Origin of the sequence: Streptomyces sp. G-G2 (genome assembly GCF_030063135.1) — a bacterium.
Classification (GTDB): Bacteria; Actinomycetota; Actinomycetes; order Streptomycetales; family Streptomycetaceae; genus Streptomyces.
The window spans coordinates 1-49968 of sequence record NZ_JASISO010000055.1 but is presented as its reverse complement, the minus strand read 5'-3'; the positions used below and the strand labels follow the sequence as shown (position 1 = coordinate 49968).

At 71.5% G+C, this 49968-nt stretch carries 43 protein-coding genes and 1 pseudogene; 11 read left to right on the top strand and 33 right to left on the bottom strand.

Annotated features, from left to right (window positions below; genetic code table 11):
* Nucleotides 1–504: 504 nt before the first annotated feature.
* Both QMF80_RS32415 and QMF80_RS32410 read right to left on the bottom strand, forming a co-directional pair.
* Entirely contained in the window at nucleotides 505–1083 is a 579-nt protein-coding gene (locus QMF80_RS32415; protein WP_283459836.1) for a DNA-3-methyladenine glycosylase I, read from the bottom strand.
* Between the two features lie 5 nt (nucleotides 1084–1088).
* Nucleotides 1089–1427 carry a DivIVA domain-containing protein gene (locus QMF80_RS32410; RefSeq protein WP_349372259.1) on the bottom strand — a complete coding sequence of 113 codons (339 nt, stop codon included), beginning with the start codon at nucleotides 1425–1427 and terminating at the stop codon, nucleotides 1089–1091.
* Between the two features lie 105 nt (nucleotides 1428–1532).
* On the opposite strand from QMF80_RS32410, the gene folP reads away from it, so the two are divergent.
* Nucleotides 1533–2393 (top strand): dihydropteroate synthase, encoded by an 861-nt coding sequence (folP, locus tag QMF80_RS32405; protein WP_283459824.1) that lies wholly within the window; start codon nucleotides 1533–1535, stop codon nucleotides 2391–2393.
* A gap of 218 nt (nucleotides 2394–2611) precedes the next feature.
* On the opposite strand, the gene QMF80_RS32400 is transcribed toward folP, so the two are convergent.
* Together QMF80_RS32400 and dapE are read right to left on the bottom strand one after the other, a co-directional pair.
* Nucleotides 2612–3370, bottom strand: coding sequence for an LOG family protein (locus tag QMF80_RS32400; RefSeq protein WP_283459822.1), 759 nt, complete (start codon nucleotides 3368–3370; stop codon nucleotides 2612–2614).
* A gap of 65 nt (nucleotides 3371–3435) precedes the next feature.
* On the bottom strand, nucleotides 3436–4515 hold the full coding sequence (gene dapE, locus QMF80_RS32395) for a succinyl-diaminopimelate desuccinylase (RefSeq protein ID WP_283459819.1): 1080 nt from the start codon (nucleotides 4513–4515) through the stop codon (nucleotides 3436–3438).
* 51 nt (nucleotides 4516–4566) lie between these two features.
* Here dapE and QMF80_RS32390 point away from each other — a divergent pair, with 51 nt between their 5' ends.
* The gene (locus QMF80_RS32390; RefSeq protein ID WP_502962967.1) at nucleotides 4567–5598 is read left to right on the top strand and encodes a hypothetical protein; all 1032 of its coding nucleotides are present in this window, start codon (nucleotides 4567–4569) and stop codon (nucleotides 5596–5598) included.
* A gap of 233 nt (nucleotides 5599–5831) precedes the next feature.
* Nucleotides 5832–6287 (top strand): annotated as a pseudogene (locus QMF80_RS32385) (ATP-binding protein); the annotation flags it as partial.
* Between the two features lie 263 nt (nucleotides 6288–6550).
* Here the strand turns inward: QMF80_RS32385 and dapC are convergent.
* Nucleotides 6551–7645 carry a succinyldiaminopimelate transaminase gene (gene dapC, locus QMF80_RS32380; RefSeq protein WP_283459815.1) on the bottom strand — a complete coding sequence of 365 codons (1095 nt, stop codon included), beginning with the start codon at nucleotides 7643–7645 and terminating at the stop codon, nucleotides 6551–6553.
* A gap of 143 nt (nucleotides 7646–7788) precedes the next feature.
* Nucleotides 7789–8115 carry a ferredoxin gene (gene fdxA / locus QMF80_RS32375; protein ID WP_283459813.1) on the bottom strand — a complete coding sequence of 109 codons (327 nt, stop codon included), beginning with the start codon at nucleotides 8113–8115 and terminating at the stop codon, nucleotides 7789–7791.
* A gap of 116 nt (nucleotides 8116–8231) precedes the next feature.
* Between fdxA and QMF80_RS32370 the strand changes: the two genes are divergently transcribed.
* The gene (locus QMF80_RS32370; RefSeq protein ID WP_283459811.1) at nucleotides 8232–9212 is read left to right on the top strand and encodes a GNAT family N-acetyltransferase; all 981 of its coding nucleotides are present in this window, start codon (nucleotides 8232–8234) and stop codon (nucleotides 9210–9212) included.
* Nucleotides 9212–9997, top strand: coding sequence for a transglutaminase-like domain-containing protein (locus QMF80_RS32365; RefSeq protein WP_283459809.1), 786 nt, complete (start codon nucleotides 9212–9214; stop codon nucleotides 9995–9997). The genes QMF80_RS32370 and QMF80_RS32365 overlap by 1 nt, the downstream gene beginning before the upstream one ends.
* Before the next feature lie 161 nt (nucleotides 9998–10158).
* Here the strand turns inward: QMF80_RS32365 and QMF80_RS32360 are convergent, their stop codons facing one another.
* From QMF80_RS32360 to QMF80_RS32260, 21 genes are all read right to left on the bottom strand, one after another.
* A complete protein-coding gene (locus QMF80_RS32360; RefSeq protein ID WP_283459807.1) occupies nucleotides 10159–10776 on the bottom strand; it encodes a response regulator transcription factor in 618 nt (205 codons plus the stop codon).
* A complete protein-coding gene (locus QMF80_RS32355) occupies nucleotides 10773–11879 on the bottom strand; it encodes a sensor histidine kinase (RefSeq protein ID WP_283459834.1) in 1107 nt (368 codons plus the stop codon). Before QMF80_RS32355 ends, QMF80_RS32360 begins: the two co-directional genes overlap by 4 nt.
* Before the next feature lie 89 nt (nucleotides 11880–11968).
* On the bottom strand, nucleotides 11969–12709 hold the full coding sequence (locus QMF80_RS32350; protein ID WP_283459806.1) for an ABC transporter permease: 741 nt from the start codon (nucleotides 12707–12709) through the stop codon (nucleotides 11969–11971).
* A complete protein-coding gene (locus tag QMF80_RS32345) occupies nucleotides 12706–13635 on the bottom strand; it encodes an ABC transporter ATP-binding protein (protein ID WP_283459804.1) in 930 nt (309 codons plus the stop codon). Before QMF80_RS32345 ends, QMF80_RS32350 begins: the two co-directional genes overlap by 4 nt.
* A gap of 173 nt (nucleotides 13636–13808) precedes the next feature.
* Complete coding sequence (locus QMF80_RS32340; protein WP_283459803.1) at nucleotides 13809–15974, bottom strand: hypothetical protein; 2166 nt, start codon at nucleotides 15972–15974, stop codon at nucleotides 13809–13811.
* 207 nt (nucleotides 15975–16181) lie between these two features.
* The gene (locus QMF80_RS32335; protein ID WP_283459801.1) at nucleotides 16182–16565 is read right to left on the bottom strand and encodes a DUF6113 family protein; all 384 of its coding nucleotides are present in this window, start codon (nucleotides 16563–16565) and stop codon (nucleotides 16182–16184) included.
* Nucleotides 16562–17509, bottom strand: a complete 948-nt coding sequence (gene mshB, locus QMF80_RS32330; protein ID WP_283459798.1) for an N-acetyl-1-D-myo-inositol-2-amino-2-deoxy-alpha-D-glucopyranoside deacetylase — start codon at nucleotides 17507–17509, stop codon at nucleotides 16562–16564. The genes QMF80_RS32335 and mshB overlap by 4 nt, the downstream gene beginning before the upstream one ends.
* A gap of 21 nt (nucleotides 17510–17530) precedes the next feature.
* Nucleotides 17531–17725 (bottom strand): hypothetical protein, encoded by a 195-nt coding sequence (locus QMF80_RS32325; protein WP_283459796.1) that lies wholly within the window; start codon nucleotides 17723–17725, stop codon nucleotides 17531–17533.
* 479 nt (nucleotides 17726–18204) lie between these two features.
* Nucleotides 18205–19248 (bottom strand): ABC transporter ATP-binding protein, encoded by a 1044-nt coding sequence (locus QMF80_RS32320; protein ID WP_283459794.1) that lies wholly within the window; start codon nucleotides 19246–19248, stop codon nucleotides 18205–18207.
* Nucleotides 19241–20215: an ABC transporter ATP-binding protein gene (locus tag QMF80_RS32315; protein WP_283459791.1), complete on the bottom strand. Its 975-nt coding sequence runs from the start codon at nucleotides 20213–20215 to the stop codon at nucleotides 19241–19243. The genes QMF80_RS32320 and QMF80_RS32315 overlap by 8 nt, the downstream gene beginning before the upstream one ends.
* A gap of 12 nt (nucleotides 20216–20227) precedes the next feature.
* The gene (locus tag QMF80_RS32310; protein ID WP_283459789.1) at nucleotides 20228–21229 is read right to left on the bottom strand and encodes an ABC transporter permease; all 1002 of its coding nucleotides are present in this window, start codon (nucleotides 21227–21229) and stop codon (nucleotides 20228–20230) included.
* Nucleotides 21222–22145, bottom strand: coding sequence for an ABC transporter permease (locus tag QMF80_RS32305; RefSeq protein WP_283459788.1), 924 nt, complete (start codon nucleotides 22143–22145; stop codon nucleotides 21222–21224). The genes QMF80_RS32310 and QMF80_RS32305 overlap by 8 nt, the downstream gene beginning before the upstream one ends.
* Nucleotides 22146–22233: 88 nt before the next feature.
* Nucleotides 22234–23862, bottom strand: coding sequence for a peptide ABC transporter substrate-binding protein (locus QMF80_RS32300; RefSeq protein ID WP_283459785.1), 1629 nt, complete (start codon nucleotides 23860–23862; stop codon nucleotides 22234–22236).
* A 182-nt stretch (nucleotides 23863–24044) separates the two neighbouring features.
* A complete protein-coding gene (locus tag QMF80_RS32295) occupies nucleotides 24045–24977 on the bottom strand; it encodes a GNAT family N-acetyltransferase (protein WP_283459783.1) in 933 nt (310 codons plus the stop codon).
* A gap of 137 nt (nucleotides 24978–25114) precedes the next feature.
* The gene (locus QMF80_RS32290) at nucleotides 25115–26260 is read right to left on the bottom strand and encodes an ABC transporter ATP-binding protein (protein WP_283459781.1); all 1146 of its coding nucleotides are present in this window, start codon (nucleotides 26258–26260) and stop codon (nucleotides 25115–25117) included.
* Nucleotides 26253–27308 carry an ABC transporter ATP-binding protein gene (locus QMF80_RS32285; RefSeq protein ID WP_283459779.1) on the bottom strand — a complete coding sequence of 352 codons (1056 nt, stop codon included), beginning with the start codon at nucleotides 27306–27308 and terminating at the stop codon, nucleotides 26253–26255. Before QMF80_RS32285 ends, QMF80_RS32290 begins: the two co-directional genes overlap by 8 nt.
* Before the next feature lie 15 nt (nucleotides 27309–27323).
* Entirely contained in the window at nucleotides 27324–28256 is a 933-nt protein-coding gene (locus tag QMF80_RS32280) for an ABC transporter permease (protein ID WP_283459777.1), read from the bottom strand.
* Nucleotides 28257–28287: 31 nt separating this feature from the next.
* Nucleotides 28288–29211 (bottom strand): ABC transporter permease, encoded by a 924-nt coding sequence (locus tag QMF80_RS32275; protein ID WP_283459775.1) that lies wholly within the window; start codon nucleotides 29209–29211, stop codon nucleotides 28288–28290.
* Between the two features lie 182 nt (nucleotides 29212–29393).
* Nucleotides 29394–31040 carry a peptide ABC transporter substrate-binding protein gene (locus QMF80_RS32270; protein ID WP_283459773.1) on the bottom strand — a complete coding sequence of 549 codons (1647 nt, stop codon included), beginning with the start codon at nucleotides 31038–31040 and terminating at the stop codon, nucleotides 29394–29396.
* 418 nt (nucleotides 31041–31458) lie between these two features.
* On the bottom strand, nucleotides 31459–33357 hold the full coding sequence (typA, locus tag QMF80_RS32265) for a translational GTPase TypA (protein ID WP_283459770.1): 1899 nt from the start codon (nucleotides 33355–33357) through the stop codon (nucleotides 31459–31461).
* 315 nt (nucleotides 33358–33672) lie between these two features.
* Nucleotides 33673–36189: an ABC transporter substrate-binding protein gene (locus QMF80_RS32260; protein WP_283459768.1), complete on the bottom strand. Its 2517-nt coding sequence runs from the start codon at nucleotides 36187–36189 to the stop codon at nucleotides 33673–33675.
* 363 nt (nucleotides 36190–36552) lie between these two features.
* Between QMF80_RS32260 and QMF80_RS32255 the strand changes: the two genes are divergently transcribed.
* The 6 genes from QMF80_RS32255 (at nucleotide 36553) to QMF80_RS32230 (ending at nucleotide 43372) form a co-directional block, all read left to right on the top strand.
* Nucleotides 36553–36774, top strand: coding sequence for an Rv0250c family protein (locus QMF80_RS32255; protein WP_283459766.1), 222 nt, complete (start codon nucleotides 36553–36555; stop codon nucleotides 36772–36774).
* Between the two features lie 95 nt (nucleotides 36775–36869).
* Complete coding sequence (sdhC, locus tag QMF80_RS32250; protein ID WP_283459763.1) at nucleotides 36870–37691, top strand: succinate dehydrogenase subunit SdhC; 822 nt, start codon at nucleotides 36870–36872, stop codon at nucleotides 37689–37691.
* A 1-nt stretch (nucleotide 37692) separates the two neighbouring features.
* Nucleotides 37693–39642 (top strand): fumarate reductase/succinate dehydrogenase flavoprotein subunit, encoded by a 1950-nt coding sequence (locus QMF80_RS32245; protein WP_283459761.1) that lies wholly within the window; start codon nucleotides 37693–37695, stop codon nucleotides 39640–39642.
* A complete protein-coding gene (locus QMF80_RS32240) occupies nucleotides 39639–40409 on the top strand; it encodes a succinate dehydrogenase/fumarate reductase iron-sulfur subunit (protein WP_283459759.1) in 771 nt (256 codons plus the stop codon). Before QMF80_RS32245 ends, QMF80_RS32240 begins: the two co-directional genes overlap by 4 nt.
* A gap of 117 nt (nucleotides 40410–40526) precedes the next feature.
* Entirely contained in the window at nucleotides 40527–42620 is a 2094-nt protein-coding gene (locus QMF80_RS32235) for a TPM domain-containing protein (RefSeq protein ID WP_502962966.1), read from the top strand.
* Between the two features lie 35 nt (nucleotides 42621–42655).
* On the top strand, nucleotides 42656–43372 hold the full coding sequence (locus tag QMF80_RS32230; protein ID WP_283459757.1) for a PspA/IM30 family protein: 717 nt from the start codon (nucleotides 42656–42658) through the stop codon (nucleotides 43370–43372).
* Between the two features lie 170 nt (nucleotides 43373–43542).
* On the opposite strand, the gene QMF80_RS32225 is transcribed toward QMF80_RS32230, so the two are convergent.
* The 6 genes from QMF80_RS32225 to QMF80_RS32200 all read right to left on the bottom strand — a co-directional run.
* The gene (locus tag QMF80_RS32225; RefSeq protein WP_502962968.1) at nucleotides 43543–46164 is read right to left on the bottom strand and encodes a SpoIIE family protein phosphatase; all 2622 of its coding nucleotides are present in this window, start codon (nucleotides 46162–46164) and stop codon (nucleotides 43543–43545) included.
* A 158-nt stretch (nucleotides 46165–46322) separates the two neighbouring features.
* Complete coding sequence (locus QMF80_RS32220; RefSeq protein WP_283459828.1) at nucleotides 46323–46751, bottom strand: ATP-binding protein; 429 nt, start codon at nucleotides 46749–46751, stop codon at nucleotides 46323–46325.
* A gap of 224 nt (nucleotides 46752–46975) precedes the next feature.
* Nucleotides 46976–47380 carry a (deoxy)nucleoside triphosphate pyrophosphohydrolase gene (locus tag QMF80_RS32215; protein ID WP_283459755.1) on the bottom strand — a complete coding sequence of 135 codons (405 nt, stop codon included), beginning with the start codon at nucleotides 47378–47380 and terminating at the stop codon, nucleotides 46976–46978.
* Nucleotides 47381–47406: 26 nt separating this feature from the next.
* Nucleotides 47407–47595: an SPOR domain-containing protein gene (locus tag QMF80_RS32210; RefSeq protein WP_283459753.1), complete on the bottom strand. Its 189-nt coding sequence runs from the start codon at nucleotides 47593–47595 to the stop codon at nucleotides 47407–47409.
* A 381-nt stretch (nucleotides 47596–47976) separates the two neighbouring features.
* A complete protein-coding gene (locus QMF80_RS32205; protein ID WP_283459751.1) occupies nucleotides 47977–48729 on the bottom strand; it encodes a GntR family transcriptional regulator in 753 nt (250 codons plus the stop codon).
* Nucleotides 48730–48885: 156 nt separating this feature from the next.
* The coding region (locus QMF80_RS32200; protein WP_283459749.1) for a DUF4190 domain-containing protein at nucleotides 48886–49968 on the bottom strand (1083 nt) is incomplete at its 5' end.

Below are 49968 nucleotides of genomic sequence, written 5' to 3'. Positions count from 1 at the left end.
GTGCCGGATCCTCGCACTCACGGCGGCGATCTGGCACAACGACAAGACTGGGCAGCCGGTCAAGCGGTCACTGATCGCCTACGACCACTGACCGCAACGACACCCCTTGGACTCATTCATCTAGGGCGTGTCGTAAGACGTCCCGCCCGGCAGGGCCCGCCCGGGCCACATCCAGCCCACGCGTCAGCGCCCGGGCGGGCAGATCCAGCCCGCCCGGCGATTGAGGGCCCGCCGGAGGCAAGCGATGCCCGGCAGCTGCCACTTGTGGGCCCTCCGGGGGCGCCTCAAACGCCGGCGAGGCTGGATTGTCCCGGGGCAGGGCCCGCCCGGGCCAAATCCAGCCCGCCCGGCGATTGAGGGCCCGCCGGAGGCACGCACCGCCCTGCAGGCGCGGCACGTCGGCCCCGCGGGGGGGTGTGCCGGGGCTGGGGTTGCCCCAGGCGGGGCTGGGCGGGCCCCGGTGGGGCCAGAGGGGCCGGGCGGGCCCCGGGGGGCCGGGTGGGGTCAGGGGTGGCGGGAGACGCAGGTCGACAGGTGGTCGTTCACCAGGCCGCACGCCTGCATCAGGGCGTACGCCGTCGTCGGGCCGACGAAACGGATGCCGGCCTTCTTCAGGGCCTTCGCCAACGCCACCGACTCCGCCGTCACCGCCGGCACCTGCGTCGTCGACACCGGCACCGGCACCGGCTCCTCCGGCGCGTGGGACCAGATCAGCTCGTCCAGCTCCCCCGCGCCCCACCCCGCCAGCACCTTCGCGTTGGCGAGCGTCGCCGTGATCTTGGCCCGGTTCCGGATGATCCCCGGATCGGCCATCAGCCGCTCCGCGTCCGCCTCGCCGTACGCCGCGACCTTGGCGATCTCGAAGCCCGAGAAGGCCGCCCGGAAGCCCTCCCGTCGCCGCAGGATCGTCAGCCAGGACAGCCCCGACTGGAAGGCCTCCAGGCAGAGCCGCTCGTACAGCGCATCGTCCCCGTGGACCGGACGGCCCCACTCCGTGTCGTGGTAGGTCACGTAGTCCTCGGTGGACAGCGCCCACGGGCACCGCAGGCCCCCGTCCGGGCCCGCGACGGCCGCGCCCGCCACAGGGGTCACCGGTCGTCCTTCGTGAGGTCGGGGCCCGCCGGGGCGCCCTGACGGACCCGCGCCGCCTCCAGCTCCGCGATCCGCGCGTCCCGCTCGGCCAGCTCCGCGCCGAGGCGCGTCAGTACGTCGTCCACCTCGGCCATCCGGTACCCCCGCGCGGCCACCGGCAGCCGCAGCGCCTCGATGTCCGCCCGCAGCACGGGCCGGGTCTCCGGCAGGCCGTCGGCCACGATCTCGGGGTCCACATCCGGCAGTACCGCCTCGGTACCGCCGCCGACCACCGCGAGGGTGACCCCGGCGACGACCACGACCAGCGCGATCAGCAAGAACCAGAACACGATCAACTCCCCTGAGAGACTGCGGCCACCACGAGGTCGATCGTGCCATGAGCCCACGACGGTTAAGGTCGCAGGCGGGGCGGCGAGGGCCGCCGGAGGAGGAAACACGGGATGCTGCGACTGGGCAAGCGCGAGTTCGACACCCACGAGCCGGTCATCATGGCGATCGTGAACCGGACCCCGGACTCGTTCTACGACCAGGGCGCCACCTTCCGCGACGAGCCCGCGCTGGAGCGCGTGGAGCGGGCGGTGGCCGAGGGCGCGGCGATCATCGACATCGGCGGGGTCAAAGCGGGCCCGGGCGAGCACGTGGACGCGGTCGAGGAGGCCCGTCGTACGGTCGGTTTCGTGGCCGAGGTGCGGCGGCGGCACCCAGACGTGGTGATCAGCGTGGACACCTGGCGGCACGAGGTCGGCGAGGCCGTGTGCGAGGCCGGGGCGGACGTGCTGAACGACGCGTGGGGCGGGGTCGACCCGAAGCTCGCCGAGGTCGCCGCGCGCCACGGAGCGGGGCTGGTGTGCACGCACGCCGGGGGCGTGGAGCCGCGTACCCGGCCGCACCGGATCGCGTACGACGACGTGATGGCGGACATCCTGCGGGTCACGGTGGGCCTCGCGGAGCGGGCCGTCGCGCTGGGCGTGCCGCGGGAGTCGGTGATGATCGACCCGGGCCACGACTTCGGCAAGAACACCCGGCACTCCCTGGAGGCCACGCGGCGGCTCGGGGAGATGACGGAGACCGGCTGGCCGGTGCTGGTGTCCCTGTCCAACAAGGACTTCGTGGGCGAGACCCTGGACAAGCCGGTCAAGGAACGGCTCCTGGGCACCCTCGCCACGACGGCGGTCTCGGCCTGGCTGGGCGCCCAGGTCTACCGCGTCCACGAGGTCGCGGAGACCAAGCAGATCCTGGACATGGTGGCGTCCATCCAGGGCCACCGCCCGCCCGCCGTCGCCCGCCGCGGCCTGGCCTGAGACGACGACCAAGGCCACCAGCCCGACGGCCGGAGGCCGACGCAGCCACTCGAAGCCGGAGAGGCGCCCCGCGCCGATCCACGCGAGAGCGGCGTCAAGAAGAGGCCAAGGTGGCGTCCGTCCAGGGCCACCGCCCGCCGTCGCCCGCCGCGGCCCGGCCCGACCTCGGAGGCGGAGCCCGGCGGGGGCCGCGCGGGGCGGGCCCCCGCCGGGGCGGGCTACTTGCCGACTTCCTTCGTCACCAGGGCGATCGCCTCCTGCACGTCGTCCGTGACGTGGAAGAGGTACAGGTCCTTCTCCGAGGCCTTGCCCTGCGCGATCACCGTGTTCTTCAGCCAGTCGACCAGACCGCTCCAGTACGCCGTGCCGAACAGCACGATCGGGAAGCGGGTGATCTTCTGCGTCTGCACCAGCGTCAGCGCCTCGAACAGCTCGTCCAGCGTGCCCAGGCCGCCCGGCAGGACCACGAAGCCCTGGCTGTACTTGACGAACATGGTCTTGCGGACGAAGAAGTAGCGGAAGTTGAGCCCGAGGTCGACGTGCTGGTTGAGCCCCTGTTCGAAGGGCAGCTCGATGCCGAGGCCGACCGAGAGCCCGTTGCCCTCGCGCGCACCCTTGTTGGCCGCTTCCATCGCGCCCGGGCCGCCGCCGGTGATGACCGCGAAGCCCGCGTCGACCAGGGCCCGGCCGATTTCCACGCCCGCCTCGTACTCCGGCGAGTCCACGGGCGTGCGCGCCGAGCCGAACACGCTGATCGCGGGCGGCAGCTCCGCGAGCGTGCCGAAGCCCTCGATGAACTCCGACTGGATGCGCAGGACCCGCCAGGGGTCCGTGTGCACCCACTCGGAGGGCCCGGCGGTGGTGTCCAGCAGCCGCTGGTCCGTCGTACTGCCGCCCTTGACCTGGTCGCGTCGTCGCAGTACGGGGCCCAGCTGCTGCTCCGCCGGCTTCCTCCGGCCGCCTTCAGGGTTGCCCATGATGTGCTCCCTCCTGCTGATCGTTCGGATCAGGGTAGGCGCACAAAGGTGACGAGAAGCGGAATTCAGGAGGTCAGCCAGGCGCGGAGTCGTTCCTCGCAGTGCAGGATCGCCTTCGTCTCGACCCGCTCGTCCACCTTGTGGGCCAGCAGGGCGTCTCCCGGGCCGTAGTTGACGGCCGGTACGCCCAGCGAGCTGAAGCGCGCGACGTCGGTCCAGCCGAACTTCGGCATGGCGCGGCCGCCGACCGCCTCCATGAAGGCCGCGGCGGCGGGGTGGCCGAGGCCCGGGAGGGCGCCGCCGGAGCTGTCGTCGACGATGAACTCGGCGATGTCGCAGTCCGCGAAGACCTCGCGGACGTGGGCGAGCGCGTCGGCCTCGCTACGGTCGGGGGCGTAGCGGAAGTTGACCGTCACCGTGCAGGCGTCGGGGATGACGTTGTTGGCGACGCCGCCCTCGATCCGGACGGCGTTGAGGCCCTCGTGGTACTCCAGGCCGTCGATGACGGGCCGGCGCGGCTCGTACGCCGCCAGCTTCGCGAGGACCGGTCCGACGCTGTGGATCGCGTTGGACCCCATCCAGCTGCGCGCGGAGTGGGCGCGTTCGCCGGAGGTGCGCAGCAGGACCCGCAGGGTGCCCTGGCAGCCGCCCTCGACCTCGGCGTTGGAGGGTTCGAGCAGGACCGCGAAGTCGCCGGTCAGCCAGTCGGGGTGGGCCTCGGCGACCTTGCCCAGGCCGTTGAGGTCGGAGGCCACCTCCTCCTGGTCGTAGAAGACGAAGGTGAGGTCCCGGTTCGGCTCGGGGACGGTGGCCGCGATCCGCAGTTGGACGGCGACTCCCGACTTCATGTCGGTGGTGCCGCAGCCCCAGAGGACCCCGCTGTCGTCCAGCCGCGAGGGGACGTTGTCGGCGATCGGCACGGTGTCGAGGTGTCCGGCGAGGACGACGCGCTCGGCGCGGCCGAGGCTCGTGCGGGCCACGACGTTGTTGCCGAAGCGGTCGACGGTGAGGTGCGGGAGACCGCGCAGGGCGTGTTCGACGAGGTCGGCCAGTACCTTCTCGTCGCCGCTCACGGAAGGGATGTCGACGAGCCGGGCGGTCAGCTCGGCAGCGTCCAGGGTGAGGTCCAGCTCGGATTCGGACATGCCTCTGACCCTAATGCCCCCTGCCCGCGGCTCGGCCGGACCGTCCGGCCGATGGACGGGTCGGACGGCTCAAGTACGGTGGGCCGCGTGTTCGAGACCGAGCAGAACCCTCACCGAGCGCGTCGTAGACGTCGCTCGTTCCGGCTGGCGGCGGCGCTGCTCGTGCTGCTCGGGCTCGCCGGCTACTACATCGTGCAGAACGAGTCGACGGGCGGTGACGGCGCCCCGCACTGCACCGTGACGGCGGCGGAGCGCGGCGGCGGGAGCACGGGCGGCTCGTATGCGATGAGCCTCGAACAGGCCCGGTACGCCTCGACGATCGCGGCGGTGGGCTCGGCCAGGAAGATGCCGGAGCGGGCGGTGACGATCGCGATGGCCACCGCCCTGCAGGAGTCGGCGCTGCGCAACCTCGACCACGGCGACCGGGATTCGCTGGGGCTCTTCCAGCAGCGGCCCTCCCAGGGCTGGGGCACTCCGGCGCAGATCATGGACCCGGTCTACTCGGCCGGGATCTTCTACGACCGCCTCCTCGACGAGGCGCCCGACTACGCGGACCTCCCGCTGACGGTGGCCGCGCAGAAGGTGCAGCGCAGTGGCTTCCCGGACGCGTACGCGAAGCACGAGCCGGACGCCGTCCTCCTCGCGGCGGCCTTCACGGGGCGCGCCCCGGGGACCCTGTCCTGCAGCGGTCCCCTCCCGCAGGCCACGGGGGACGCGGTGCGGGTCAAGGCGGAGCTGGTGAAGGTGTTCGGGACCGCGCTGGCGCCGAAGGCGGGGCCGCCCGCCTCCCCGGTCAGGACGGCGCCGGCGGCCGCCGACGACTCCGAGGTCACGATGGCGGTCTCGGGCAAGGACCACCGGGGTCCGGCCGATCAGCGCCGCGGCTGGGAGCTGGCCAACTGGGCGGTCGCGCACGCCTCCGACCTGGGGGTCCAGCGGGTCTCGTACGACAACAAGGCGTGGATCGCGGGCAAGAACAAGGGGCGGTGGATCGACAAGCCGCCGGGCGCGTCCGGTGACGGCGACGCGCGCAACGCGGGCGCGGACGACGTACGGATCTTCGTCGCCCCGCTGAACCGCTGAACCGGCCCGGTCACCAGTACGGGGTGTCACTCGCGCGGGGATCGCGCGATGCGGCGCACGCCGGTGCGCAGCGGGGGCGAACCCGCAGGTCACCACGCATCTGATGCGCTTGTCACCGAAGCCGATAAAACGACGCGTTGCCAAGCCTTTACCCACCTGCTCCGCAACTCGGGACGCCCCTACGGGCGTTGTGCACGGCGTACTCAGCCCGCACGACGACGCTTAGGAGCACCATGACCCTCCCCCTGACCCGCCGGATCGCCCGCGCCGCACTGCTGCTCGCAGCCGGAGCGGCGCCCGTGATCGGCGCGGCCGGCTCGGCGAGCGCCGTGGGCCCGGAGGCCGCCGCCCCCCAGTTGGGTTCGCTGACCGCCCTGGACAGCGCGAGCCTCGGTCACGCCGTGGACAACACCGCCCGGCAGGGCGCCGACATGGCCGGAGCCACCGGCGGCAAGGCCGTGGAGTCCGCCGTTCCGGCGGTCGGCGCGGTCGGCGGCAACGCGGCCGCCAAGGGCATCCCCACCGCCCACGAGAGCGCGACCGGCGTGGCCGGTGCCGCGGGCACCGTGGCCGGTGACACCGCGGGCGCGGCGGGCGCGGCGGGCAAGAGCGGCCTGCCGACGGACGGCCTCACCGGGAACCTGATGGGCGGCCTGCCGACCTCGGGCCTGCCGGGTGCCCCCGCGCCCGGCACCGCGCTCCCGGCCTCCACGCTCCCGGCGCCCGCCCTGCCCACCTCCGCGCTGCCCACCTCCGCGCTGCCCACCTCCGCGCTGCCGACCGACGGGGTCCCCGGGGCCGCGGCCCTCGCCCCCGTGCAGTCACTGCCGCTCGGCGCGCTGCCCCTGGGCGGCTGACGCCCGTACGCGGGGCGCACGGACGCCGAAGGGGCCGGGAGCACGAACTCCCGGCCCCTTCGGGCTCGCTCGGCGCGCGGGCGCGGGCCCCGGCCTCAGCCCAGGCGCTTGACCGCCGCGGCCACCCGCTCGTCCGTCGCCGTGAACGCGACCCGGATGAAGTTCGCGCCCGCCTCGCCGTAGAAGTCCCCGGGACAGACCAGGATGCCGAGCCGGGCGAGGTACTCGACCGTCTCCCAGCAGGGCTCGTCCCGGGTCACCCACAGGTACAGGCTGGCCTCGCTGTGCTCGATGCGGAAGCCGTGGCCCTCCAGGGCCGTGCGCAGCGCCTCGCGGCGGGCGGCGTACCGGCCGCGCTGCTCCCGCACGTGCGCGTCGTCGCCCAGCGCGGCCGCGCCCGCGGCCTGCACCGGCGAGGGGGTCATCATGCCGCCGTGCTTGCGGATCTCCAGCAGTTCGGCCAGCACCTCGGCGTCACCGGCGGCGAAGGCTGCCCGGTATCCGGCCAGGTTGGAGCGCTTGGAGAGGGAGTGGACGGCCACCAGGCCCTCGTAGGTGCCGCCGCACACGTCGTCGTGCAGCACGGAGACGGGCTCGGCCTCCCAGCCCAGCTCCAGGTAGCACTCGTCGCTGAAGATCAGGATCCCGTGCTCGCGCGCCCAGGCGACGATCCGGATCAGCTCTTCCTTCGGGATGACCTTCCCGGTCGGGTTGGACGGGGAGTTCAGCCAGAGCAGCTTCAGCCCGGCCGGGTCCAGCTCGGTCGGGTCGTCGTAGACCACCGGCTCGGCGCCGCAGAGCCGCGCGCCGACCTCGTACGTCGGGTACGCGAGCCGGGGGTAGGCGACCTTGTCGCCCGCGCCGAGGCCGAGCTGCGTCGGCAGCCAGGCCACCAGCTCCTTGGAGCCGACCACCGGCAGCACGTTGCGGTGCCCGGCGTTGCTCGCGCCGAGGCGGCCGCGCACCCACGCCGTGATCGCGTCGCGGTACGCGGCCGTCCCCCACACCGTCGGATAGCCCGGGGAGTCGGCGGCAGCCACCAGGGCGCGCTGGATCAGTTCCGGCACCGGGTCCACGGGGGTCCCGACGGAGAGGTCGACGATGCCGTCCGCGTGGGCGGAAGCGGTTGCCTTGTACGGCTCCAGCTTGTCCCAGGGGAAGGCGGGAAGACGAGCGGATACTGCGGCCACGGTGGTCTCTGCTCTCTCTCTGCGTGCTCGGCGTACCGGTCTGTGCACTGATGTCCGTACTGGTCTACCGGATTCGGAAAACACCTCGGTCCCGTGCGGCGCAATCGCCGTACGGGACCGAGGAACGCGCCCGCCTAAGACGGTCAGTGCTCGCCGTTCATGGGCGGCAGCGCGGCGATGAAGGAGTGGTCGCGCTCGATCAGGCCGAGCTTGGAGGCGCCACCGGGCGAACCGAGCTCGTCGAAGAACTCGACGTTCGCCTTGTAGTAGTCCTTCCACTCTTCCGGAGTGTCGTCCTCGTAGAAGATGGCCTCGACCGGGCAGACCGGCTCACAGGCGCCACAGTCGACGCACTCGTCCGGGTGGATGTACAAGGACCGCTGGCCCTCGTAGATGCAGTCGACGGGGCATTCTTCGATGCATGCCTTGTCCTTGACGTCGACACAAGGCTCCGCGATGACGTAGGTCACGCTCTCGTTCCTCCTCGGTAGGGCTTCCATATCGCGCGGGAGCGCGGCGTCGTCGATGCCCGCATCTAGTATCTCCGTTCCCGGGCACGATCCGAACAGGAGGGGCGGAGACAGCTGTGGAAATCACTGCCGGCGCACTGATGGAAATCCGTATCACCCACGCTGACGTGGGGAAACGGGTATCTGTACGACGGGTGGAGACTGCCTCGGGAGGGTCCGTCACCTACACCGACACGATCGGGGTGCTCACATCCTGGACCGACGGTGTGCTGCTGATCACACAAAAGAATGGCAAGAGCGTCCGCATCGCGGAATCCCTGCTGGTCGCGGGCAAGGTCGTGCCCCCCGCACCGGCCCGTCGGCGGGGTCCGGCGGCCACCTTCGAGGAGCTGACGCGGGCCGGTGCGCGGGCCTGGCAGCCGCTGGAGAGCGAGCCGCTCGGGGAGTGGACGCTGCGGGCGGCCGCCGGATTCACCCGGCGGGCCAACTCCGCGCTGCCGCTCGGCGAACCCGGCGTACCGGTGGAGGAAGCACTCGCGCGAGTGACGGCCTGGTACGCGGAGCGGGGGCTCCCGGCGTACGTGCAGGCCGCGACGGGCGCGCTGGGCACCCAGGAACCGCTCTGCGCGGAGCTGGAACGGCTCGGCTGGACCCGTGAGGTCTCGGCGGAGGTACGGATCGCCTCGCTGGCGCCGGTCGGCGACGTGGACGCGGACGTCCGGGGCGTCGAGCTGACCCGGGAGTGCGACGAGGAGTGGCTGGAGCGGTACGGGCGTACGGGAGCCCTCGCCCCGGTCGCCCGGCGGGTGCTGTCGGCGGGCCCGTCGGTGTGGTTCGCGAAGGTGGCGGGCCGGGCGATCGGGCGGTGCGGGGTGGACGGCCGGTGGGCCGGGTTCGCGGCGGTCGAGGTCGATCCGGCGCACCGGCGCGAGGGGCTGGCCACGGCCGTGATGGCGGCGCTGGCACGGCGGGCGCTGGAGGAGGGCGCGTCGGCGGCGTGGCTCCAGGTGGAGAGCGACAACGCGGGGGCGCGGGCGCTGTACGACCGGCTGGGCTTCGCGGCGCACCACGCCTACCACCACTTCCGGGCGGCCTGATGGGCTTCAGGGAGGAGTTCGCGGCGGAGGCCCGGGCGGAGCGGCCGGATCTGGCACTGCTGTGCCTGTACCTGGCGGCCGAGGCGGATCCGGCGCTGGACCAGCGGGCCGTGGACGAGGCACAGATCGAGCTGGACCGGCTGGCGGGGCTGCTGCCCTACGGGCTGCGGGGGGCGCGGGCCTGGGCGTCGGCGGTGACGGAGCTGCTGGGCGGGCGGATGGCGTTCCACGGGACCCCGGGCGATTACGAGCGGCTGCCGTCCTCCCTGCTGCACGAGGTGCTGCGGCGGCGGCGCGGGCTGCCGATCCTGCTGTCGGTGGTGTGGCTGGAGGTGGCGCGGCGGGCGGGGGCGCCGGTGTACGGGCTGGCGCTGCCGGGGCACTTCGTGGTCGGCTTCGGGGACCCCGAGGAGGGGGTCGTGGTGGACCCCTTCGCGAGCGGGGCCTCGCTGGGGGCGGGTCCGGCGGAGCTGGCGGAGGGGCCGCGGCTGGCCGCCAGGACCCTGGACATCGTCCTGCGGATCCTGAACAACATCCGGGCCTGGGCCTCGACCCGGCCGGAGCAGTCCGGGGTGGCGCTGTGGGCGCTGGACCTCGCGCTGCTCCTCCCCTCCCACCCGGCGGCGCTGCGGTACGAGCGGGCGCGGGTGCTGGTGGAGCGGGGCTCCTACACGGAGGGTGCGGTGGAGCTGGAGGGGTACGCGGTGGTCGTGGACGCGATAGACAAGGACGCGGCGGCCCGCATCCGAGCCGAAGCCCAAGCCGCTCGCGCCCGCCTGAACTAGTGCCGCGTCAGGCAATGTTTGCCCGTCGAGGAGCGGCGTCCGGCGCGTGCTCTCGGCGGCCCGGCCGGAAGCCCTTGTACTGGGCGTACGTGGGCTTTCGGCCGGTGCGGCGAGGGCGCGTGCCGGGCGCCGCGACCCGGTGCGCCTTACCGGTCACGGCCCTAGAGCCAGCCCTTTTCCCGGGCGACGCTCACGGCCTCCTGGCGGTTGCGGGCCGCCAGTTTCTGGATCGCCGTCGAGAGGTAGTTGCGGACGGTGCCCTGCGAGAGGTGCAGCCTGGCCGCCAGTTCCGCGTTCGTCGCGCCGTCCTCCGCCGCCCGCAGGACCTCCCGTTCGCGGTCCGTCAGCGGGTTCGCCCCCTCCGCCAGGGCCGCCGCCGCGAGCGTGGGGTCGATGACCCGCTCCCCCGCGAGCACCTTCCGTACCGCCTGCGCCAGCTGCGCGGCGGGCGCGTCCTTGACCAGGAAGGCCGAGGCCCCCGCCTCCATCGCACCGCGCAGGTACCCGGGACGGCCGAAGGTGGTCAGGATGACGATCTTCAGGCCCGGCACCCCGTCCCGCAGGAGCGCCGCCGCCTCGATCCCGGTCAGCCCCGGCATCTCGATGTCCAGCAGGGCCACGTTCACGTCGTGCGCCCGGGCCGCCGCCAACACCTCGTCGCCGCGGGCGACTTGCGCGATCACCTCGATGTCCGGCTCCAGGCCGAGCAGCGCCGCGAGGGCCTCCCGCACCATCGACTGGTCTTCGGCGAGCAGGATCCGGATCGGCGGTGAGGTCATGACGGCGATCCTATGGGGACCTGCGCGGTCAGCCGGAAACCCCTGTTGCCCGTCGAGGAGGCCGGACCCGCCGTCAGCGTCCCGCCGACCGCCACCAGTCGCTCCGTCAGGCCCGTCAGCCCGTTGCCGGGCTCTCCGGGGCTGCCCTGCCCGTCGTCGGTGACCTTCAGCTCCATCATCGGCCCGGCCAGGGTCTGGCGGACGGCCAGGGTGACGGTGCACCGCTTGGCCCCGCTGTGCCGGACCACGTTGGTGACCGCCTCGCGCAGCGAGTAGGCGAGCGCGGACTCGGTCTCCTCGGGCAGTTCCACGTCCGGCTCCGCGGACGGCAGGTCCGCGACGACGCCCGCCGCGGTCAGCGCGGTCCGGGCGCCCGCGAGTTCGCCGGGCAGGGTGGGCCGCCGGTAACCGCTGACCGCTTCCCGTACGTCGGTCAACGCCTGCCTGCTGACCTGCTCGATGTCGGTGATCTGCTGGGCCGCCCGGTCGGGATGGTCCGGCAGCATCCGCCCGGCCAGCTCGCTCTTCAAAGTGATCAGGGAGAGCGAGTGCCCGAGCAGGTCGTGCAGGTCGCGGGCCATCCGCAGGCGTTCCTCGTTGGCCGCGAGCTGCGCCACCGTGGCCCGCGCCTGGCGCAGCTCGACGGTGGTGGCGATCATCTGCCGGATGCCGACCATCGCGAAGCCGCCGAGGAACGCCGGGATCAGGAGGCCCGCCAGGAAGTCGCCCCCGCCCGGCACCACGGTCGCGGTGAGCGCGAGCAGCCCGGTCGCGGCGGGTACCGCCCAGCGCGAGAGCGGCCCGGGCAGCGCGGCCCCGGCCGACACCGACACGTACACGAACAGGACCAGCCACTCCCGGCCCAGGCACAGGCACAGGACCGCGGCCAGTACGGACATCGCGGCCAGCGAGAGCAGCACCCGCTGCCGGGCGAACTGGCGGACCGTGCGGAAGACCAGGGTCAGGTACCAGCCCACGAAGGTGACCAGGCCCAGGGAGCCGAGGATCACGGCGACGACGCCGTGGCCGCCGCTGATCAGGTCGGTCACCGGGGCGCTGAGGTAGAAGAGCCAGATGCCGACCCAGAGGGACTTCACGACCATCTGGCGACGGTTCTCGGGGGGCTGTCCGATGCGGTCGAGGCCGTCGCTCTCCAGAGCGGCGGTCCGGTCCGTCTTCGCGCGGGTCACGTTCACGCCTTCAGTGTGTCCTTGCGGTAGAGCCAGGCGGCGCCTCCCGCGAAGAGTACGAAGTACACGGCGAGGATGGCGACGTCCTTGGCGTGCGGTGCGCCGCCCAGTTCGATGGCCTGGCCGAGTCCGGCGTAGGCGTGGGTGGGCAGCCACTGGGTGATGTCCTGGAGCCACTGGGGGTAGACCGTCGTGGGCATCCACAGGCCGCCGAGGATCGACAGGGCGAAGTAGATGATCATCACGACGGGTCGGGCGGTGTCCCCGCTGACCAGGTAGCCGATGGCCACGCCGAGGGCGGCGAAGACCAGGCTGCCCGCCCAGATGGAGCCGGTGAGGGCGGCCCACTGCCAGGCGTCGAACCGTACGCCCTTGAGGATCGCGGCGACCAGGAAGACGACCACGATCGAGGGCAGCGAGAGGATCGCGGCGCTGGCGATCTTGCCGAGGACGTATCCGTGGCCCGGCAGGGCGGTCAGCCGGAGCTGGCGGACCCAGCCCTTCTCGCGCTCCTTGGCGATCTGCTCGCTCTGGCCCACGAGGACGGCGGTCAGCGCGCCGAAGGAGGCCATGGCGACCATGTAGAAGGCGGGCATCGTCAGGTCGGTGCCGAAGACCTTCGTGGTGCCGCTCTGTGTGCCGCCGATCATCAGGAAGAGCGCGGCCGGGTAGATGACGGTGAAGAACAGGTACTTCTTGTTGCGCAGGGCGCGGGTGATTTCGAGTTTGACGAGCGTGTTCATGATGCGGCGGCCTCCTCGGCCTCGGTGAGGGCGATGAATGCCTGCTCCAGGCCGAGCCCGGCGACTTCGAGGTTGCGCGGGTAGAGGCCCAGGCCGTAGACGGCGTGGACGGTGGCGTCGGCGTCGCGGGACTGGAGCTTGACGGTGGAGCCGTGGACGTCGAGCCGGGTCAGGAACGGCAACTCGTGCAGCCGTGCCTCGTCGAAGGGCTCGGTGAGGTCGAAGGACACCTTGCGGGCGCCGGCCTTGGCCTTGATCTCGGCGGCGGAGCCGTCGGCGAGGACCCGGCCCCGGTGGAGGACGATGACGCGGTCGGCGATCGCGTCGGCCTCCTCCAGGTAATGGGTGGCGAACAGGACCGTACGTCCCTGGTCGGCCTGTTCGCGCATGGTGGCCCAGAACGACTGGCGGGCGGTGACGTCCATGCCGGTGGTGGGCTCGTCGAGGACGATCAGGTCGTTGGCCCCGGCCGTGGCGAGGGCGAAGCGGACCCGCTGCTCCTGGCCGCCGGAGAGCTTGTTGACCTTGCGGTCGGCGATGGAGGCGACCCCGGCCCGGGTGAGCACCTCGTCCACCGGGTAGGCCCGGGGGTGCAGCGCGCAGCCGAGGGTGACCAGCTCGCGGACGGTGACCTCCTCCATCAGACCGCCGCTCTGGAGCATCGCGCCGACCCGGCCGGCGGCGATGGCCTGCTGCGGGGCGCCGCCGAAGACCGTCACGGAGCCGGTGTCCGCGGGGCGCAGGCCCAGGAGGAGATCGAGCGTGGAGGACTTTCCGGCCCCGTTCGGGCCCAGCAGCGCGACGGTCTCGCCCGGGTGCAGTTCCAGGGAGATCCCGTCGACCGCGCGGACGGCGCCGTAGCTCTTGGTCACGTTGTCGAAGCGCACCGCGGCGGTGCCGGTGCTCTTCGTGGTGGTCGTCGTCATGCACCGAGGATGTCCCGGGCGGGGGTCTCCCCGGCAGTGTCCCGTGTCGTGGGTGCGAGCTGACAGATGTCATGCGCCGGGCATGACACTGCTTGACGCGGCCATGGCCCAGCCCCTGCCCGGAGCATCCGGACAGGGGCTGGGGCCCGCTGTTTCGCTGTCGGGAGGGCCGGTCAGCTGGGGTTGGTGTCGATCGTGACGGTCCGCTCGGCCGCGGTCTTGCCGCGCAGCGCCTTGCCGAGGGCTCCCGCGACGTCCTGCGGGGTGACGGCGGTCTTGGCGCCGGTGCCTCGGGTGATCAGGACCCCGTCGAACCGGTTCCCGTACAGCTCCTTGAGCGCTTCGAGGTCGTACTTCTCGACCAGCTTGCCGCTGACGGCCTGCATGCTCAGGATCTTGGGCAGGGACTTGGCCGGGCCGAAGTCGATGGACTTGTCGCCCGCCTTGACCGTGACGTTCCCGGACATCGCCGGTTCGGCGAACTCCTTCATCGCCCGGTTGAGTTCGACCTGGTCGACGACGGGCGCCCGGCTGGCGGTCGGCAGCTCCACGGGCGCGGCCGCGCCGGTGCCCACCTGCGTACGGAAGGCCTCCTTGACCTTGGCCGCCGAGGCGTCCACGTCCAGGGTGGTGCCCGCCTTGCCGGGTACCGCGACGGCCTTGTTCGGCTCGAACTTGATCGTGCCCTCGGCGGAGGACCCTGCGGTGCCCGCGAGTTCCTCCAGCGCGACCTGGAGCTTCTCGTCGTCGGTCGGCAGGATCGGCTCGGCCACGCGCTGCTGCCCGAGCAGCGAGCCGATGACGGTTACCGGGTTGTAGTCGCTGCCCGCGGCGTTGCGCACGGTGGTCTGGGCGTCGAGGGTCAGCCCGGCCTTCTCGGGCTTCAGCTCGACCTGCTTGCCGCCGACGGTGAGCTTGATCGGGGCGGTGGCGCGGGGCCCGAAGGTGCTCTGGACCTTGGTGACCGCCTCGTCGCGGCTGCCGCCGATGTCCAGGCCGAAGACGGTGGTGCCCTTGGGCACGTCGGAGTGGTTGAGCAGGAGTCCGGCGCCGTAGGCGATGACGGCCAGGGTGAAGAGCCCGCCGCCGAGCAGGGCCACCTTGGAGCGGCCCTTCTTCGCCTTCTTGGCGGGCTTGGCGCCCTGGGCCGCGGCCTTGGACTGCTTGCCGGGCTTGCCCTTCTTGCCCTGGGGCGCGGCGGGCGCGGGCACGGGCCCGGGGGGCGGCGGCGCGGCGAACCCGGGCGCGCGCATCGGGTCGATCACCGGGAGGGCGCTGGTGGGCGCGCCACCGGAACCGTTCATCTGGGGGCCGGGCCACTGGGCGGCCGCGAAGTTGGCCGTGTCGTCGTCGAGCAGCGGGGGGCCGCCCACGGGCACCGTCCCGTGCGCGGGGCCGGTGGTCGGGCCCGCGGGGGGCACGGCGCTACCGGCGCCGTAGCCGGGCGCGGGGGCCGGGGCGCCGCCCTGGTACGGGCCCCCGAAGTCAGGGCCGGCGCCGTACGGGGCGGGCGGGGCGGGCGGACCCGCCGGGCGCCCCGCGCCGAAGCCGGAGCCGTTGGAGGGCGGGCCGGCCGGACCGGGCCGGGCGGGGGCGCCGGGCGGGAAGCCCGCGCCGGGGCCGCCGGGGCCGCTCGTACGGGCGACCGGTCCGGGCCGCGCGGGCAGCCCGGGGCGGCCCTGACCGGGGCCCTGACCGGGGCCGGGGCCCTGACCCTGACCGGCGCCGGGCCCCTGGCCGAAGCCCTGACCCTGGCCGGGCCCTTGGCCGGGGCCCTGACCCTGGCGGGGGCCCTGCGCCTGGCCGGGGCCCTGGGCGGGGCGTCCGGTGGCCGGGCCCATGCCGGGCTCCGGGGCGTCCCCGGGGCCGGCCTTGCGCGGGGCGAACCAGTTGCTCGGGGGCCCCGCTCCGGGTTCCGGCGCGCCGGAACCCGGAGCGGGCGGCGGCTGCTGCTGGCGGCCCGGGGCCGGGGCCGCGCCGGAACGCCCGTACGGCGCGCCGGCGCCGTCGGCGGGCCGCGACGGCTCGGGCGTCGGCGGCTCGGCCGCGCCCTGCTCCCCGGCGGGGCCGACCGGCTTGCGGACGACCACCGGCGGGATCGGCCGCGAACCCGGGATGTTGATCCGGATCCGGGTCGTCAGCGTCGTCTCGGTCTTGGGTCCATCGGAGTCCGCGGCGGGCGTGGACGGCTTCGGGCTCACAGGCTTCTCCTCCGGGGCGTTCCCCGCGGTGTCCGTAGACGGATACTGGCCGGTTCCGTACGGCGGCGTACCCGACGGGTAGGCGGCTCCACCGCGGCCCTGGGGCCCGGAGGACGAACTGTCAGTTTCACGACTCAAGGCAGGTTCTCCCGGTTGGCTCCGCCGCCCGTCATACCGTGCGCGGGCAGCTCGGCGGCCCGTCCACCATACTGGCCGCCGCCGGGGCGCAACTGACCACCTGGGGCAACCGGGTTCTCCGGAGGGTCCGGCGCATGGGGCAAAGGGGGCGTGCCGGGCGTTTTCACAACCCCCGGCGCGCGTCCCGGCGTAGCGCCCAACGGCACGTCACCTACCGGGCCTCCCGGCCGAAACCGGCCGCCCGACGGGCCCGCGCAGGGTGGCGCAGATCACAGCGAGGACGGTGCCGCCGAGGAGGTAGGCATACATCCCGGTTCCCGACGAAGTGAGCAGGAAGTCCCCTTCGGCGCGCGGGACCCCGAGCACCACGTAGATGAGGAACCACCCGAGGACGGGCGCGCCCACGCCGAGTCCGGTGCCGATGACCAGACGGCCCGCCAGGAAGAGCCCCAGCAGGGCCAGCAGCGCCAGGACGAGGCCGCCGGGGAACCAGAGGTCGACCACGAGCCAGCCCGCCACTGCGGTCAGCGCGCCGAGGACCAGCAGGCCCAGCAGGGCGGCGATCCGGGCCGGGTTCAGGGTGCCGCTCACGCGCCCGCCCCCGTTCCGCCGGAGCGGCCGGATGCGCCGGTGCCGCCGGAGACGCCCGCGAAGAGGTCCCGTTCGCGCTGCCCCGCCGGGGCTCCGGAGCGGCCGGACACCAACTCGTAGTACTCCCGGGCGAACAGGGGCTGCGCCAGGTCGTTGGAGAGCGCGAAGAAGGGGCCGTCCACGGCGATCTGGGTGGCGTGGGCGCGCATCGCGGCGGCCTTGGCCGCCGCGTAGGGCTCTCCGTCCAGCGCGCCGATCTCGGCGGTGATCCGCTCGTCGGCGACCACGCCCGGTACGTCGTCGGGCTGGGCGAGGCCGGGGAAGGGTCCCTTGCCGCCCTCGGCGCGCAGCCGGGCGAAGCCCTCCTCGACGACCGAGCGCGGGACCCGGTTCCAGTACACCTTCTCGATCGCGTGGGGCGCCCCGAGATCCGCGCCGAAGCCGGGGTCCGCGGCCAGCCCGGCGGCGCGGGAGGCGACCCGGTGGGCCTGGATGTGGTCGGGGTGCCCGTAGCCGCCGTCGGGGTCGTAGGTGACGAGCACCTGGGGACGGACCCGGCGGATCACCTCGACGAGGTACCCGGCGGCCTCGTCGAGGTCGGCGGACCAGAAGGAGCCGGGGCGGGCGTTCTGTTCGGCGCCCATCATCCCGGAGTCCCGGAACCGGCCGGGGCCGCCCAGGAATCCGTGGTCGGTGACGCCCAGCTCGCCCATGGCGGCGGCCAGCTCGCCGATCCGGTACGCGCCGAGGGCGTCGTCCCGGTCGGCCGCCAGGTGGGCGAGGGCGGCCGGGATGACCTCGCCCTCCTCGCCCAGCGTGCAGGTCACCAGCGCGACGTGGGCGCCCTCGGCCGCGTACTTGGCCATGGTGACGCCATTGTTGATCGACTCGTCGTCGGGGTGCGCGTGCACGAACAGCAGACGACGGGCGGGAAGACCGTTCATGGGGTCACCCTACGAGGCGCCCTACAACTTGAGGCCACCGATCATGCCCGCCACGTTGGTGGTGAGCTGACTGAGGGTGGGAGCGATCGAAGAGCTGGACAGGTAGAAGCCCAGCAGGACGCAGACCACCGCGTGCCCCGCCTTCAGACCCGACTTCCGGACCAGCAGGAAGACGACGATCCCCAGTAGCACCACGGCCGAGATCGAGAGTGCCACGGCGGTTCACCTCCATGTCGAGCGGACATCGAATCGATTCGCGTGCTCGGCGGGAGTCATACCCACCGTGCGCTACGGATCATAACTATCCGTACCAGCGCATCGATCGAGAACCAGCAGCACAAGGGGCGCACGCCGCGCACACGGGGGAGCACGGGCGCCCTCGTGAGCCGGGCCGACCGGGCACACGCCCGGTCGGCCCGCTGACGGCACCCGCACGACGCCGTACGGCGAACAGGTTCCCCCGCCCGGATCTCGTCGCCGAGACGGTCAAGTTGCCTGAATGTTAAGCCAGTTGCATGGCGGACGGGAGATCGGATGAATTGCGCATAGGTCACAATCGCCCCGATCCCCAAAGGGGAATCGATTCTTCCGGCAGTCCGAACACTCATCCGTATGAGCACGTCTCTGACCAGTGCGAACACGGGGAAACATCGGGATGAATTCCACGCGACGGCGTGTCCGCGCCGAATGCCCATTCACCCCGCGGGCCGCGTGAGTGGTTTCTCCGCCGCGAAATGACAGGCCGACGGATGCGCCGCCTGGCTCTCCTCCTCGCCCTCCTTCGTACGGAATTCCAGCGGCACCGCGAGCAGCGGCACCTCCTGCGCGCACCGGTTCTCGGCCTTCCAGCAGCGGGTGCGGAAGCGGCAGCCCGAGGGCGGGTCGGCCGGGGAGGGCACGTCCCCGGAGAGGATGATCCGCTCGCGGTGCTTGCGCGCCTCCGGGTCCGGGACCGGGACGGCGGACAGCAGGGCCTGGGTGTACGGGTGCGTGGGGTGGTCGTAGATCTGGATGTCGGTGCCGATCTCGGCCATCCGGCCGAGGTACATCACGCCCACCCGGTCGGAGATGTGGCGGACGATCGACAGGTCGTGCGCGATGAACACGTACGACAGGTCGAACTCGTCCTGCAGCCGCTCCAGCAGGTTGACCACCTGGGCCTGCACCGAGACGTCCAGCGCGGACACCGGCTCGTCCGCCACGATGATCTCCGGGCGCAGCGCGAGGCCGCGGGCGATGCCGATGCGCTGGCGCTGGCCGCCGGAGAACTGGTGCGGGTACCGGTTGATGTACTCGGGGTTCAGGCCCACGACGTCCAGGAGTTCCTGGACCTTGCGGCGCCGGTCGCCCTTGGGAGCCACCTCGGGGTGGATCTCGTACGGCTCACCGATGATGTCGCCGACCGTCATGCGCGGGTTCAGCGAGGTGTACGGGTCCTGGAACACCATCTGGATGTTGCGGCGGACGGCCTTGAGGGCCTTCCCCGACAGCTTGGTGATGTCCTCGCCCTTGTAGGAGATCGCGCCCGCCGTCGGGCGTTCCAGGTTGACCAGCATCTTGGCGACCGTGGACTTGCCGCAGCCGGACTCGCCGACGATGCCGAGGGTCTCGCCCCGGGTCAGCGAGAAGGACACCCCGTCGACCGCCTGGACCGCGCCGACCTGCTTCTTGAAGAGGACGCCCCGGGTCAGCGGGTAGTGCTTGACCAGGTCGGTGACTTCGAGGATCGCTTCAGGCACCGAGGCACTCCTTCCAGAAGAAGCAGGCACTGCTGCGGTCCTCGGCGACCCGCGCGAGCGGCGGTACCTCGCCCCGGCAGACGGACTGCGCCATCGGGCAGCGCGGGTTGAAGGCGCAGCCGGGCGGGATGGCCAGCAGGTTGGGCGGCAGGCCCTTGATCGCGTACAGCTCCTGGCCCTTCTGGTCCAGGCGCGGGATCGAGTCGAGCAGGCCGCGGGTGTAGGGGTGGGCTGGTGCCTTGTAGATCTCGTGGACCGGGGCGGCCTCGACGATCCGGCCCGCGTACATCACGGCGATCTTGTCGGCGACGTCGGCGACCACGCCGAGGTCGTGGGTGATCAGGATCAGGCCCATGTTCAGCTCGCGCCGGAGTTCCGCGAGCAGGTCCATGACCTGCGCCTGCACGGTGACGTCGAGGGCGGTGGTGGGCTCGTCCGCGATGATCAGCGAGGGTTCCAGGGCCATCGCCATGGCGATCATGATGCGCTGGCGCATGCCGCCGGAGAACTGGTGCGGGTAGTCCCCCACGCGCTGCTTGGCCGCAGGGATCTTGACCCGGTCCATCAGTTCGACGGCCTTGGCCCGGGCGTCCTTGCGGGACATCCCGCGGTGGACCTCGTACATCTCGCCCAGCTGGGCGCCGACGCTGAGCACCGGGTTCAGCGAGGACAGCGCGTCCTGGAAGATCATCGCCATGTCGGCGCCGCGGATCTTGCGGCGGGCGTCCTCCTTCATGGTCAGCAGGTCCTGGCCCTTGAAGAGGATCTCGCCGCCCGCGATCCGGCCGGGGGGCATGTCGAGGATGCCCATGATGGCCTGCGCGGTCACGGACTTGCCGGAACCGGACTCGCCGAGCACGGCCAGCGTCTCCCCCTCGGCGACGGAGTAGGTGACCCCGTTGACCGCCTTGGCGACCCCGTCCCTGGTACGGAACTCCACATGGAGGTCGCGGACTTCGAGCAGCATGGTGCCCACTCCTCAGCGCAGCTTGGGGTCGAGGGCGTCGCGCACCGCGTCGCCGAGCATGATGAAGGCGAGCACGGTCACGCTCAGCGCGCCCGCCGGGTAGAGCAGCATGTGCGGGGCGTTGCGGATCTGCGAGGCGGCGTTGGAGATGTCGATGCCCCAGGAGACCGTGGGCGGGCGCAGGCCCACGCCGAGGAAGGACAGGGTGGCCTCCAGGGCGATGTACGTCCCCAGCGCGATGGTGGCCACGACGATGACCGGGGCGATCGCGTTGGGGGCGACGTGCCGCAGCATCATCCGGCTGTTGCTCGCGCCGAGCGCGCGGGCGGCCTGGACGTAGTCGTTCTGTTTGGCGGTGATGACCGAGCCGCGGGCGATGCGGGCGATCTGCGGCCAGCCGAGGAGCACGATGAAGCCGACGACCGGCCAGACCGTGGTGCTGGTGACCACGGAGAGGAAGACCAGGCCGCCGAGGACGACCGGGATGCCGAAGAAGATGTCGGCCACCCGGGAGAGCAGCGCGTCGCCCCAGCCGCCGAAGAACCCGGCCAGGCCGCCGAGGAACGAGCCGAGGAGGGCCGCGCCGACGGTCGCGCAGACGCCGACGGTGATGGAGGCGCGGGCGCCGTACACGGTGCGGGTGTAGACGTCGCAGCCCTGGGTGTCGAAGCCGAAGGGGTGGCCGGAGGCCGGGCCCTGCTGGGACTTGGACAGGTCGCAGGTGAGCGGGTCCCCGCTCGCGATCAGCTGGGGCCAGATCGCGATGACGACGAGGAAGAGGATGAGCAGGGCGGAGATGATGAAGACGGGGTTGCGGCGCAGTTGCTGCCACGCGTCGGACCACAGCGACCGGGCCTTCTCCCGCGGGCCGGTGGCGCCCGGTCCGGGGCCCAGGGCCTTCTCCAGGCTCTCTGCTTCCTCCAGCGCGAGATCCATGGGTCCGCCCTGTCCGGTGGGGGCGATCGCTTCCCGGTCCCCGGCCCGCAGGGGATCGTAACGCTCGGGCTCAGGCATAACGGATCCTCGGGTCCAGGACCGCGTAGAGCAGGTCGACGAGCAGGTTGGCCAGCAGGAAGACGATCACGAGGATGGTCACGAAGCCGACGACGGTGGGGGCGTTGTTGCGCAGGATGCCCTGGTAGAGCTGGTAGCCGACGCCGTGGATGTTGAAGATGCGCTCGGTGACGATCGCGCCGCCCATCAGGGCGCCGATGTCGGTGCCGATGAAGGTGACCACCGGGATGAGCGAGTTGCGCAGCAGGTGGCGGGTGATGACCCGGCGGCGCGGCAGGCCCTTGGCGACCGCGGTGCGGACGTAGTCGGCCTTGACGTTCTCGGCGATGGAGGTGCGCGAGAGCCTGGTGACGTAGGCGAGCGAGACCAGGGCGAGCACGATGCCGGGCAGGATCAGCTCGTTGAAGGGGGCGTCCGGGGAGACCGTGGGCCGGACCCAGCCCCACTTCACGCCGAGGAGGAACTGGAGCAGGTACCCCGTCACGAAGGTCGGCACCGAGATGACGACCAGGGTGAGCACCAGCAGGGTGTGGTCGACGGCCTTGCCGCGGCGCAGGCCGCTGACCACGCCGAGGGTGATGCCGACCAGGACCTCGATGACGATCGCGACGATGGTCAGGCGCAGGGTGACCGGGAAGGCCGTGGACATCAGGGAGGTGACCTTCTGCCCGTTGAAGGCGGTCCCGAAGTCTCCCTGGAAGATCTGGCCCATGTAGTGGAGGTACTGCTTCCACAGGGGTTGGTCGAGGAAGAGGTCCTTGCGGATGCGCGCGGCGGTGGCCGGGTCGGGGGCCTTGTCGCCGAAGAGCGCCGCGACGGGGTCACCGAGCGCGTAGACCATGAAGAAGATCAGGAACGTGCTGCCGATGAACACCGGGATCATCTGGAGCAGCCGCCGGATCACGTACCGTCCCATGGAGGCCTCCGGGGTTTCGGCGGACCCGCCGCCCCCGCATCACCGGGGGGTGACAGCGGTGGCGGCGGGCCCGGGCGCTGGTGGGACGTCAGCTGACCTTGATCTGGTCGTAGACGGGCACGCTGAACTGGTTGAGGGCGACGTCCGAGACGCGCTCCGAGTAGCCCGCGCTGCCGTTCTGGTACCAGAGCGGGATGGACGGCATCTGCTCGGCGAGGATCTTCTCGGCGTCCTGGAACCTGACGATCGCCTTGGCGGCGTCGCCCTCCTGGTTCGCCTCGTCGATCAGCTTGTCGAAGTCCTTGCTGGTGAACTTCCCGTAGTTGGAGGAGGCGCCGGTGTAGTACAGCGGCTCCAGGAAGTTCTGGATCAGCGGGTAGTCGGCCTGCCAGCCGGAGCGGAAGGGGCCGGTCAGCTTGAAGGAGCTCTGCTGGTTGCGGAAGTCGGCGAAGGTGCCGACCGGGTTCACCGTGCAGACCGCGCCCTTGCCCAGCGCGTTGTTGATGCTGTTGCAGACGGCGTCCATCCACTCGCGGTGCGAGCCCGTGTCCACGTTCGAGGTGAGCGTGATCTTCCCGCCGGGCAGGCCGCCGCCCTCCTCGATGAGCTTCTTCGCCTGCGCGGGGTCGAACGTGCAGGCGTCGCCGCACGCGGTGGCGGAGTAGCCGCCCTTGTCGCCGAGGGCCGGGGAGGTCCAGTCCTTGGCGGGGGTGCGGGTGCCCTGGAAGATCTGCTTGGTGATCTCGTCGCGGTTGATCGCCATCGAGACGCCGCGGCGGACCTTCTCCATGCCCGCCTTGCCCCACTGCGCGTCGTACAGCGGGAAGGTGAGGGTCTGGATGATCAGGGCCGACTGGTTGATGTACCGGGCGCCCAGGTCCTTCTTGACGTTCTTCAGCTGCTGCGCCGGGACGTCGTCGACGAGGTCGAGGTTGCCGGAGATGAGGTCCGTGTAGGCGGTGTTGTTGTCGGTGTAGACCTTGAGGTCCACACCGCCGTTCTGCGCCTTGTCCGCCCCCGTGTACCCCTCCCACTTGCGCAGCTTCATCGCCGTGCCCTTGGTGTAGGAGTCCACCGTGTACGGGCCGTTGCCGACCGGCTTGTTCAGCCAGCCGGCGTGGTCGGTGAAGAAGGCCTTCGGCAGCGGGGAGAAGGCCTGGTAGCCCAGGGTGTCGGGCCAGGTGGAGAACTTCTCCTTGAGCGCGACCGTGAAGGTCTTGGCGTCCTTGACCACCAGGCCGGACATCGTCTTGCCCTTGGGGTCGCCGGACTCCGGGTGCAGATCGGCGTAGCCGACGATGTCGGAGAAGAACGGCGCGTTGTTCTGCTTGTTGCGCACGTCCGCGCCGTAGTTCCAGGCGTCCACGAAGGACTGGGCCGTGACCGGCTCGTCGTTGCTGAACTTCCAGCCGTCCTTCAGCGTGATCGTGAAGTTCTGGCTGTCGGTCGTCTCGATCGTGTCGGCGAGCACGTTCTTGGCTTCGCCGGTCTTCGGGTCGTAGCGCTTGAGACCCCGGAAGAGCATGTCGAGGACCTTGCCGCCCTGGACCTCATTGGTGTTCGCGGGCTCCAGCGGATTCTGCGGATCACCCCACGAGGAGCTGACGATGCCGGCGCCGCCTCCTCCGCCGCTGTCGCTTCCGCCGCCGCAGGCCGTCGCCGTGAGGGCGACGGCAACCGCACAAGCGGCCCACTTGGCGTGGGTGGCTCCGCGCATGGAGTGCCTCCTTGGCTCCCGAGACTCACTGGAGACCCAATGTCACCCCATGGGCGGGCCCCCGCACTCCCAGCGCGTCCGATTGGACACGCCCGGGGGACGCCTGTCACCCCTGCGGGTGGACGGGCCGTCAGCAGCGGGCCGTCACCCCGTCAGCACGCGGGCCGCCACCCCGGCTGCCGTCAGCGCAGCGGCAGCTCCCAGGTGTCCACCGCGTAGTGCGTGCGCATGCCGTGGCGCTCGTACAGGGCGAGGGCGCCGGTCTCGTTGCCGGTGTCCACGCCGAGCCCCACGGTGTCGCGGCCGCGCCCCGCGTAGACGGCGAAGCCGTGGCGCAGCAGGTGGCCGCCGATCCCCCGGCCGCGCTGGTCGGCCCGTACGCCGATGTGGCTGAGCCAGCCCATGGACGTACGGTCGTCGCGGGTCAGGAGGACGCCAACATCGCCCAGGGCGGGCAGGCTCGCGAGCCACACCAGGGACCAGTCGAGGTCGCGGGCGTCGAGATGGTCCAGCCAGGGTTCGTAGGCGCGCTCCACGTGCCCGAAGTGCGAGGCGAAGGCGTCCTCGATCAGGGCGTGGGCCCGGCGGGGGTCGGCCGGGTCGGCGGCGCAGTGGCGCAGGCTCAGCCCGGCGGGCGGCGCCGGAGCGTGGGCGGACGCCGGCGGCGGACCGGCGGCGAGGTCCTGGGTCATCACCTGGTACCGGCGTACGGTGCGCCAGCCGGACCCGGCGAGCAGGGCGAGGTCCAGGGTGGGCCGGACGTTGAGCTGGAGCCGCAGCCGGGCCCCGGGCGCCCCGTCGGCCTTCTCCCGGGCCCGGGTCCGCATCAGCTCCAGCAGCCGGGCCCCGGCGGCCTGCCGGTCGGGCAGGACGTAGTGGTCGGAGTCGATCCGGCCGGGCCCCGAGTCCGTCCAGAGCAGGGCGTAGGCGACGAGCCTGCCGCCCTCGAAGGCGAGCCAGGAGTCGGTGGCGAGATCGACGTCGGGGTGGTTGAGGTCGGCCTCGACCGTGCCCAGACCGGTCTCCGGCCTGCCGATCTCGATCCGGTCGATGGTGTTCAGCAGTGCGCAGATGTCACCGGCGTCTCCGGGCCCTGCGGGGCGTACGGTCAGCATCGCTCCACTGTCGCGTGACCGGTGGCGGGCACGCAAAGCGGTTTCCCCTGTCCGGGGGACCGTACCGGGCCGGGTACGCGAAAGCGCCCGGCACCGGAAGGACGTTCCGGTACCGGGCGCCAGGCGTGCGGGGGGGGTCAGGCCAGGACGGCCTTCTCCTCCGCGAAGTGGCACGCGGACTCGTGCGCGGCCAGGGTGTCCTGGCCCTTGAAGCGCTCCGGGATCGCGAGGAGCGGCTCCTCGACGGAGCACTTCTCCTCGGCCTTCCAGCAGCGGGTGCGGAAGCGGCAGCCCGACGGCGGGTTGGCGGGCGAGGGGATCTCGCCCGACAGGATGATCCGGTCGCGGCCCTCGCGGGCCGTCGGGTCCGGCACCGGCACGGCGGACAGCAGCGCCTGCGTGTACGGGTGCGTCGGGTGGTCGTAGATCTGCTGGTCGCTGCCGATCTCCGCCATCTTGCCGAGGTACATCACGCCCACGCGGTTCGAGATGTGCCGGACGATCGAGAGGTCGTGCGCGATGAAGATGTAGGAGAGGTTGAACTCGTCCTGCAGCTTCGCCATCAGGTTGATGACCTGCGCCTGCACCGACACGTCGAGCGCCGAGACGGGCTCGTCGCAGATGATGATCTCCGGGTTGAGCGCGAGGCCGCGGGCGATGCCGATGCGCTGGCGCTGGCCGCCGGAGAACTGGTGCGGGTACCGGTTGATGTACTCGGGGTTCAGGCCCACGACGTCCAGGAGTTCCTGGACCTTGCGGCGCCGGTCGCCCTTGGGAGCCACCTCGGGGTGGATCTCGTACGGCTCACCGATGATGTCGCCGACCGTCATGCGCGGGTTCAGCGAGGTGTACGGGTCCTGGAACACCATCTGGATGTTGCGGCGGACGGCCTTGAGGGCCTTCCCCGACAGCTTGGTGATGTCCTGGCCCTTGTAGAAGACCGCACCGGAGGTGGCGGTCTCCAGCAGCATCAGCAGCTTGGCGACGGTCGACTTGCCGCAGCCCGACTCGCCGACGATGCCGAGGGTCTCGCCCTGGTGGAGGTCGAAGGAGATCCCGTCCACCGCGCGGACCGCGCCGATCTGCTTCTTGAACAGGATGCCCTGGGTCAGCGGGAAGTGCTTGACCAGGTCGCGCACCTGCAGGATCGGCTCGCCGCGGTCCACGGGCGCCTCGATGGCGGCCACGGCCGCCTGCTCGGTCGCCGCGTCGACGACCTCGACCTCGGCCAGGCTCGGGGTGGCGTCTTCCACGGCGTCGTCCTTCTTGCCCAGCTCAGCCATGGATCTGCTCCTCCCAGAAGTGGCAGGCGCTGCCGCGGCCGACCAGTTCGATGCCGTCGCGCTCGGTCACCGGCAGCAGGGCCGGGGACTCGGTGCGGCAGATGTCCTGCGCCTTGGGGCAGCGCGGGTTGAAGGCGCAGCCCGTCGGGATCTTGAGCAGGTTGGGCGGCAGCCCCTTGATCGCGTAGAGCTCTTCGCCCTTTTGGTCCAGGCGCGGGATCGAGTCCAGCAGACCACGCGTGTACGGGTGCGCGGGGCGCCCGTACAGCTCGTGGACCGGAGCCTGCTCGACGATGCGGCCCGCGTACATCACGGCGATCTTGTCCGCGACGTCGGCGACCACGCCGAGGTCGTGGGTGATCAGGATCAGACCCATGTTGTACTCGCGCTGCAGGTCGGCCAGCAGGTCCATGACCTGGGCCTGGACCGTCACGTCGAGCGCCGTGGTGGGCTCGTCCGCGATGATCAGGTCGGGCTCCAGGGCGAGCGCCATCGCGATCATGATGCGCTGGCGCATGCCGCCGGAGAACTGGTGCGGGTAGTCGTTGACGCGGCTGCGGGCAGCCGGGATCTTCACCCGTTCCATCAGGTCGATGGACTTCGCCTTGGCGTCCTTCTTCGACATGCCCTGGTGGACGCGGAACATCTCGCCCAGCTGGTTGCCGACGGAGTACACCGGGTTCAGCGCGGAGAGCGCGTCCTGGAAGATCATTGCCATCTTCGGACCGCGCAGCTTGCGCCGCTCCTTCTCCGGGAGCTGCAGGATGTCCTGGCCCTTGAAGAGGATCTCGCCCTGGGAGACCCGCCCGGGGGGCGAGTCGAGGATGCCCATGATGGCCTGTGCGGTCACGGACTTGCCGGAACCGGACTCGCCGAGCACGGCCAGCGTCTCGCCTGAGGAGACGCTGTAGTTGACGCCGTTGACGGCCTTGACCACGCCTTCGCGGGTCTTGAACTCGACGTGCAGATCACGCACTTCGAGGACGGGCACATCGGCGTCGGATGCCCTCTGGTGGGGCACTTCTGCGGTGACGCTTGAAGTAGTCATTGTGGTGCCGCCCTTCTAGCGCAGCTTCGGGTCGAGGGCGTCGCGGAGCCCGTCACCGACGAAAACGAAGCCAAGGACGGTCAGCACGATCGCGATGCTGGGGTAGGTCCACAGGTAGTCCTTGACACCCATGAAGTCCTTGGCGCCGGCCAGCATGTTGCCCCACTCCGGGATCTCCGGGCTGACGCCGACGCCCAGGAAGGACAGCGACGCCTCGGCCACGATGGCTCCGCCGACGTTGAACGCGGCGTAGGCCATGACGGCGGCGATGGAGTTGGGCAGGATGTGACGGGTGATGATCCGGTTGGTGCCCGCGCCGAGGGCGCGAGCGGCCAGCACGTAGTCGGCCTCACGGACCGACAGGATCGAACTGCGCAGCAGACGGGCGACCGTCGGCCACGAGAACACGGCCAGCGAGATGATCACCGGGGTGACACCTCGGCCCATCGCGATGATGATCACGATGGCACCGATGAGCAGCGGGAACGCGAAGAAGACGTCGGCTATGCGCATCAGCACCGAGTCGGTGGCGCGGCCGAAGTAGCCGGCCAGGGCGCCGATGAAGATGCCGATGGCACAGGCCAGGAAGATCGACGCGAGACCGACGATGACCGCGATCTGGCTGCCGTAGATGATGCGGGAGAGCTGGTCACGGCCGAGCGAGTCCGTACCGAGCAGGTGATCGCCACCGGGAGACTGCAGGGTGTTGGTCAGGTCCTGCGCGTACGGGTCGTGCGGCGCGATCAGCGACGCGAAGGCCGCGACGGCGAACAGGCCGAGGACCAGCGCGAGGCCGACGACCGCCAGCTTGTTGGCGAGGAAGCGGTGGCGGATCTCGCCCCACTGGGTGACGCGGGCGATGGCGGGTTCGGCCTCGACAGCCTTCGCGCCCCCTGCCGCGGCGGTCGCGTCCCCCGCCACCGATGTGCTCTTGGTGAGCTCGGTCATGGGTATGACTCCTAGAACGGGCTGCCTGGGATCAGGCGAGGCGGATGCGGGGGTCGAGGACCGCGTACAAGAGGTCGACGATGAGGTTGAGCAGCACGAACACGGCGACGCCGAAGGTCACCACGCCGATGATGATCGGGTTGTTCTGCTGCTGGACCGCCTGCACCAGGGCGAGCCCGATGCCGTCCCAGTTGAAGATCGCCTCGGTGATCAGCGCGCCACCGAGCAGCGAGCCGAAGGAGATGCCCAGGTACGTGACGACCGGGATGATCGAGTTCCGCATGACGTGCTTGACGAGCACGGTCCGGCGCGGCAGGCCCTTGGCGACGGCCGTCTTGACGTAGTCGGCCTTCAGCACCTCCAGCATGGTGCCGCGCATGAGCCGCGCCACGAGCGCGGCGTCGAGGATCGCGAGCACGAAGGCGGGAAGGATCATCGACTTGAACGTGCCGTCCGAGATCAGCGGGACCCATTCGAGCTGGATCACGAAGACCTTCTGGAAGACCATGCCGATCACGAAGGACGGGAAGCCGACGGCCATGGTGGTCAGGAGCGTGATCAGTACGTCCCAGAAGGAGTATCTGAACAGCGCGGCGATCAGGCCGGCGAACAGGCCGATCGCGATGTCGAGAACGATGGCCAGCAGCGCCAGCTCGGCGGTGTTCACGAGCTTCGGCTGGAGGACCTCGGTCACGGGGCGCCGCTGGGTGAAGTCCTCACCGAGGTCGCCCTGTACGAGGTTCGTGACGAAGTGGCCGTACTGGACCGGCAGCGGGTCGTTGAGTCCATAGCGTTCACGGAGCGCTTCGACGACCGCCGGGTCGCGGGCCTTGTCACCGCCGAGCGAACCCACCGGGTCGCCCGGGAGCACGAAGAGACAGCCAAAGAGAATAATCGTCGCACCGAAGAGGACGACCACCATCTGTCCGAGCCGCCGGATCACATATCTGCCCACGATGCCTCCTTCACATACTGAGCGTGGGGGTTGGCGGCATCATCCGATCGGGAGATTGGCCGCATCCGGGCGCGGAACGGGAGAGATGAGGGGTGCGCCCGGGACTGAGCGAAGGCCGTGGAGACCGAAGAAGTTACTTCGACCTCCACAGCCTTCGCCTACCTACTGGTGAAGAAGCACGCCTACTTGGCGGTGATTTCCGCGAGGTTCGGGTCCTCGAAGAAGTCCATGTTCATGTTGGTGAACTTGTCCGTGTTGGCGAGGCGGTACTGCGTGCGCTTCCAGGTCGGGATGAGCGCCTGGTCGTCCTCGACCGCGATCTTCTCGGCCTCCTTGTAGACCGCGGCGCGAGCGGCCGGGTCCTTGGTGGCACGAGCCTTGGTGATCAGGTCGTCGAACTTCGGGTTGTTGTAGCGGCCGCGGTTGTCGCCCTGGGCCTTGCCCGTCGCCGGGTCCTCGTTGATCGAACCGGAGTCGAGCAGCGGGAACAGGAAGTTGTCCGGGGTCGGGTAGTCCGCGCCCCACGCCGAACGCCAGATACCGGCGGTCGCCTTGTCCTGCTGCTGGCTCAGGGCCTCCTTGAACGGCTTGCCGTTCAGCTTGACCTCAAGGCCGAGGACGTCCTTCAGCTGCTGCGCGATGGCCTGGACCCACTCTTCGTGGCCGCCACCGGTGTTGTAGCCGAAGTCCAGGACGGTGCCCGGCTTCAGGTTGCCCTTGGCCGCGTACTCCTTGGCCTTGTCCTTGTCCTGCTTGATGCAGGAGGTGCAGAGGTTGTCCGTGTACGTGTCCGCGAACGACGGCGGGAGCACGGAGGTGGCGGGCTTCTGCATGCCCTGGAAGACGCCCTTGGCGATGGCCTCGCGGTCGATCGCGTAGGAGATGGCCTTGCGCGCGTCCACGTTGTTCATCGGCGCGTTCTGGTTGAAGACGACCAGGTAGTTGATACCCGAGGTGTCGGCTTCGATCCACTGCTTCTTCGCCGAGTACTTGGCCTTGGCGACCGGCAGCTGCGGCGTGGGCATGCGCGCCCAGTCGAAGGTGCCGGACTGGTAGCCCTGGTACTCGAGGGTGGCGGCGTTGGCGGAGTTGAGGATCGAGATCTCGACCTTCGCCAGCTTCGCCTTCTCCATGCCGTAGTCGTCGTTACGGACCATGGTGATGGACTTGTTGTGCTGCCACGAACCCTCCATCTTGAAGGGGCCGTTGCCGATGGGAGCGTCGTTGTACGCCTTGTTGCTGGCGGCGCCGGCGGCCTTCGGAACGGGGCTGAAGGCCGTGTGAACGGTCTTCTTGTCGAACTCGAAGTCAGCCGCGGACAGCTCGACCTTCAGCGTGTTGGCGTCCGGAGCGGTGAGACCGGCGAACTTGTCGCTGGTGCCGCCGTTGAGCTCCTTGTAACCGGCGATTCCGTCCATCGGGTACGCCACGTCGGAGGCGGAGGCCTTCGCGACGGTGCGGGTCCAGCCACGGATGAACGACTCGGCGTCGACCACTTCACCGTTGGTGAACTTGGTGCCGGCCTTGATCTTGAAGGTCCAGGTCTTGCCGTCGTCGCTCGTGGTGAACGACTCGGCCAGAGCCGGCTTCAGCTTGCCGTCCGGGGTGGCGGTGTACAGGCCGGTGAAGAGGTTGTGCGCGACCAGGGCGCCCTCAGACTCCTGCGTGTTAAACGGGTCGATCGCGGTCGGCTCGGTGATACCGAGACGGAACGTACCGCCAGCGGCACCCGCATCGGCCTTCTTGTCCCCGCCACCACCGCAGGCAGTCACGGACAGGGCAATGATTGCCGCACCCGCGACCCACTTGGCGCTCTTGGCACCACGCATGGGTTTCCTCCTCATGAGTCCACTTGTCAGTACAAGACGGGGCACCCGGTCGCACGCTGACACCCCTGACAGCGTTTTCGCGACGAGTTACCCACAGTGTGCTCGTGAGTCGACACTCCCCACAGTGCGTGACCCATTGACCCGAGCTTGTTGCCAACTATTAAGTACAGCGGACCCGTAAACCACACTTAAAGGGTCTCGTTTTGACAACATCAGTACAGGTCAGCAGCCCGATATGCGGACAAAGTGAGCCTAGACAGACACCCGCGAAACGGACGGTTAGTGCGTCTTCCGGAGTGTGACGACCGATATACGGACACCAGAACGAGATAATCCGCTTGACAAAAGCGAACAGCCCCTGCGTTCACGGAGGCCGTGAACGCAGGGGCTGACTCACAAACGATGACGCAGGCGGCAACTACCGCTTGGCGCGCGAAGAGGTACGACCGCGCTCCTTCTGGTCCAGAACGACCTTGCGGATGCGGACGGCCTCCGGGGTCACCTCGACGCATTCGTCGTCGCGGCAGAACTCCAGGGACTGCTCCAGCGACAGGTTGCGCGGGGGCACCACGTTCTCCGTGTTGTCCGCGGAAGCCGCACGCATGTTGGTGAGCTTCTTCTCCTTGGTGATGTTCACGTCCATGTCGTCGGCGCGCGAGTTCTCGCCGATGATCATGCCCTCGTACACCTCGGTGCCGGGGGCGGTGAACAGCACGCCGCGCTCCTGCAGGTTGATCATCGCGAACGGCGTGACCGAACCGGCGCGGTCGGCGACCAGGGAGCCGTTGTTACGGGTCTTCAGCTCGCCGAACCACGGCTCCAGGCCCTCGTGGATCGAGTGCGCGATGCCCGTACCGCGGGTGTTGGTCAGGAACTCCGTACGGAAGCCGATGAGGCCTCGGGACGGGACGACGAACTCCATGCGGACCCAGCCGGAGCCGTGGTTCGACATGTTGTCCATACGGCCCTTGCGGATGCCCATGAGCTGCGTGACCGCGCCCATGTGCTCCTCGGGGACGTCGACCGTCATGCGCTCGACCGGCTCGTGCACCTTGCCGTCGACGACCTGCGTGACGACCTGCGGCTTGCCGATGGTCAGCTCGAAGCCCTCGCGGCGCATCTGCTCGACCAGGATGGCCAGCGCCAGCTCACCGCGGCCCTGCACCTCCCAGGCGTCGGGGCGCTCGGTGTCCAGGACGCGGAGCGAGACGTTACCGATCAGCTCGCGGTCCAGACGGTCCTTGACCTGACGGGCGGTGACCTTGCGGTCCTTGACCACGGACTTGGCGTCCGCGCCCTTGCCGCTGCCGCCGCGGCCGACCATCGGGGAGGTGTTCGTCCCGATGGTCATGGAGATCGCCGGCTCGTCGACCGTGATCAGCGGCAGCGCGATCGGGTTCTCCGGGTCGGCCAGGGTCTCGCCGATCATGATGTCGGGGAAACCGGCGACCGCGCAGATGTCACCCGGGCCCGCCACCTCGGCGGGCTTGCGGGTGAGCGCCTCGGTCATGAGCAGCTCGGTGATGCGGACGTTCGACTGCGAACCGTCGCGCTTGATCCAGGTGACGGTCTGGCCCTTGCGCAGCTCGCCCTGCTCGACGCGGACGAGTGCGATGCGGCCGAGGAAGTTGTCGGCGTCCAGGTTGGTGACGTGGGCCTGGAGCGGCGCGGCCTCGTCGTACTCGGGGGCCGGGACGGTCGACAGGATGGTGGAGAAGAACGGCTCCAGGTTCTCGCTGTCGGCCGGGACGGTGCCGTCCTCCGGCTTGGTCAGCGAGGCCACGCCGTCACGCGCACAGGCGTAGACGATCGGGAACTCGATCTGCTCCTCGGTGGCGTCCAGGTCCAGGAAGAGGTCGTACGTCTCGTTGACGACCTCGTCGATCCGGGAGTCGGGACGGTCGGTCTTGTTGATGCAGAGGATGACCGGCATCTTCGCCTGCAGCGCCTTGCGGAGCACGAAGCGCGTCTGAGGCAGCGGGCCCTCGGAGGCGTCGACGAGGAGGACGACCGCGTCCACCATCGACAGACCGCGCTCGACCTCGCCACCGAAGTCGGCGTGGCCCGGGGTGTCGATGATGTTGATCGTGATCGGCGCGCCACCCTCCTTCGGGTGGTACTTGACGGCCGTGTTCTTCGCGAGAATGGTGATGCCCTTCTCGCGCTCCAGGTCGTTCGAGTCCATCATGCGGTCGTCGAGGTGCTGGTGGGCGGCGAAGGCACCGGCCTGCTTCAGCATGGCGTCGACGAGGGTCGTCTTGCCATGGTCGACGTGGGCGACGATGGCTACATTACGAATGTCGTGGCGCGTGGTCATACTGGCGGCGCTTCTCCCGGAATCGTGGATGGCGTCGCGTACGGTCGGCACGCGCGCCCGCCGGGCGGAAAAACCTGCCACGGCCTTACCCCATCGTACGTGGCGCAGCGGGAACTGCCTGCCGGGGGGTCTGTCAAGAGGCTGGACGACTGAGCGGAACAGCATGCCGGAGCGCCGTGGGCCGGGTCTGGGGTGGGGGGTCCCGGCCGGTGTTCGTGCGGGTCAATGGGTATCTACGACCTTGCCCGCCGGGTCGGCGGCGGGCAAGGGACTTGAGTCACTTCTGAGCTTGTTCACCCGTCCTTGGGGTGCCGGTCAGCTCTTCTTGGCGGTCTTTTCCTTCGCCGCGCCCGCCGGCTTCGCCCAGCCGATGTCCTGGAAGCGGGGGGCGCCGAGACCGAAGGCGCCCGCGTTCATGAGGGAGGGCTTCGCGGCCACCAGTTCGGGGCGCTGGTAGAGCGGGATGGATCCGGCCGCCGCCCAGATGCGGGCGTCCGCCTTGCGCATCAGCTCGCGGGACTGCTCCTCGTCCAACTCGCCGAGCGCCTGGTCGAACAACTGGTCGATGCGGTCGGTGCCGACCCGGGTGTAGTTCTGCTCGACGAGCAGCGAACCGTCGGCCGCGGGCTCCGGCTTGACGAAGATCGGCCGGGCGTCGGTGGCCGGGAAGGCGGTCGCGGGCCACGAGTACAGGGCCAGGTCGTACTGGCCCGAGGCGATGTGGTCCTTGAAGAAGCTCTCGTCGGGGACCTTGGTCAGCTCGGTGCTGACCCCGACCTTCTGGAGCATCTGGGAGATCCGCTCGCCGACCGTGCGCAGGGCCTCCGAGCCGGGGCCGGACGGGAGGACGAAGCGCAGGGTGAGCGGCTTGCCGTCCTTGGCGAGCATCGCGCCGGAGGTGCGGACGGTGTGCTTGGCCGGAGCCGGGGCCGGGCTGGCCTTGCCCTCGGCCTGGTCCTCGGCCGGTGCCATCTCGGCGTCCAGGGCCGGGCTGCGCTTGCCGTCGTCGACGGCGACCGCGGCCTGGGCGGCCCGGGCGGCCTGGGCGAGGAGCGCGGCCTCCTGCTGTTCGGCCAGCGGTACGGCGGCCAGCACCGGGGAGGGCTGCTGAACGCCCGCGGCGAAGCGGTCGGCGTCGACGATCTCGCCGTCGGGGGCGTGGCGGTACTCGCCCTCGGGGACCCCGCCCGCGTGCGGCTCGACGGGCCCCTCGGGCCGGTGGGCGCTCTCGTCGGCGGGCCGGGCCGGGCGGTCGCCGGGGCGCAGGGCCGGGAGCGGGACGGGGCGCAGGGCCGGGTTCAGGGCCGCGGGCGGACGGGCGCCGTTGCGGTCGTCCTGGCCCACGATGTAGAGGCCGTCGTTGCCGGTGCCGTCCCCGTCCGCGGCGGCGCCGGGGGCCGCGGCGGGGGCGGCGGGCTTGGCGGGGGTCTTCCCGTCGTCCTTCTTGTCGCTCTCGGAGCCCGCCTTGGCGCCCTCGGGTTCGGTGAGCTTGCCGCCCTTGCGCCAGCCCGCGTCGGCGAGGAGGGCCTGGGCGGCCTGGGTGTCCTGGCCGCCGAGGGCGTCGCTGTTGTCGACGTACGCGCGCTGCCCGGCCAGGGCCACGTGGCTGCCGACGGGGTGGGCGGGCAGGCCCAGCGGCTTGAGCACGATCTCGGTGAGCGTCTGGCGGTCCAGGGCCCGGGCCACGGCCCGGCGGACCCGCTCGTCGGAGAGGGGACCGGAGGCCCCGTTCATCGCGAGCTGGGTGTAGGCGGGCTCCAGGGACTTGCGCACGGTGAAGGAGCGCAGGGCCTTCTGCTGGTCGGCGTACGCCGACGCGGCCTCGGTGTTCTTCTTGCGCGTCTCCTGCTCGGCCTGGGCCTTGCCCTCGTCGGCGCCGAAGGCGAGCGCCCAGGAGAGCGTGGCCTGGGCGGCGGTCACGGAGGCGCCGGGGCCGTGGGCGGGAGCGCCGCCCCTCGACTGCCCGGCGTCCCGGTGGGCGAGCGCGATGCGGTCGGCGCCGGTGCGGTCGATCTCGGCCAGGTCGAGCTTTCCGGCGGCGAGCGCGGCGGGGCGCTCTGCCCGGGGCACGGCCGTCAGGACGAGGGAGTCGAGCTTGGCGGGCCGGCCCCACCAGCGGGGGTTGCGCGAGAGGGCGACGGTGCCGGCCTTCTTGTCGACGGCGCCGAGGCCGAAGGGGCCCGCGGTGACCTTGAGTGCGCCGCGCGCGCCTTCGTTGAAGGCCTCGGGGCTGCCGGTGACCTGCTTGGGGTAGAGCGGGCTGAAGAGCGAGCGCCAGTCGGTGTAGGTCTTGGCGAAGGTGACCTTGACCTCGAGGTCGTTGGCGCCGCGCTCGATCTTCTCGATCCGGTCGTACCCGGCGTTGCGGGCCGTCCAGTACGCCGAGTCCTTGCCGTTCAGCGCCCGCCACTGGGCCACGAAGTCGGGCGCGCCGATCTCCCGCCCGTCGCTCCACACGGCCTGCTGGTTGAGCTTGTAGAGCACGACCTGCTTGGGTTCGCGCTCGATGACCTCGGCCTTCTCCAGGAAGTCCGGATTGGCGGCGGGCCGCCCCTTTCCGTCCATGACGAAGAGGTGCGGCAGGACCGCCCCGGCGATCCGGCCGGTGGTGGCGTCGGCGTCGGCCTGGAAGGTGTTGAGGGTCTCCGGGAGGGAGTCGACGGCCCAGCGCACCGCACCCCCGTCGGCCACCCGGTCGCGGGTGGCGGCCGAGATGTCCGGACCGGCGGCGGCCGGGCCGCCGTCGTCATCGGCCCCGCAGCCCGCCAGCAGCGGCAGTGCGAGGACTCCCGAGGTCAGGAGCGCCAAGGACCTGCGCCTTCTCTGGGACATGGGTGGTACCTCCGGGGCGGGGCGGGGCTGAGCGGGGCGGGACTTGATCACGTATGGCCGTATATGGAGCTGATCACACCGGTACGAAACCCACTGAAATCGACCGCCCACCGGAGCGTGGGCAGTGGCCCCGCGCCACGCCGCGAACCCCACCCGTGCGGACCAATCCGGAGCGCGGAACGGGGCCGGACTACTCCGTCCGAGGGATGCCGGAGGGGGGCGAGGGGGAGGGCGAGGGGCGCGTGGTTCACGCCCGCGCGCCCGCAATGGCGTCACTTCCCTTCACAAGCGGGGAGGTGAGGCGCGACACTCGCAGGCGCACATGAGCGTTGCCACCGCAACCTGCGGAAGTGAGGGCAAGTCATGTCCCTTCAGGACGATTTGACCGCCGTACGACGCAATCTGAACGAGCTGGTCCGCTCGGTAGAGCGACTGGAGCGCGATGTCGCCCGTCAGGCGTCGGCGGCCCCCGGGGCGCCGGGCGACGGCGCGATCGTGCTCGTCCCGGACACCCCGTACGACAGCTCGCTGTGGACGGACTCCGACGACGAGGGCCTCGGCTCCCGCGACCGCCGGGCCCCCTGAGTCGCACGGCGCACGGCGCGCACTCCCCATCAGGCCCGCCGCCTCCCGGCGGCCGGGTCTCCTGGGCCACCCCTCCACTCCTCCCGGAGTCCCCTTTGGCCACAGGCACGGAACCACCCCGCCCCCTGACCGGCGTGCACGGCGCCTCCCGCGCCGCGATCGCCGCCCGGCACCTGCGCACCGACCGGTGGTGGCTGGCCCCCGCCGGTACCGCGGCCGGGCTGCTCGCCTTCATCGTCTACTCGACCTGGCGGGCCTTCGCCAACGCCGACTACTACGCGGCCCCGTACGTCTCCCCGTTCTACTCCCCGTGCCTCGCGGAGAACTGCCGGGAGATGCGCGGCGGCCCCAACTGGGAGGTCTTCGGCAGCTGGTGGGGCCTCTCCCCCGCCCTGCTGGTGCTGATCTTCCCGCTCGGCTTCCGGCTGACCTGCTACTACTACCGCAAGGCCTACTACCGGGGCTTCTGGGCCTCGCCCCCGGCCTGCGCGGTCGCCGAGCCGCACGCGGCGTACTCGGGCGAGACCCGCTTCCCGCTGGTCCTCCAGAACATGCACCGGTACTTCTTCTACGCGGCGGTCCCGGTCGCGGGCATCCTGACCTACGACACGGTGCTGACCTTCCGCGACGAGCACTACGCCTGGGGCCACATGGGTCTCGGCTCGGTGCTGTTCCTCGCCAACATCGCGCTGATCTGGGCCTACACCCTGTCCTGCCACTCCTGCCGCCACATCATCGGCGGCAAGCTCAAGCACTTCTCCCAGCATCCGGTGCGCTATCGGCTGTGGGGCTGGGTGAGCCGGCTCAACGCCCGCCACATGCAGTTGGCCTGGGCCTCCCTGATCAGCGTCGCGCTCTGCGACTTCTACGTGTACCTGGTGGCCAGCGGCGCCTTCACCGACCCGAGGATCTTCTGAGATGGCTCAAGTGGAACGGCAGCAGTGGGACGTGGTCGTGGTCGGCGCGGGCGGCGCCGGGCTGCGGGCCGCGATCGAGGCCCGCGAGCGGGGCGCCCGTACCGCGGTGATCTGCAAGTCCCTCTTCGGCAAGGCCCACACGGTGATGGCCGAGGGCGGCATCGCCGCCTCCATGGGCAACGTCAACGAGGGCGACAACTGGCAGGTGCACTTCCGCGACACGATGCGCGGGGGCAAGTTCCTGAACCAGTGGCGGATGGCGGAGCTGCACGCCAAGGAGGCGCCCGACCGGGTCTGGGAGCTGGAGACCTGGGGCGCGCTGTTCGACCGCACGCCCGACGGGCGGATCTCCCAGCGCAACTTCGGCGGCCACGAGTACCCGCGGCTCGCGCACGTGGGCGACCGGACCGGCCTGGAGCTGATCCGCACCCTCCAGCAGAAGATCGTCTCCTTGCAGCAGGAGGACTTCAAGGAGACCGGGGACTACGAGTCCCGGCTCAAGGTCTTCCAGGAGTGCACGGTGACCCGGATTTTGAAGGACCACAGCCTGAAGGACCACAGCCTGAAGGACCACAGCCCGAACGACGGGGAGCGGGTCTCGGGGGCCTTCTGCTACGAGCGCGAGTCGGGCCGGTTCTTCGTGCTGGAGGCCCCCGCGGTGGTGCTGGCCACGGGCGGGATCGGGAAGTCCTTCAAGACCACGTCCAACTCCTGGGAGTACACCGGTGACGGCCACGCGCTGGCCCTGCTCGCCGGGGCGCCGCTGCTGAACATGGAGTTCGTGCAGTTCCACCCGACCGGCATGGTCTGGCCGCCGTCGGTGAAGGGGATCCTCGTCACCGAGTCGGTGCGCGGTGACGGCGGGGTGCTGCGCAACAGCGAGGGCACGCGGTTCATGTTCGACTACGTCCCGGACGTCTTCAAGGAGAAGTACGCCGAGTCGGAGGAGGAGGGCGACCGCTGGTACGAGGACCCGGACCACAACCGGCGTCCCCCCGAGCTGCTCCCCCGCGACGAGGTGGCCCGCGCCATCAACTCCGAGGTCAAGGCGGGCCGCGGCTCCCCGCACGGCGGGGTGTTCCTGGACGTGTCCACCCGGATGCCCGCGGAGCGGATCCGGCGCCGCCTGCCCTCCATGTACCACCAGTTCAAGGAGCTGGCGGACGTGGACATCACCGCCGAGCCGATGGAGGTCGGCCCGACCTGCCACTACGTGATGGGCGGCATCGCGGTCGAGTCCGACACCGCGGCCACCATCGGGGTGCCGGGCCTCTTCGCGGCGGGCGAGGTCGCGGGCGGGATGCACGGCTCGAACCGGCTCGGCGGGAACTCCCTGTCCGACCTGCTGGTCTTCGGCAGGCGCGCCGGTCTGCACGCCGCGCGGTACGCCGCCGAGCTGGGCGGAGCCCTGCCCGTGGTCGCGCAGGAGCGGGTCGACGAGGCGGCCGAGGAGGCGCTGGCCCCCTTCCACGCGCAGGAGGGCGCGGAGAACCCGTACACCCTCCACCAGGAGCTCCAGCAGACGATGAACGACCTGGTCGGCATCATCCGGCGGGCGGGCGAGATGGCCGAGGCGCTGGAGCGGCTGGCGGGGCTGCGCGCCCGGGCGGCCCGCGCCGGGGTCGAGGGGCACCGCCAGTTCAACCCGGGCTGGCACCTGGCCCTGGACCTGCGCAACATGCTGCTGGTCAGCGAGTGCGTGGCGCGGGCCGCCCTGGAGCGCACCGAGAGCCGCGGCGGGCACACCCGCGAGGACTGCCCGGCCATGGACCGGGCCTGGCGCCCGGTGAACCTGCTGTGCCGCCCGGTCGCCCCGGCCCCGGCCGATCCGGCCGCCGACCGGATCGCGCTGACCCGGGTCCGTACCGAACCCGTCCGCCCGGACCTGCTCGCGCTCTTCGAGAAGGAAGAGCTGGTCAAGTACCTCGCCGAAGAGGAGCTGTACGAGTGAGTAGCTACGACGCGCGATTCCGGATCTGGCGGGGCGACGCGGAGGGCGGTGAGCTGCGGGACTTCACCGTCGAGGTGAACGAGGGCGAGGTGGTCCTCGACATCGTCCACCGGCTCCAGGCCACCCAGGCCTGCGACCTCGCGGTCCGCTGGAACTGCAAGGCGGGCAAGTGCGGCTCGTGCAGTGCGGAGGTCAACGGGCGACCGCGGCTGATGTGCATGACGCGCATGTCCACCTTCACCCCCGAGGAGACGGTCACGGTGACCCCGCTGCGGGCGTTCCCGGTGGTCCGGGACCTGGTGACGGACGTGTCCTTCAACTACGCGAAGGCGCGGGAGGTCCCGGCCTTCGTACCGCCCGAAGGGGTGGGGCCGGGCGAGTACCGGATGGCGCAGGTGGACGTGGAGCGTTCGCAGGAGTTCCGCAAGTGCATCGAATGCTTCCTGTGCCAGGACACCTGTCACGTGGTGCGCGACCACGAGGAGAACAAGGGCGCCTTCGCGGGGCCGCGGTTCCTGATGCGGGTGGCGGAGCTGGACATGCACCCGCTGGACGCGGCCGCCGAGCAGGGGCTGGACCGCAAGCGCTCGGCCCAGGAGGAGCACGGGCTGGGCTACTGCAACATCACCAAGTGCTGTACGGAGGTCTGCCCCGAGGGCATCAAGATCACGGACAACGCGCTGATCCCGCTGAAGGAGCGGGTGGTTGACCGCGCGTACGACCCGCTGGTCTGGCTGGGCTCGAAGATCGGCCGCCGCAAAGGCTGAGCCCGCGGGACGCGTGGGGGCTGCGGGGCTGCGGGGGCTGCGGGAGCCCGAACCCGCAGCCCCCGGGCGCCCGGTCTCCGGGTGCGCCCCGCGGGATCCCCCCATAACCTCCGAAATGTGATCCCGCCGAGAAGCAGGACCCCGACACGCGCCACCGCCCGGATACCCCTGCGGACCGTGCTGGCCCTGGCCGCCGCGCTCCTGGCGTTCGGCGGCTGGGGCGCGGCCGGGGCCCCGCCCGCGCGGGCCGACGATCCCGTCGCCCTGTCGCGGCGGGGTCAGATCACCGACCGGGTGGGCGCCCTGGGCGACCGGGCGCCGGCCGTCGCGGCCGCCCTCGACACGCTGTACGCCGACCGGCGGATCCAGCTGTTCGTGGCGTACGTACGCGACTTCTCCGGTCGCTCCGCCCAGAGCTGGGCCGACGCCACCGCGCAGCGCAACGGGCTCGGGCAGAACGACGTCCTGCTCGCCGTCGCGACCGGGGCCCGGCAGTACGCGTACTCCGCCGACGTCGACTCCGGTTTCACCAAGGAGCAACTGGCGGCGGTCGCGCGGACCGCCATCGAGCCCGCCCTCAAGGAGAACGACTGGGCGGGCGCGGCGATCGGCGCGGCCGACGGGTACGACGCCGTGCTCGGCGGCCTTCCCGTCCCGGTCCCCGCGATCACCCCCGGAGTCGCGGACCCCGGCGGCGCGGCGGACGGCGGGAGCGGGGCGGGCGACTACGTGCTCCCCGTGATCGCGGTCGGCGCGGCGGGCGCGCTCGGCGTGTTCGCGTACGGCCGCCGCAGGCGCAGGGGCGCCCCCGACCGCGGTACGACGGCCTCGTCCGGCTGGGGCGAGCAGGGCCCGCCGCGGCTCCCGCTGACCGATCTCGACGCCCGGGCCAAGGCCCTGCTGGTGGAGACCGACGACGCGGTCCGCACCAGCACCGAGGAACTCGGCTTCGCCTCCGCCCAGTTCGGCGAGACGGCCGTGGGCCCCTTCACCGAGGCCCTGGCCCACGCCAAGGACGAGCTGACGCACGCCTTCCGGCTGCGCCAGCAGCTCGACGACGCGTTCCCCGAGGACGACGCGACCCGGCGCCGGATGCTGGACGAGATCGTGGCCCGCTGCACCGGGGCCAGCCGCCGCCTGGACGCCGAGTCGGCCGGGTTCGACCAGCTGCGCGCGCTGGAGAAGAACGCCCCGCAGGCGCTGGAGACCGTACAGACGCACTTCCGGGCGTTGACCGGACGTACCTCCACGGCGGAGGCGACGCTGACGGCCCTGGCCGGGCGGTACGCCGACTCCGCGTCCGCGCCCGTGGCCTCCAACGCCGAACAGGCCAAGGACCGGCTGCTGTTCGCGACCACCAGCCTCGGCGAGGCGCGCGCGGCCGTCGACGGCGGGGACAACGGCAAGGCGGCCGTGCACGTACGGGCCGCCGAGAGCTCCGTCGACCAGGCGTCCACGCTGGTGGACGCGGTGGAGCGGCGCGCGCAGGAGCTGGCGGAGGCGGCGGGCAAGCTGACCGGCGCCCTGAACGAGACCGAGACCGACCTCGCGGACGCGCGCGGCCTGCTGACCGGCACCGCGGCGGGCACCTCCACGGCGGACCTGCGGGGCCGGATCGGCCGGGCGGAGTCCGTCCTGGCCGACGTACGGGAGGAACAGGGCGCGGGCCGGTACGACCCGATCGACGCCCTGCGCCGGATCGAGGAGGCCGACGCCGCCCTCGACGACGCGCTCGCGGGAGCCCGGGAGCGCGAGACCGGCCGCCAGCGCGCGGCCGCCCTGCTGGACCAGGCCCTGCTCTCGGCCCGCAGCGCGATCGGCGCGGCGGCGGACTACGTCACCACGAGCCGCGGGGCGGTCGGCAGCCAGGCCCGCACCCGGCTCGCGGAGGCGCAGCGGCACCTGGAGCGGTCGGTGGCGGTGACGGGCTCGGACCCGGCGGCCGCGCTGGCGGAGGCGCAGCAGGCGGATTCCCTGGCCCGGCAGGCGCAGCAGCTGGCGGAGGCGGACGTACGGGCCTACCAGGACCCGTATGGCGGTGGCCGCCCGCAGCAGGGCGGCATGGGCGGGGCGGTGCTCGGCGGGATCATCCTCGGCGAGATCCTCGGCGGCGGCCGGGGCGGGGGCCGCGGCGGGGGCGGGGGGCGCGGCCCGGGCTCGTACGGCGGCGGGGGCACCCGTGGCCGGATGGGCGGCGGCGGCCGTTTCTGACGTCACCCGTTCTTCCTCACAAGGAGCAGGCACCCATGAGCAAGCAGACCGTCCTCGGCCGCGTCACCCAGCTCGCGAAGGCCAACGTCAACGCGCTGCTGGACCAGGCGGAGGACCCCCAGAAGATGCTGGACCAGCTGATCCGGGACTACTCGAACAACATCTCGGAGGCGGAGCAGGCGGTCGCGACCACCATCGGCAACCTGCGGATGCTGGAGGCCGACCACACGGAGGACGTGGACGCGGCCGCCGAGTGGGGCGGCAAGGCCCTCGCGGCGAGCCGGAAGGCCGATGAGCTGCGGGCGGCGGGCAGCGTGGCCGACGCCGACACGTTCGACAACCTGGCGAAGGTCGCGCTGGGCCGCCAGATGCAGTCGGAGAAGGAGGCGAAGACGGCGGAGCCGACGATCGCCGCGCAGACGGAGGTCGTGGACAAGCTCACGTCCGGGCTGACGTCGATGAAGTCGAAGCTGACGGAGCTCCAGGCGAAGCGGGACGAGCTGGTGGCGCGCGCGAGGACGGCGCAGGCGCAGAACACGATGATGGACGCGGTGAAGAACATCGACGTGATGGACCCGACGAGCGACCTGAACCGCTTCGAGGACAAGGTCCGGCGCGAGGAGGCGATGGCCCTGGGCAAGCAGGAACTGGCCGCGTCCACCCTGGACGCCCAGTTCGAGGCCCTGGACGACCTCGGCAAGACCTCGGAGATCGAGGCCCGCCTGGCCGCCCTGAAGGCGGGCTCGGCCTGAACCCTCCGGGGGCGCCGACGGGAGCGTGCCCGGCCGCCGGCGTTCGGGACGCGGGGTGCGGGGCGGGGTTCGGGACCCGGGGTGCGGGGCGGGGTTCGGGGCGCGGGACGCGGGGTGCGGGGCGGAGCCCCGGAAGCGGCGGCCCCCCGGCCCGGCCCCGCCCGGCCGGCCTAGCCGTACAGGCTCAGGAGCTGCTCCGCCGACAGTTCGGTGGCTCCCTGCCCCACCACCCCCGGCAACGGCAGCTCGAACCACACCGTCTTCCCCCGGTGGGTGCGCCGCGTCCCCCACCCGGCCGAGAGCAGCCCGACCAGCTGGAGCCCGCGCCCGCCCTCGTCCGTGTCCCGGGCCCGCCGCCGCCTCGGCTGTGCCAGGTTCGCGTCCCAGACTTCGCACACCAGGGTCCGGTCCAGCAGCAGCCGCAGCCGGATCTCGCCCTCCCCGTACCGCAGCGCGTTCGTGACCAGCTCGCTCACCAGCAGTTCCGTGGTGTCGAGCAGGCCCTCCAGCCCCCACGCGGGCAGCTTCGCCCGGGCCAGTTCCCGCGCCCGGCCCACCGAGCGGGCCTCGCGCGGCAGTTGCCAGTCGCCGACGGCGTCCAGCGGCAGGCCCTGGACCCGGGCCATCAGCAGCGCGATGTCGTCCTCGCCGTGCCGGGTGTCGAGCGTGGTCAGGACGTGGTCGCAGACGTCCTCCAGCGGCCGGACGGGATCCGCCAGAGCCTCCCGCAGTCCGCGCAGCCCCTCCTCCAGCGGGTGGTCGCGGGATTCGACGAGGCCGTCGGTGTAGAGGGCGAGCAGGGCCCCCTCGGGCAGTTCCACCTCGACCTCCTCGAAGGGTTCGCCGCCCACCCCGAGCGGCATCCCCGTCGGCACCTCCAGCAGGAGCGCGGGCCGGGGCGGCCCCCCGGGTTCGGCGGGTTCGACCAGGACGGGCGGCATGTGGCCCGCGTTGGCGATGGTGCAGCGCCTGGTCACCGGGTCGTAGACGGCGTAGACGCAGGTGGCGAGGTACACCTCGGACAGGTCGGCGTCCCGGGACTGCAGGGCGGCCCGCGAGGCCTGCTGGGAGCCGCCGGGGGTGCCGAGGCCGCGGGCGACCTCGTCCAGGGCCGTGAGCACTTCCGCCGGTTCCAGGTCCAGCAGGGCCAGGGTCCTTACGGCGGTGCGCAGTTCGCCCATCGCGACGGCGGCCCGCAGGCCGCGGCCCATGACGTCGCCGACGACGAGCGCGGTGCGGTGACCGGGCAGCTCGATGACGTCGAACCAGTCGCCGCCGACCTCGGTCGCCGCGTTGCCGGGCAGGTAGCGGCAGGCGATGTCGAGGCCCGCGGCGGCGGGGTCGCCGGGGGGCAGCAGGCTGCGCTGGAGGATCAGCGCGCGTTCGTGTTCGCGCCGGTAGAGCCGCGCGTTGTCGATGCACACGGCGGCCCGCGCGGCGAGTTCGACGGCGACGGCGCGGTCGCGTTCGCCGAAGGGCTCGCTGCCCTTCGTACGGGAGAACTGGGCCAGCCCGACCACCGTGTCGTGCGCGACGAGCGGGACGACGAGGGTGGACTGGACGAGGTCGTCCGGTCCGTTCCCGTCGAGCAGCCGGGTCCGGGCGGTCCGCAGGGCGAGGGTGCCGGGCGAGCCGGCCGGATAGCTGTGCACCTCCCCTACGGCGACCAGCGCGCCGGGACCGGGCCCGGACAGCGGGGCGTCGGAGACCGCGGAGGCGAAGGCGACCCGGCGCAGCGGGGCGGAGGGAGCGCGCCCGGGGCCGCCCCCGGGGAGCGAGGGGACCCCGGGGCCGTGCGGCCGGGCGGGGCGGTCGCGGTCGTCGTCGCCGAGCAGGAGGCCTTGGTAGAGGTCGACGGCGGCCAGGTCGCAGAAGCCGGGGACGGTGACGTCGAGGAGTTCGCGGGCGGTGGTCTCCAGGTCGAGGGAGTTCCCGATCCGGTGGCCCGCTTCGTTGAGGAGGGCGAGGTTGCGGCGTACGCCCGCGGCCTCACGGGCGGCCAGGTGACGGCGGGTGACATCGGTGCCGAGGCCCGCGACGCCGATGGGCTGCCCGGTGCCTCCGTGGACCCGGTAGAGGTTGATGGACCAGTGGCGGTGCTCCCGGCTGCCGGGGGCGGCGCCGGTGATCCGGAGGTCGGTGACGGAGTCCCCGGTCTCCAGGACGCGGCTCAGGGCGGCGGCCATCCGGTCGGCCTCGTGCGGCGGCAGGTAGTCGTGGACGGTGCGGCCGCGGTGCTCCTCGGCGTCGCCGCCGAAGACGGTGGCGAAGCGGCGGTTGGCGCGCTGCACGGTGAGGTCCGTACCAAAGAGCAGGAAGCCGAACGGAGATTGGCCGAATATCGCCTGGGAGGCCGCGAGATCGGATTCGATCCGGCGCAGCGCGCGTACGTCGACCACGACGCACAGCGCGGCCCGCTCGGCGGTCGCGGTCTCGGTCGGCATCACATAGATCTCAGCCACCCCGTGCGCACCGTCCCCGTCAGGGATGCGGAAGGGGATCAGGCCGGTCCATTCCTTGCCGTCGAGGATCTCGGCGACCCTCCGGTGCGCGCCCGCGCGCAGCTCCGGGGGCATGAAGGCGTCCACCGGGTCGCGTCCCGCCGCTTCGGCGGCGGTCAGCCCGAAGAGTTCCTCGGCGCGCAGACTCCACTGGTCGATCAGGCCGTCGGGCCCGATCGAGAAGGATGCGACCTTTATGTAGTCATATATCGAGCCAGGCGGGCTGCTGTGCCACAGGGAGTCGTGCCATGCCTCCCTCGGCACAGGGGCCTGATGTGCCTGCGCAGGTATTTCGCTCACGCGACCGTCCCCTCCAGCTCACTGCAACCGGACCGGCCATGACCGCAGTATTCAGCACCACGGGCACGCTCGGCACGGCGTTCACGATCACAGCACGGTCTCGTTCATTTCAAGCCACGCAAGGTGATCGTCAGAGACCCTTCACCTTGTTACTCACCAGGCAGGGCCAATTCGAACCACACTGTCTTGCCCGACTTCCCGTGCCGGGTCCCCCAGCGCTGGGCCGAAACCGCCACCAGGTGCAGGCCGCGGCCGCCCTCGTCGTCGGGGGCGGCGACGCGCTCACGGGGTGGATCCGGAAGCGGATCGGAAACCTCCACGAGAAGCGCCGGGCCCCGGGAGGAATTCCCGGTGGCGGGATCATGCCGTACCAATCGGACCCCGATCGGGCCGGAAGCGTACCGCAGGGAGTTGGTGACCAGCTCGCTGACCAGGAGGACGGTCACGTCACCGACGGAGTCCAGACCCCAGGAACGCAGCTTTCCGCGTACGGCGTGACGGGCCGTGCGGACGGCGCCGGGCTCTGCGGGAAAGTCCCATTCGGCACACTCACCGTCTGTGTCGATCACGTCGATCACTTCCCGGGCCAGCAGCGGACCCCAGTCCGGTTCGTCAGCGACGAGGAGGGACGAGATAGGGACTAATAGCGACATACCCGATAATTGCGGCGCCGTACCATCAGACCCTCAGGCACCGGCGCACTGTGGTGCACCTGGCCTACGCCGTGAGCCGTACGCGCCCCCCGGCGCTCCCGGTGCTCCCGCCCCGACCGCCCCCGACCGCCCCGACAGGCAGCGGAGACCTAGCGGGCGACGGCCGCGCGCAGACGGCGGCCCGCCTCGGCGACCGCCGGGCGGTCCTGGTCGAGCCAGTCGACCGAATCCAGCTCGTCCGGGCCGAGCCAGCGCAGCTCGTCGTGGTCCTCCAGGGGCGCGGGCTCACCGGAGAGCAGTCGCGCGGTCCACACGTGCAGGACCAGGCCGGGCTTCAGCGCCCACTCGCCCGGGATCCGCTCCAGGGCCTCGCTCTCCACGCCCAGTTCCTCGCGGAGTTCCCGCACCAGGGCCTCGGGGACGGTTTCACCCGGTTCGGCCTTGCCGCCCGGAAGTTCCCAGCGGCCCGCCAGCTCGGGCGGCGCACTGCGCCGGGCGGCCAGCAGGCGCCCGTCATGACAAAGGGCTCCGCCCACGACCACGCGTTCAGTCATGGACGGAGCCTATGCCACGCCCGTGTTCAGTTCATCGTGGTGGCGTTCTGACCGATCCGCTCGACCCAGTAGAGCTGCTTGTGTCCTCGGTCGTCGAGGCTGTCGACGACCTTCTGGGCCTCGGCGCGGGTGGGGTAGCGGCCCACCCGGTAGCGGTTGCCGTTGTCGTCCTGCCGTATGACCAGCCATGGGAGCAGGGCACCGCTGTCGTTCATCGCGCTTCACCCTCCGCCGATGTACCCGCCCAGGAAACCGCATTGCGCATATGCCCGAGCTTACGCCCGACCTTTACTCAGCGGATACGGTTTTTCACGAAGAGGTACCTCGGAGGCGTATGCATCCGGCCATGCGTACGAGTGAGCCGCGCACGCCGGTTCAGGCCAGGTGCGCGGCGGTCATCGGCGGCGGCATCGGCGGTGTCATCGCCGCGCGGGGAATCGCCGCGCGGGGAACGGCGGCGCGGGGAACGGCGGCACCAGGCCGGCCAGTCGGAGGGGGAGGGGCCGGGCCCCGCGCGTGACGGGCCGTCACCTTCCGGCGCCGCCCGCGGGTTGCACCGCAGCCCTCCGCCTCACCGCGGCGTCACGCCGCCCGGGTCAGCGGACCGGCAGGTGATAGGCGAGGCGGTAGCGGTCGGCCGGGACCACCACGTCGGCGGTCTCCACCGCCCGACCCGAGGCGAAGTACGTCCGCCCGATCACCAGCACCACGTGCCCCGGCACCCCGCCCAGCGCGAGGATCTCCTCCGCCAGCCCCGGCCGCGCACCGACCTCCTCCACCACGTTGTCCACGACGACGTCGATGGCGGCCATCCGCTCCACCACCCCGCTCCCGCCCAGCGGCCCCTCCTCCGGCAGCATCACCGGCGTCCGGCCCGTCACGGCCAGGGGCTCCCACGAGGTGGACAGCATCATCGCCTCACCCGCGTCGCGGAACACGTAGCGCGTGCGCATCACCCGGTCCCCCGCCTCGATCCCCAGGCGCCCCGCGACCTCGGCCGGGGCCTCGGTCTGCTCGCTGCTGGATTCCCAGGTGCCGCGGGTACCCGTGTCCGACTGCTCCTGCCGGAACGGGGTGGAGGCACCCGCCGTGCGGTAGCCGGCCCGGGCGACCCGGCGCGGCACCGGCTGTTCGCGGACGTACGTCCCTGAGCCGGACCGGCCCTCGACCAGGCCCTCGGCCATCAGGACCTTGCGGGCCTCCAGGGCGACCGTGTCGGAGACGCCGTACTCCTCGCGGATACGGGCCTGCGAGGGGAGCCGCGCGTGCGGGGGCAGGGACCCATCGACGATCTTCCGTCGCAGATCCCCGGCGACGCGAAGATAGGCCGGCTGCTCACCGAAAGTCACTAGCCACTCCCATCAGGTTGACAGACAGCTACAGCCTGGCAACCTACGGTTGTACATCGCAAGCAAGGGCCAGAGTTTCACTCGAAGTGATGAAGCCAGGTCACTCGATTCCGTTACCGTGCGTTACACCACTGACCCCGCGCTCGGCCCCGCCGACTACACCGCCTGCGAGCCGGAGCCTTCCCCGTCCAGCCAGCCCGAGTCCGATCCGTCCGAATCCTCCAGCCACGACGGCACCCTCGTCGCCAGCCCCAGCGCCCCGCGCAGCTTGCGCTCCGTCTCGACCGAGGTCGCCCCCACCGCCCGGCTCCAGGCCGCGCGGAACTCCTCCGGCCGCTGCGCCCGCGCCGCCGTCTGCCACTCCTTGCGGGCCGCCTCGACCTCGCGCAGCAGTGCCTCGGCCGGAGCCTCCGCCTCGGAGGTCCTCAGCGCCGCCGCCTCGCCGCCCATCGCCGCCTCCACCTTCACGGCCCAGGCCCGGTACTCGGTCAGCGAGGTCTTCAGGTCGGTCACCGGCGCCGCGGTCAGCGCCGAGTCCAGCCGGTTCGCCGCGCTCAGGAAGGACACCTGCCCGGCCGTCAGCATCGTCGCGTCCCGCTTGAGGCTGCCCCGCTGCTCGTCCTCGGTGGTGCCGAGCACGCACAGCACGCTGCGCCTGCCCTCGGCCCACTCGTCGCCGGAGGGAGCGAAGAAGTACATCTCCGCGAAGTCCGGCAGCGCCCACGTGTCCATCGCGTACGCGTCCTGCGCCTGCCAGCACCGCTCCTCCGCCCGCGAGGCCAGCGCGTCGTCGCCCGGGAACGCTCCGGGGTCCGCGAGGTAGGAAGCCGTCACCTCGCCGTGGTGCGGCCGGACGCACGGCACCTCGAAGACGAGGGGCGCGTCGGCGAGCAGGTCACCGCCCGGCACGTTGAAGCAGTCGCCCGGCCGGACGTCCTCCAGGCCCACCGCGTCGCCCTCGACCTCCTCGTCCGCGGCGCCCGCACGGCCCGTACCGGCCGCGCCCCGGTCGTCCAGGCTCGCCAGCCGCTCGCGCACCGGTTCCACCAGCCGGTCGGCGGCGAACACCAGCACACCGGACACCAGCACCGACACCAGCAGGCCGACGATCGCGAGGGTCCGGCCCCGCTCCTTCCTCGCCCCGATCTGCACCAGGGCCACGATCGCGAAGACCACCCCGAGCGGCGGGAAGCAGAGCAGCCCGACCAGCAAGGAGGCCAGCGCGAACCCGTTGAGGGG

Excerpts from the sequence above, each read along its gene's own strand:
- folP (WP_283459824.1), top strand. The coding sequence starts at position 1,533 with ATGCTGCGACTGGGCAAGCGCGAGTTCGACACCCACGAGCCGGTCATC.
- QMF80_RS32400 (WP_283459822.1), bottom strand. The coding sequence starts at position 3,370 with ATGGGCAACCCTGAAGGCGGCCGGAGGAAGCCGGCGGAGCAGCAGCTG.
- dapE (WP_283459819.1), bottom strand. The coding sequence starts at position 4,515 with ATGTCCGAATCCGAGCTGGACCTCACCCTGGACGCTGCCGAGCTGACC.
- QMF80_RS32390 (WP_502962967.1), top strand. The coding sequence starts at position 4,567 with ATGGACGGGTCGGACGGCTCAAGTACGGTGGGCCGCGTGTTCGAGACC.
- QMF80_RS32365 (WP_283459809.1), top strand. The coding sequence starts at position 9,212 with ATGGGCTTCAGGGAGGAGTTCGCGGCGGAGGCCCGGGCGGAGCGGCCG.
- QMF80_RS32360 (WP_283459807.1), bottom strand. The coding sequence starts at position 10,776 with ATGACCTCACCGCCGATCCGGATCCTGCTCGCCGAAGACCAGTCGATG.
- QMF80_RS32355 (WP_283459834.1), bottom strand. The coding sequence starts at position 11,879 with ATGGTCGTGAAGTCCCTCTGGGTCGGCATCTGGCTCTTCTACCTCAGC.
- QMF80_RS32350 (WP_283459806.1), bottom strand. The coding sequence starts at position 12,709 with ATGAACACGCTCGTCAAACTCGAAATCACCCGCGCCCTGCGCAACAAG.
- QMF80_RS32345 (WP_283459804.1), bottom strand. The coding sequence starts at position 13,635 with ATGACGACGACCACCACGAAGAGCACCGGCACCGCCGCGGTGCGCTTC.
- mshB (WP_283459798.1), bottom strand. The coding sequence starts at position 17,509 with ATGAACGGTCTTCCCGCCCGTCGTCTGCTGTTCGTGCACGCGCACCCC.
- QMF80_RS32315 (WP_283459791.1), bottom strand. The coding sequence starts at position 20,215 with ATGCTGCTCGAAGTCCGCGACCTCCATGTGGAGTTCCGTACCAGGGAC.
- QMF80_RS32310 (WP_283459789.1), bottom strand. The coding sequence starts at position 21,229 with ATGCCTGAGCCCGAGCGTTACGATCCCCTGCGGGCCGGGGACCGGGAA.
- QMF80_RS32305 (WP_283459788.1), bottom strand. The coding sequence starts at position 22,145 with ATGGGACGGTACGTGATCCGGCGGCTGCTCCAGATGATCCCGGTGTTC.
- QMF80_RS32300 (WP_283459785.1), bottom strand. The coding sequence starts at position 23,862 with ATGCGCGGAGCCACCCACGCCAAGTGGGCCGCTTGTGCGGTTGCCGTC.
- QMF80_RS32295 (WP_283459783.1), bottom strand. The coding sequence starts at position 24,977 with ATGCTGACCGTACGCCCCGCAGGGCCCGGAGACGCCGGTGACATCTGC.
- QMF80_RS32290 (WP_283459781.1), bottom strand. The coding sequence starts at position 26,260 with ATGGCTGAGCTGGGCAAGAAGGACGACGCCGTGGAAGACGCCACCCCG.
- QMF80_RS32285 (WP_283459779.1), bottom strand. The coding sequence starts at position 27,308 with ATGACTACTTCAAGCGTCACCGCAGAAGTGCCCCACCAGAGGGCATCC.
- QMF80_RS32280 (WP_283459777.1), bottom strand. The coding sequence starts at position 28,256 with ATGACCGAGCTCACCAAGAGCACATCGGTGGCGGGGGACGCGACCGCC.
- QMF80_RS32270 (WP_283459773.1), bottom strand. The coding sequence starts at position 31,040 with ATGCGTGGTGCCAAGAGCGCCAAGTGGGTCGCGGGTGCGGCAATCATT.
- typA (WP_283459770.1), bottom strand. The coding sequence starts at position 33,357 with ATGACCACGCGCCACGACATTCGTAATGTAGCCATCGTCGCCCACGTC.
- QMF80_RS32260 (WP_283459768.1), bottom strand. The coding sequence starts at position 36,189 with ATGTCCCAGAGAAGGCGCAGGTCCTTGGCGCTCCTGACCTCGGGAGTC.
- QMF80_RS32255 (WP_283459766.1), top strand. The coding sequence starts at position 36,553 with ATGTCCCTTCAGGACGATTTGACCGCCGTACGACGCAATCTGAACGAG.
- QMF80_RS32245 (WP_283459761.1), top strand. The coding sequence starts at position 37,693 with ATGGCTCAAGTGGAACGGCAGCAGTGGGACGTGGTCGTGGTCGGCGCG.
- QMF80_RS32230 (WP_283459757.1), top strand. The coding sequence starts at position 42,656 with ATGAGCAAGCAGACCGTCCTCGGCCGCGTCACCCAGCTCGCGAAGGCC.
- QMF80_RS32215 (WP_283459755.1), bottom strand. The coding sequence starts at position 47,380 with ATGACTGAACGCGTGGTCGTGGGCGGAGCCCTTTGTCATGACGGGCGC.
- QMF80_RS32210 (WP_283459753.1), bottom strand. The coding sequence starts at position 47,595 with ATGAACGACAGCGGTGCCCTGCTCCCATGGCTGGTCATACGGCAGGAC.